Source organism: Alteromonas sp. LMIT006 (assembly GCF_024300645.1).
Lineage (GTDB): Bacteria > Pseudomonadota > Gammaproteobacteria > Enterobacterales > Alteromonadaceae > Opacimonas > Opacimonas immobilis.
Window position 1 is genome coordinate 346,029 of the sequence record NZ_CP101291.1, and the last position, 57,671, is coordinate 403,699.

Here is a 57,671-nt window from a genome sequence, read left to right on the forward strand (position 1 = left end):
GCAACATGAATTGTATTCCACCGGTTGAGGGATTTTTGGAAGGCTTGCGTGACATTTGTGACCAATATGGTGCAGTATTGATTTTTGACGAAGTCATGACGGGCTTTCGCGTCTCGCGCGGTGGCGCGCAAGAGCGCTTCGGCGTAAAACCTGATTTGACCTGTTTAGGCAAAGTCATTGGTGGCGGTATGCCAGTAGGCTGTTTCGGCGGTCGCCGTGACATCATTACGCATATTGCGCCAACCGGACCTATCTATCAAGCAGGTACGTTATCGGGAAATCCGGTGGCCATGGCGGCAGGTCTTGCTGCAATGAACCAACTTGAAGATCGCGATTTGTATACTAATATTTTTAGTAATACTGAAAAACTTGCCAAAGGGTTGACCGAGTTAGCTCATTCACATGGGATCCCTATGACCTACAACGTCGCAGGATCCATGTTTGGCATCTTCTTTACTGATGCCGAAAAAGTCGTGAACTATCAACAGGCGATTAGCTGTGATAACGACCGTTTTAAGGCGTTTTACCATGGGATGTTGGATGAAGGTGTGTATTTGGCACCGGCTATTTTTGAGGCGGGCTTTGTGTCAAAAGCGCACGATGAAACTATCATCAACGACACGTTAGAGGCCGCAGATAGAGTTTTTGCTCGCATCAAGTAACGATAACAAGACGCTTTATAGGCTGCTAAGGGAATTATGCATGCGTTCAATGCGACCTGATCATTTACACTCGCGGAAATGATCAGGTCGCATTGGCGAGAATAAAATCAATACTGGGTGCAAAAAAAGCGCCCCCCATTTCTGCATTGGTGTAATCCAACCACGCATCATAATCACCATCTCCCGCACCATAATACATACTGTGTAACATGGCTTTGAATGGTCTTGGTGAATGACAGCAAGACACAAAATACTCGCCCTGTACTTGCATGTTGGCATACGGCATAGAGTGTCTAAGCTGCCTTGCGTGGGCTTCTACGCCTGGTAAATCCGTTAGACGGGTTCGCGTATAATGAGAACTCAGATTGGCCTCGTGTGTGGGTAAGTTGTGTTCTTTTTGCCGCCCCATGATCTGTTCTTGACGTTTCTCTGAGAGTAATTGCCAACGCTGTAAATCGTGGCGAAAACGCTGCACATGCACATAGCTCCCTCCGGCAAAATAAGGATCATAATCCCCAACAACACCGACTTCGCGACGCTCTGGTCCGCGTGGATTATCATCTGCCAGAATAAATCCGTTTAGGTCGCGCCCATCCAAGTATCTAAATGCGCGGGTATCTTCGATTAGCTCTACATGGATGCTCAAGAGCTGGTGTACCTCAACCGCAATGGCATGCACGATATCAAGTCGGTCGGCTCGGATTTGTATGAACAAATCATATGCTTGTGAGGGCGCACTGCGGTCCGCAACTTCAATGTCAGGAAATGGCGTGAGTTCTTTGGGCTGTGTGCCAGGGTATAGTTCTGACCAATATTGAACCCCGACAGCAATGACACCAGACACCATCGCTTCGTAGTGTTCATCATCAAAATAATCAAATACCTCAAGCACACGAGCAAGCTTAGCCCGCATGGCTTGCGCATCATCATCTAGGATGTTGTACATCAAAAACTGTGCGTGCAAATTTGGCTCTGCACAAATGCCTTTTTGAGGTTGGCCCATGTCTGTTAGTAACCGGCGGCGTGACCGTCTTTGCGAGTCTCAGATGCCCCATAGTACACTTTATTTTCGCTGTCATACATAATGGCTTGATAACCGCCGTATGCACCAACAATATCTCGTATGACATGGCCCCTTTTCATAAATTCTCGACGCGTTTCGGCGCTGATGTGAGATTCAAGTGAGACATAGCCGCCATCGGTCATTTTATCACCAGTGACTGTGGAAGAGCCTGAGTGCAGGATTCGCGGTGCATCGCCTGCTTCTTGAATATTCATACCAAAATCCACAATGTTCATCACCACTTGTGCGTGCATTTGCGGCTGGGCGCCACCGCCCATAACGCCAAAGCTCATGTATGGCTTACCGTCTTTGGTAATGAATGCAGGAATAATGGTGGTAAATGGACGTTTTCCTGGCTCAAATGCATTGAAATGATCAGGGTTGAGGTCAAACATTTCGCCGCGATTTTGCAACACAAACCCCAAGCCCGGCGGGGTCATGCCTGAGCCCATGCCGCGGTAGTTACTTTGGATCAACGACACCATATTGCCGTCTTTATCCGCTACCGTCATATAAATCGTATCGCCCTCATTAAGCCCCGCATCCACGCGTTTGGCGGCTTTATTTGGATTAATCAGCGCTTGTCTTTCAGCGGCGTAAGCTTTTGAAATCAGTTGTTCAACGGGGATATCGTTAAATTCTGGATCGGCGTACCACTTGGCACGGTCAGCAAACGCGAGTTTTTTGGCTTCAACAAAGGTATGCACATATTCTGGCGAACCAAACCCCATGCTCGCCACATCATAGCGTTCCATGATATTGAGGATTTGCAGTGCGGCAATACCTTGGCCATTGGGAGGTAATTCCCACACATCATAACCACGATAGTTTGAGGAGACGGGCTCGATCCAGTTCCCCCTGTGCTGGGCGAGGTCTTCATAAGTCAAAAATCCGCCTTGCTCTTTCATGTATGCTGCGATGGTGCGTGCGATATCGCCTTTATAAAAGGCATCACGCCCACCTGTGGCAATTTTTTCATAGGTGCTGGCAAGAAACGGGTTTTTAAATATCTCGCCTTTTTTCGGCATCTCGCCATCTGGCATATAGGTTTCTTTAAAGCCCTCGTAACTGCCAATGCGTGCCACTGAGCGGTCCAAGTAATATGCGATAAGCTCAGATACTGGAAAGCCTTTTCGCGCGTATTCGATAGAGGGTTCTAAGATTTGGGTCATCGGTTTTGAGCCAAACTTCTCATGCAGCATAAACCAGCCATCCACCGTACCTGGGACAGAGACCGGTAAAGGACCGAATTTGGGGATTTTATTAAACCCGTTTTCAACAAAGTATTCGCGGGTCAGAGACATCGGAGAGCGACCTGAGGCATTGAGTCCATGTAACCGTTGGCTCTTGGCATCCCAGACAATCGCAAACAAATCCCCACCAATGCCACAGCCAGTAGGTTCAACAAGGCCCAGCATAGCGTTGGCCGCGATGGCGGCATCAATGGCATTGCCACCACTTTTAAGAATATCCAGTGCGACTTGAGTGGCAAGAGGCTGACTAGTCGCGGCCATCCCGTGTTGCGCGATGACTTCAGAGCGCGAGGCAAAGGGCTTGCCGGTGACTCGGTCGTAGGCGTGGGCTGTAGTGACGTTTATTAGCAGAACTAAGCTGATTAAGTGTTTCATCATGGGATGTTGGTTTTGTTATTGATGATGAATTAACTTTATCGGATTTTTGGTGGATTGGCCAATTTTTAACACCACCAAAGTATACACATCGAGTGTATACCTAGGGGATGGTGATTGTAAGAACTCAATTTCGATACTTATCAAACCAACCAATAATATTTTCTATCTTCCCTACCATCCGCGACGGCCTAGACGCAATTCCATGCGACGCACCGGGTACCTTGACCAGCACAGTCTCCACTTTGCGTAATTTCAGGGCTTGATAGAACTGCTCGGTTTCTGACATTGGCGTACGCTTGTCATTCACACCTGTTATTAATAGCGTCGGTGTTGTGACGTTGCCCACCAACGACAGCGGAGAACGTTGCCAATAGTGTTCGACTTCTTCCCAAGGCATGCCGGGAAACTGATGCGGAATTTGATAGAGCCCACTATCGGCCGTTAGAACCTTTGATAGCCAGTTGATTACCGGTTTCGCAACGACAGCCGCTTTAAAGCGATCAGTTAAGCCAATGGCGTATGCGGTGGCAATGCCTCCGGCTGAACCTCCGGTGATAAATAGCTGATCTGGATCGACCAAGCCCTTATCAATTAAGGCATCAACACCTGACATATGATCGGCAAAATCATATTTTGAGGAATATTTGTTTTGCAGTAACAGCGCAAAGCGTTCGCCGTAACCCGTACTGCCTCGATGATTGTTATAAAATACAATATAACCTTCTGCTGCCATACGTTGTAGCTCTGCCGTAAACACCGGACCATAAGCCAAATGTGGGCCACCGTGGATTTCAATGATCATCGGGTATTTTTTGGTAGGGTCATAGTCTGGCGGTAAGATATACCAACCTTGAATTTCCTCGCCGTCTATGGACGATGTATAGGTAATTTCTTTGACTTCGCCAAAGGTTTTATGCCCGAAGATATCTTCATTCAGCGCCGTTAGCTGCTTTTCTGCACCGTCTTTTTTGACGAACAAATCCGCAGGTCGGTCAGTGCGTCCACGAGTGAACGCCACCGTATCCCCCACAGCATAAAACGTCCCACTGGTGTAAGGGCGCCCGAGAGACACCCCGCCCATCCCTTGCAGTACAGCCGAATGCTCCCCATCCAGCGTCACATAATCGACTTGCGTAACGCCACGACGCATTTGCTGATAATACAATCCCTCATTGCCGCGCCAGTGATAATTGCTCACGATGTTATCCACATCGGCACTCAACTTGCGGTCATTTGAGCCATCAATATTCATCACATGTAGATAGGTATTGCGATAGGCGAGTTTTTTGTTATCGCGCTTGCCATACGCAATCATCTCACCATTTGGCGAGACATTTGGGGCAAATTCGCGACCCGGTGCGGAGGTTATTTGGGTGATTTGACCGTCCATAGACACCGCATAAATATCGGATTCTGCTGGTTCATATTCCCAATTATCTGAACGATTGGCGGAGAAAAAAATCTGCTCACCGTCCGCAGCAAAACTCAAACTTCCACGGTGATGATAATTGCCCGAAGTGAGCTGGCGAGCGGTCCCACCCTCTGCTGGCACGATAAAGATATGGGTGTAAGCCGGGTCTAACACGCCTCTGCCATCGGCTTGATACCGTGCTTTATCAATATATTGAAATGGCTGCGCCCACTTTGCGCCTTTGGGCTTGGCTGGCATTTTGATCCCGAACGGACGTTCGTTAGAGTCAACACTCATGGTAAATGCGAGCTGATTGCCATCTGGGGACCATGTCAGTGAGCTCGGTGAAGAGGCTAGATTACTGACAAGCGCAGTTCGACCACTGACCATATAACGCACATAAATCTGTGGTTTGCCATCTTGTGTAGAGATATAGGCAAGGCGATCACCTGATGGAGACCAACGCGGCGAGTAATAGTTACGTGTTGATGATAACAATGGCTCATGTGACTGACCTGCGACATCAGCAATCCAAATGCTTGAACGCGTGCTGTCCGTCATGATGTCATTAGAGCGACGGACATAGACGATGTGTCTTTGGTCTGGCGAAACCTGAGGAGATGTCGCAACTTCTAAATGAAAAATATCTTCGGCAGTAAACTTATGAATTGCACTTTGTTCTATAGCAAAAGTGGGTGAAGCGCTAAGTGATGTTACAGACAGTAAAAAGAATGTTGCACAGAGGCGAATATATCGAGAAGGCATGACCTAAGTCCTTATAATTCAGCTTTATGCCAATATTCACATGTCAAATGGAGTTTCTCAAGTTTTGGTTAAGATTTTTTTATAATGTCCTCGGAACTAAGTATGCCGTGTTTCAGTACGTATTGTGTTATATCAAAACTTGAATGAAAGCCGAATTTTTTGTAAAGGTTCAACCTGTGCGAATGCACGGTCTTAACTGATATATCCATGTCAATTGCAATTTTTTTAACGTGTTCACCTTTTGCCACTCTTAAAAAAACCTCTTTTTCTTTCGGGAATAAATTTTCATATATTTCAAGCTGCTCACTAGCTAAGTCAATCTTTCTGCTAATATCATCTGAAAAATACTGTTTGCCAAAAACGACATCTTCAATAGCATTTATGATGTTTTCTGAAGCTTCTCTTTTGTGAACAAAACCATCTACATTCATAAGCTTAGCTTCTTTCAAATATATCGTGTTTTCGTGCATACTAATGACAATTACCTTACACTTAAACCCCATCGACTTAACATGCTTTATCAACTCATACCCATTCTGTTCATTCGGTTGAAGGGATATATCTGTAATTAATACGTCGGTATTACACAAGACTTCGGCTTCTAGGACGTCTTCTACAGAACTAAACTGGTGAATTTTTAGCGGATTCAAACCTTTTTGAATAATATTTGCAAAGGCCTCCCTGACCATACAATGATCATCAACAATTGTTATTGACAATTTACTAAAGTCCATCTTTCAAATCTCCACTTGTTGTCAAAGGTATTCTTATCGATATTGCAAATCCATCAGTATTAGTAATGATGCAAATGCCTCCGAGGGTTGTCACACGCTCATTGATAATTTTTAAGCCAAACCCGCCTGAAGTGCCTATACTATCTTCTTGCGCGTTACCATTATCTTTGATATTTAGATGTAATATTTCGTTGGTTTGTATCAACTCAATTTCAAACTTGTTTCCAGAGGAATGTTTGATCGCGTTATTTACAGCCTCTTGGCATATTCTAAAAATCGCAGTCTGCATAAAACTGTTTAGCTCAACAGTCATATTGACCTTGGGTTTATATGAAATGTCACTTAGTTCTAATTTTTGAGCAAAATAATCGCCTTTGAGCGTTTCGATTAAACCAAAATTATCAAGAACACTTGGCCTTAACCAATGCATCAACTCATATATACTTGAATAGGTTAGGTTCAACTGCTCTTTGATTTTATCAATGTGCTTATCTTGATTATCATGTTTTTCCAGCATGTAAACAGAAGACTTAAGGACAATGATATTCTGACCAATTTCGTCGTGTAACTCACGTGATAAATACTGCCTTTCTTGTTCCTGAACAGACAATATTTGTTCACTCAACTTGGTTAATTGTGAGGTCATCTGTTCTAAGTTTTTATTTTTATCCTCTAATGTTTTTTTCGCCTTAAGCATCCCGTATGTCATACGACGATGTTCTTGTAGTACCGCAAACGTAAAAAAACCCAGCAATAAATAACTCAGAATAAAGGGTAAATAAATCTGTAATAATTCACTAGTGGCATTCGCCAGATAGATGAACAAAGCGGTAACCAGTAATAAAGAATAACTTAATGCCGCAATCGGCCCAAATCGTGATGCGATCAAGAAAAACGGTATGATTATGGCGATTCTTATGAGGTACTCTAACTCAGGAGATATGTAGACAAGAACCGCACAGGTGAAAAAAATGACACCTATGGTTCCCTGGAGTCTGATTGTGGCTTTTTGAGTGATTCGATATTTATTCTCAGTGCACCATTTTATAACAAAGAGTATGAGCAGTGCATAAAACCCGACAATATACCCAGAGATTTGAATCGCGACCAAGAATTCAACATATCTATCAACGGGAATAAAGGAAAAGAACCCACTTTTAAAATAAGCCGGTCCGGCCAAGTACACTAGGCGATAAACCATAGATAAAAACGTTATCCAAAATACCCCTCTGACAGTGAACCAATCATCCACCAATTTAAGATAGAACGCATAAATTATGGCGCCAGTAGAGAGTTCCATAGAATAATAGAATAGGAAGGTTTTGACGGTATCAATTGAAATACCTGCGTCATTTGCGATATTGACGTGGTAATATGCATCCGAACCTATAATGCTGCAAAATAAGAAAACAGCCCACATTCTAAATGGTAAAACGAATAGCGTAGCGACTCTAAGAGCGTGTGGGAAATAAAAATTGACCAAGCCCTGATGGATTTCAAAGTATCCACTTAACCAAATAGCAACATAACCCGAAATAAACGCAAATATCCCCACATAACAATAATGTATGTTTTGACGTTCATCAAACAGACGCATCGCGATTCCTAGGACTGCACTTCCTTTATTGCATATTACCCAAATTAAATTATTTTTACATTAGGAGTTATTCTTAAATTATTTAACGAAAAAGCCCCTCAAAAAGAGGGGCAAGGACACACTTAGACCAAACTGGTTTGCTCATCCATGAGCTCGGGTTCCATTACAATGTTATGTTTCCTTGTTATCCCGTTCCTTCTTATTACTATGAAAACGATTGTTGGTAATTACTTTGATGTAGTGAAGTCTGGGTAAGCTTCCAAGCCACACTCAGCCACATCAACACCTTCGTATTCTTCTTCTTCGCTCACACGGATACCCATAGTGTATTTGAGAGCGAACCATACCGCCAAGCTGGTTGCAAAGACCCAACCAAAGATGGTTAATGCACCGACGATTTGACCAAGGAACGTCACTTCGCCGTTAGTGAATGGAACTAGTAATAGACCAAGAAGACCCACGACTCCGTGCACAGAGATTGCACCCACTGGATCATCGATTTTTAACTTATCAAGCGTGATGATTGAGAATACCACTAACACACCACCAATGGCACCAAATAAGGTAGCAAGAGCAGGTGTCGGTGTAGAAGGCTCTGCGGTAATCGCAACAAGGCCTGCCAACGCACCATTAAGCGCCATGGTTAAGTCTGCTTTACCAAATAAGATTCGAGCGACCAGTAACGCTGCCACAGCACCACCGGCAGCTGCCATGTTGGTGTTCATGAAGACCACTGCAACGGCATTAGCACTTTCAACTGTCGCGGTAGCCAAAACAGAACCACCGTTAAAGCCAAACCAACCCATCCACAAGATGAAGGTACCTAATGTCGCAAGAGGCAAGTTACAACCTGGGATTGCGTTGACTTTACCGTCTTTGGTGTATTTGCCTTTACGAGCACCAAGCACTAACACGCCTGCTAGAGCTGCTGCAGCACCAGCCATGTGTACAATACCTGAGCCTGCAAAGTCTGAGAAACCCAATTCGCCAAGGTTATACATGCCAAATACATCAGCGCCGTTCCACGTCCATGAACCTTCCATAGGATAAATAAATCCTGTCATGACCACGGTAAACGCTAAGAAGGCCCAGAGCTTCATACGCTCAGCAACCGCACCAGACACGATAGACATGGCAGTTGCCACGAATACGACCTGGAAGAAGAAGTCCGCAGATGGTGCATAAGTAGCAGGATCTTCTAACACGCCCGTTGCGCCATCGCCGACGATGCCGTCTAATAAGATGCCCGCGCTGCCATACATAATGTAGTAACCGCAAATCATATACATGATACAAGCGATCGCGTATAGCGAGATGTTTTTGGTGAGGATTTCAGTGGTGTTTTTGGCGCGTACAAGACCCGCTTCTAACATCGCAAAGCCTGCCGCCATCCACATGACGAATGCACCGCAGATCAAAAAATAGAACGTATCTAAGGCATAGCCTAATTCAAATGTTACTTCCATGACTATCTCCTTATAAAGCGTCGTCGTTTTCTTCGCCAGTACGGATCCGCACCGCTTGTTCTAAATCGTAGACAAAGATTTTACCGTCGCCGATTTTGCCTGTCTTAGCCGCATCAGCAATGGCTTCCACCAAGCGTTCTACTTGGTCGTCTTTGATCGCAATTTCGAGTTTTACTTTTGGTAAAAAATCCACTTGGTATTCGGCGCCACGATATAATTCGGTATGACCTTTTTGACGACCGAATCCTTTTACTTCGGTGACGGTCAAACCGTCAATGCCGATCTCTGAGATGGCTTCGCGTACATCATCAAGCTTAAATGGCTTAACGATAGCAGTTACGAGTTTCATGTAGTTCTCCTGAATCAATATTATTTATCATAGTTAGTATTCCAACATTTGTGCCAACTTTAAAAAACATTATATTTCAGTGGCTTAACTTTATTTTCACATGGAATGCATGGTATTTATGCACCATATTTTTTCAATGAATTTTGATTTGCACTTTTTTGGTGCTCGATTTTGGTGCGTTCGCAATGACAACCAAACGTGGCGATTAATAAGTCACATTGAACCTTTTGCCTTTTCGTGTTTCTATACACGCATGCGCCAAGAACTTGCTGATTTTTCTATAATAAACACTGATATATTGCCCGAACCATCTGGCCATAATGCTTCACGTATGCTCTTGAAACCCAAGGTATCATCAGTGGGCTGGTTCGTGTTGGGTTCGCTTGTCACTCATCTCATTATCATGGCTGGGTTTGCACAACAACACTGGTCTGTCCCTGTCGATGTAAGGGGTGACCAACCTCGTATACAAGCACAACTGGTCGAAATCCCTTTACCTCCAAAGGTCTCCACCGAGCTCCCCAAAAAAAACGTCAATCCCGTGACATCCAAACCAATACCCGAACCAGTTATCGAGCCTGCGGTCAACAAAGCCATTGAACCCGAAATGGGTCAACCACAGGAAACGCTTGTCCCGCCACCTTCACCAACTTCACCAGAATCATTACCTGCAGAAACGTTCAGTACCGCTATGACGCCCTATCCAGTAGTTGACGTACCGAAACTTGATTTTCGTACCCAAACACCCATCGTCCTGCAAGAATCGTTCAAAACGAATACTTTGTTATCTAGTACCTCAATATTGCCTAAAGCGACCCGTGACTACTTGCAAAATAATCAAGCATCTGAATTTGCTGAGCTCAGCTTTAATGCATCCGGGCAGTATCAAATTGATTTGATATCACCTGAATTATTCAAAGCGCCAGAGCCTCTGACCAAAGAAGCGCTTGCGATGAAAATCATTATGCAAAGTAAAATCGATATTGATTGCGCCAGTGCACTCAACCAAGCTTTGGTCATGAATAGCGCGTTCACGGTAGGAGCTTTATTATGTGAGGACAAAGGGGATGTGAATTCTTTTATCGAACAGCGTCTTGCTGAAAAACGCCCTCAACCGCCGGTTATTGGCAGTGCGAAATTAAAAGCGTTAGCGGCATCAGCTCCCACATCGCCCAAACAAACGCCAGGGTAGCTCACGATGAGTTGTCTACATCCAACGATTTCGGAGCAGTTTGACATCGACCTACCCACCAAATAACCGCTCCCACAAGGATTTGCGTTTTGGCTTAGTGGGCGCTTTTGGTTGGGCTTTGCGTTCACTGCGCCCTGAACAGCCTTCAACCACATCCGATAGACCAGAAGATACCGCAGGCAAAGAGAGATTATCACGGCATCCACCGGTGCGTTGCGTGCCGGTTTCTGGATTAAAATGGGCTATTTCTAACCCTGGTGGGAAACGTCTCGATAAGGATTTGGGCGTCATCGTACGTTGCCAATCAATATACACGCGTAACGCGCCACTGCTACCAGACAAGCCAGTTTGCGCATTACTGTCTGAGCCCATCCAAATACTGGCAACTAAATTACGATCAAACCCCGCAAACCAACTGTCGCGATAATCATTAGTGGTGCCTGTTTTGCCAGCCATATTAATGTTTGGAAATATTTTCCCCAAGGCACGAGCGGTACCGTCTCGAGTGACCTTATGCAGCCCGTAATTAAGCACATAAGCAACATCTGAAGGAATGCGTTGCTCACCATATTCTGACCGGCGCCAGAGAAGCTGCTGCTGCGCATCCAGAATGCCTGTCACAGTATGTAAGGGCTTCAACACGCCATCATTGGCGATGGTTTGATACATCTGATTGACCTGATAAGGCGTGAGATTAACTGCCCCCAAGGTAATTGCTGGCAACTCAGGGATCGGCTCATCTACCCCTAAGTTTTGCAAACTTTGCACCACAACATCCAGCCCCATGTCTAAGGCGAGGTTCACTGCAGGCAAGTTATACGATTGCGTTAATGAGTCGAGCATATTGACTGCGCCGCGATATTCTTTATCTGCATTTTGCGGTTGCCACACTTGGCCATCGTCTAAAGTCACTGTCACTGGTTCATCGCGCAATATTGTTGCCAAGCGATAAGTATCAGCTTGTTCCAACGCAGCGACATAGATGGCGGGCTTGACCAAACTGCCGATAGAGCGTTCCATATCCAGGGCACGATTAAAGCCGTCATTGGTGACATCGCGATCCCCAACAATCACGCGTATGCCACCGGTTGCACTATCACTGACCACCATTGCTGCTTGCAAATCGTCAATCTTGCGTGCATTGGCAACTTGTGTGACGCGCTCTGCTAATGCCTGCTCAGCTCGTCTTTGCGCATTGATATCTAACGTAGTAAAAACGCGAATGCCAGAGTCTCGTAACGATGGGTCCGCCAAGATAGTGGTTAATTCTCGTCTGAGTTTGGCCATAAAAGACGGATGCTTGCCACTGGCGAGACTCGCACCGGAAGCAATATTGAGAGGGCTCTCAATCGCATTGAGATAAGTCGGTTTATCGATGACATCTTGCTCAAATAAAATTTTGAGTACTAAATCACGGCGTTCCAGTGCACGTTCTGGATAGCGGCGAGGATTGTAGTACGAAGGGCCTTTGAGAATGCCAACTAAGGTTGCAATTTCAGGTAAGTTTAATTCATTTAACGGCCTATCAAAATAAAAATGCGAGCCTAAGCCAAAGCCATGTACCGCTTTTCCGCCATTTTGCCCGACAAACACCTCATTGAGGTAGGCCAGTAATATCTCATCTTTATCGTAACGCGCATCAATCACGATGGACATTAGGGCTTCTTTGATTTTGCGAGTATAGGACTGTTCACGAGTCAGGTAGAGATTTTTGATCAGTTGTTGCGTGAGGGTCGAACCGCCCTGAACTTTTCGCCCCGCTGCAATATTAGCGAATAACGCACGAGCTATCGCGATGGGATTGACCCCAAAGTGCGAATAAAAATTGCGATCTTCCACCATCACCAAGGTATCCACCAGATAAGGTGGTAAATCGTCTTGCCGCAATAACATACGATCTTCGCGATTACCCGACAAAAGTCGAGTCACTAGCCAGGGTTCTAAACGAGTTAATTCCACTGCCTCGGATTCACCCGTCATGGCATCAGTGAGCAATAACCGGGCGATGCGACCAGCGCGCCATGATATATCAAGTTGCGTCGCTGGAACGGCGCCATCCAAAAAGTGAAATGCGCGTCGTTGAACGGTTAGCGAACTTTTTGACAGTGAATACTCGCCAACCTTTGAAGCATTATTTTGCTTACGGTATCCAAGCAATTCTAATTCATCAATCACTTCTTGAGGCGTGATTTCTTGGTTGAGAGAAAGCGTCAATGGTCGGGCATAGACCTGCACCGGCACTTGCCACTTATAGCCCGAAAAATGCGGCCGCAACTGCGCATCAAGATAAAACAAATACGCCAAAAGTAATGTGAAGCCGACTAGAGCGAACTTCCACCAATACTGTTTACACCACTGCCAAAATGCTTGCATTAAAAACGTCTTACCTTAAGATAATTGCATCATAGACTAACCCCTCATAGGTTAGCACATTCTACCACTCTAGTCGTAGCAATATGGACAAGTTAAAAGACACTCAATACTATAAAGCAATAGTCGAAGAATTAACCAAGCAAGGAAGTCAAATGGGTCAGTCTGAGCACGAAGAGATCTTACAAAGCATCAACAAATACGCGCAAGTCTTTAATGCCATGGTCAAAGATACGTTATTAAAGCAGAGCCAAGAGGGCCAATCCATGGAAAACATGAAAGGCATGTTTGATCCGAATAAGCTGGTTTCTTTGTTATCTGACCAAGTTGAAATTGATTCAGCCAAACTGCTTCAGTCGCAAATGCGTTTTATGGAACAACAAACAGCGCTTTGGCAGCAAGCGTCGATGGCCTTTATGGGCGAGCAATTTAATCCCATCATTAATGAAACCAAAGGCGACAATCGGTTTAAACATGATGAGTGGAGCAATAACCCTGCCTTTAATTATATGAAGCAAGCGTATTTGCTCAATTCACAAATGCTCGAAAACGTAGTGGATGCCTTGCATTTTAAAGACGACAAAACCGCAGAGCAAGTCAAGTTCTACACACGTCAATACATTAGCTCGGTCTCCCCGACTAACTATGTCTTGACCAATCCTGAAGTTTGCGAAGAAATCCTCAAATCCAACGGCGAGAGTATTCTCAAAGGCATGCAAAACTTCATGGCGGATTTGGAGCAAAGTCCGCTTGAGGCCTTCAAAATCACGCAAACTGATCCCAATGCGTTCACAGTTGGCGAAAATCTTGCAACCACTGAAGGTCAGGTGATCTTCAAGAATGAACTGATTGAACTGATTCATTACACGCCCAAAACTGAAAAAACGTTCAAAAACCCGATTCTATTTACGCCGCCGTTTATCAACAAATATTATGTGCTTGATCTAGATTACAAAAAATCCATGGTGCGTTCGTTATTAGAAGCGGGCTATGAAGTCTTTATGATTAGCTGGGTCAACCCCGATGCAAGCTTAGCTGAGGTGGATTTTGCTGGGTATATGAAACTTGGCCCTCTCGCCGCACTTGATGTGGTGTGTGATGTGACCAAAGCACCCAAAGTAAACTTAACCGGCTTTTGTGTGGGTGGCACATTAAGTTCAGTCACGGCGGCCTATCTCAGAGCCAAAGGCGATGAGCGCCTTGGTTCATTAACTTTATTCACCACGCTATTGGATTTTTCTGAGCCGGGCGAGGTGGGTAACTATCTTTCTGAAGACATGCTCAATATGCTTGAGCAAAGCACGGAAGTAAAAGGGATTTTCGATGGCCGAATTTTGGGTCTGTCGTTTAGCTTGTTGCGAGAAAACTCCCTGTTTTGGTCGTTCTTTATCAAGAACTATTTGCAAGGCAAAGATCCTGCGCCATTTGACATTTTATACTGGAACTCAGATTCCACCAATTTAACCGCTGCGTGTTACAAGCAATATCTACGCACCACTTATTGGGGCAACAAACTCATCGAACCCAACGCCTTTGAAATCGACGGTATTGGCATTGATTTGGGCAAAATCGATATTCCAGTGTATTCCATTGCCACGATTGCCGACCACATCGTATTGTGGAAAGCGGCTTACAAATCCGCTCAGAACCTTGGTGGTGATGTACGCTTTGTATTGGCCGGATCAGGCCACTTGGCCGGGGTGATTAACCCGATTGAAGGGGGTAAATACCCGCATTGGCTCAACTCTGATATGCCTGAAAGTGCCGATGAATGGTTGGCAAATGCCGAAGAGTACCCTGGCTCTTGGTGGACGGATTGGCATCAATGGCTAGCCAAAAAATCCGGAAATCAAACCAAAGCCTTAGTGCCAGGGAATACCAAACAATACCCTGCTCTGTATCCTGCACCCGGTCAATATGTCTTAAAACGCTTAGGCTAATATTATTTATAGCGCCACATTGATGTGGCGCTTTTTCTTTGTCATATCCATCAAAATACAGTAACCTGTTGCTTCATATTCAGCTCAACGCACGGAATGGTCAGTGATCACAATTAAAAAATACCCCAATCGTCGCCTCTACGACACCAGTCAATCTAAGTACATCAACTTAGAAGACATCAAAACCATGATCAAAGCACGTGACGAGTTCCAAATTGTTGATTCCAAAACCCAAGACGTGATCACCAAAAGCGTTTTACTGCAAATCATCAGTGAATCTGAGTCGAATCAAGCCCAGTCATTGTTGACCGACAAATTATTACAACAACTGATCCGGTACTACGATAATCAAGACATGCAACCGCTTTTGCGTCAATATCTAGAGCAGTCATTAGTCAGCTTCATGGAACAACAAGACAAGATCCAAAGTATGATGAATACCATGGTCAATGCCACGCCATTAGGCATGTTCCAAAAAATGTTTGATCCAAGCAACAATCCTTGGCAACCCAACAAGTCCAAAGATGAGTAAGTGTCCATGCCACTGGCAGTTATGAGCATCTCGTCATTCTTTGTGCGTTCGCAACACAACTAATACAAAACTTACTACTTAAGTCGTATGCCAGATTACCATTCCACACTTCATAAAATAAAAAAATTCCGCATTTGAACATTTTTTTTTACTATTTATTTCAATAATTTAATAAAAAAATAAAAAAATAATGTTGCAATGCACAAAAATCCACTTGACGGTTTTTTAGACACCCGCTATAGTTAACTTAACTCGATGTTGCAACGCAACAAAATTCAACAAAGTTTTAAGGATAGCATCATGTTTGGTAAATTTTCAGAGCAAGTCAAAAAGTCCTCTAAACCAGTGAGTTCATTAGTGGCTGTTAACACTAAAGCACTGGAAGAGTTGTCACAACAGCAAACCGAATTCTTCACTGGATTCTTGGCTGATAGCGTGAAGTATGTTGAATCACTATCAGTACTAACTGAAGTAAAAGGTTTCGTTGCGGCTCAATCTACTTATGCAGAAGCGGTAAAAGAGCGTTTAGCGCATACCTCAAAGCAAACCTACGGCACGATGAACGACATTCGTGAAGAGTATACCAAGGTACTTAAAACGTCGATTGAAGAATTGCCGGCGGCTGAAGAAGTGACCAAAGAATTGATGAAAGCTGTGCCTGCAGTGGCAACCCCAACTGCCCCGAAAGCAGAGACGAAACCAGCCCCTGTAAAAAAGCCAGCTGCCAAGAAAGCCGCTCCTAAAGCACCAGTAAAAGCAGCAGCTAAAGCACCAGTAAAAGCAGCAGCTAAAGCACCAGTAAAAGCAGCAGCTAAAGCACCAGCAAAAGCAGAGGCTCCAAAAGCGAAACCTGCAGAGAAGCCAGCTGCAAGAGCAGAAGCGCCTAAAGCTGCTAAAACTGAATCTTCACCAGCAGCACCTGCTGCGGCGAAAAAAGCGTAATATTACATTTTTTATTTAACGGAGAAATACCATGTTTGAACAATTAAACAACCAACTTAAAGACTCTATGAAGCCTGTAACTGAACTAGCAACTCTTAACATGAACGCGTTACAAGACATCGCTGAGAAGCAAAATGCATTATTCTCAACTTTGTTAAACGATGGCATGTCATTTGTTGAGTCTGCGAGCCAGCAAAAAGACGTAATGAGCCTAGCTGAAACGCAAAAAGCTTACTTAGAAGGTTTACAAGAAACTGTATCTGATGCAGCGAAAGAAACTTATGAAGTGATCACTGCAACGCAAAAAGCAGCGACTGACGTCATCAAGTCTGCTTCTGAAGAGTTCAGCTCAAAAGTTGCTTCTGTAGCAAAATAAGTAAGACCAAAATAGCACTTCGCGGTTGCATCTAACGTAGTAATGTAACCCGAAGTGTTTTTGCTTATCAGCACGGTGTTGATAAGAGCATTAATGTAGGAGTGTTTTTATGAACCATTATCAAGCGTATGACTATCTAACCCGTTCAGCTCAAGTCATGCATGAAGGTTTCAGTCTACTCAATGACGTTGCAAGTCACCCTACCAATCCATTCTCATATACTCTCGCTGGCCGTTTTACTCATGCCAGTCTTGAAACCGCTATGCGGTTAACCCGTCGTTATGAGAAATTGGGCTTTAATATAGACGAAGTCGAAATCGCCAATAAAACGTATTTAGTTCGTGAAGAAACGGCGCTGAGCAAGCCTTTTTGCGATTTAATCCACTTTAATCGTCGCGGTAAAACCGACGAACACAAAGTCTTACTGGTTGCTCCCCTTTCAGGACATTTTGCGACTTTATTAAAAGGCACCGTGGAAGCACTGCTTCCCGACCACGAAGTCTATATTACCGATTGGGCCGATGCGCGTGAAGTCCCGCTGGATGAAGGCCCGTTTTCATTTGACTGTTACGTGTCATATTTAATCGAATTTATGCAATTTTTAGGGCCCGATACGCACTTAATTGCGATTTGTCAGCCAACGGTGCAAGCCCTCATTGCAACAGCAGTTATGGCTCAAGAAAAAGACCCGTGTGTGCCCCAATCTCTTACGTTAATGGCTGGTCCCATTGACCCTAGCATGAACCCAACTCGAGTGAATACGTTTGCACACGAACGTCCCATGAGCTGGTTCAAAAATGTCGCAATCATGGAAGTGCCTTACGGTTATCCGGGACAAGGTCGTAAAGTGTATCCTGGCTTTATGCAACTTGGCGGATTCATCTCGATGAACCAAGAAACGCATACCAAGAAGTACATGAATTTTTTCCAAAATATCATGTTTGGCGATAATGAAGACAACGACCGTTTTCGTGCATTTTATGATGAGTATCTAGCGGTACTTGATATTCCTGCGGAGTTTTATCTCGAAACCATCGAGCGTATCTTCAAAAACAATGAATTAGCGCAAGGCAAAATCACCTACCAAGGGAAGCCTGTGGATTTTAATGCCATCGACGATACGGCATTACTCACGGTGGAAGGCGCTGATGATGATATTTGTGGCTTACGTCAAACCGAAGCTGCGCAAGATATTTGCAAAAACATCCCCAAAAATATGCGTAAACATCACGTCCAGCAAGGTGCCGGGCACTATGGTATTTTCAGTGGTTCAAAATTCCGTCAACACATTCGCCCGTTGATTACCGAATTTATCCACAAATACGCTTAACGCTGTCCTTGGGGGCTTAGGCCCCCTTTTTTAAATCTATTTCCTTTAGATTTTTCACTCAATCTGCGGTAATGTAAGTATTGGATTTTTTGTTAAGGACTTGCCATGCGCCGTGTATCTCTTGTCGCCGCTCTTTTGTTATCAACCTCCGTGTTGGCCCAAGAAGATTTTTCCCAATGTGTTGCCCAACTTACCAATAAAGCAAGGGCTCAAGGCATTGCCCAGAGCACCATAGAGCAAACTTTAGCAATTGCACAACAGCGCAAACGCGTCATCAATCTTGACCGTTCACAACCTGAATTTTTATCGACGTTTGAGGATTACTACAGCAAGCGCGTAAATACATGGCGCATCGAAAAAGGCCAAGCGTTATACGCCAAACATCGCGTATTTTTGGATGAATTAACCAGACAATATGGTGTGCCAGGACAATATCTCATCGCATTTTGGGGCTTGGAAACCAACTACGGCGCTTACAAAGGCAAGATCCCCACTATTGATGCATTGACTACGCTTGCGTGTGAGCCACGGCGCAAAACATTCTTTACCAATGAATTAATGACCATGCTTGAAGTCATTGAAAAAAATGATCTAGACGTACCAACATTATTAGGTTCATGGGCTGGCGCGATGGGGCATACTCAGTTTATGCCATCCACTTACAAAGGCTATGCCATCGATGGTGATGGCGATGACAAAATCGATTTGTTTCATTCCGAAAAAGACGCACTGGCGTCTGCCGCGCACTTTCTCCATCAATTAGGTTGGCAAGCAGGCTTTCGCTGGGGACGAGAAATCAGGCTGCCTGCAGGCTTCGATTACGCACTTGCGGGTCGTAAGCTCAAGCGACCACTGTCATTTTGGCGTGAGCAAGGTGTGACTTCTGTTTACGGTCAGCCAGTTGCCGATATTGATTTGGACTCATCCGTAGTGATCCCGTCTGGTTATCAGGGGCCGATTTTTATGGCGTATCCTAATTTTCATATCATCATGCGCTGGAACAACTCACAATCTTATGCCATCGCGGTGGGCAAACTCGCAGATCAGATTGTTGGCGCTCCAGGACTGGTGACTGAATTTCCAGACGTACCTCCAGTCTCAATTGTACAAACCAAAGAACTGCAGCGTCAGCTACAGGTATTGGGCTATGGGGTAAAACACATTGATGGCATTATCGGTTCTGGCACACGTAAAGCGATCCGAGCGTTTCAAAAGGACAACGGTTTGGTTGCCGACGGATTTGCTCATCCAGAAGTATTCGAAACGTTAAATTCTGTTTATCAGAAACAAAAAAGCTAAGCCGGTATAAGCTTAGCTTTTGCAACATCCATATATTCCTTGCAACACGTCCTACGTGTTGTATTACATCCCTAAATAGGGCTTAGTACATGTGTTGACCACCGTTTACTGACAAGGTAGAACCCGTCATGAAACCGTTGTCTTCTGCAACTAAGTAGGAAACTGCCTTGGCAATTTCTGAGGCATGACCTAAACGACCCACTGGGATCTTAGCAACGATCTTTGCTAATACCTCTTCAGGTACTGCACGAACCATATCCGTATCGATATAACCTGGTGCAATCGCATTGACTGTGATACCTTTTGCAGCGTTTTCTTGCGCTAATGCTTTGGTAAAACCGTGGATGCCTGATTTAGCCGCTGCATAGTTTACTTGACCATACTGACCTGCTTGACCATTGACTGAACCGATATTGACGATACGGCCGTATCCGCGCTCACGCATGCCATCAATCACTGCACGACACGTGTTGAAACACGAAGCCAAGTTAGTTTGAATAACGGCATCCCACTGCTCGAACGTCATGCGATGCATGGTGCCGTCACGTGTGATACCCGCATTGTTGATTAAGACATCAAGTGAACCGTAATCTGCTTCAATCTGTTTGATTGCTGTATTGACTGCATCGAAATCTGCGACGTCAAATTTGAACGCTGGGATCCCAGTGCGTTCTGTGAATTCTTTTGCTGCCTGGTCATTACCACCATAGTTAGCGATAACTTGATAACCTTCTTCTTTTAATTTAACGCAAATGGCTTCACCAATACCGCGTGTTCCACCCGTAACTAATGCTACATATGCCATTAGAATCTCTCCTTAATTATTTCCGTGTTACTTTTTTATCAAAAGTGAATAGTGCTCAAAATCATTTTGATATAGATTACTATACGCCTATCTAGACAATTGTTTATTCGACCTTGGTTTTATGAAAAATATAATGATTATTTACATTTATCTATGAAAACTGCGACCATTAACGCTTCCAGTAAACTTTACGACCATATTATAACCAGTATATTAATTATTTATGTATCATAGACTCTTTCTAGGACTAAATATTGATCCTGATCATATTCTTAAGATCGCAGATTGGCGGTCTAATGCTTTAGGGTATTCGAACGCAGATGTGAAACCGCATAATTTTCATGTGACCCTAGCGTTTTTAGGTCAAGTTACCTTGCATCAACTCGATGCATTAGTAGAGGTACTGCCACACATAAACTGGCAAGAGTTTACTGCTCACTTTGATCACGTTGGCTATTGGGGAAAACCTAAAATCCATTTTATTGCACCATCTATTATCCCAGATGAATTGAAGCAACTTGCAAAACAATGCCAAACTCTCTCACGCAAAGCGGGTATTAAGATCGAAAAGCGTGAGTATCAACCTCACATCACCTTGCAACGCAAAATAAAAACTCCTGTCCCAGCATTGTTTGAACCAAATTTTACGTTGGCATTCGACGAGTTTCATTTATATGAATCTATATCGACAGCCACTGGAGTGGAATACATTATTCGTGAGAGTTTTCCAGCTCATCCTGATCTGACCATGAGTGTTAGAGAGCGCATCAGCAAAGGTTTACTGTAGCTTAGTTAATGACATTCATGCTATGCTCGCTCCATATTGATTGACACCACACAAAAGAAGTAACCACGCATGCAACATTCCTTTCGCTTAACCATTCAATGTCCAGACCAAGTTGGGCTTGTGGCCACCGTTGCTCAGTTTTTGGCGCAGTATGGCGCGACAATTTTAGAAGCGAATCATCATACGGATTTGACGACTCAGCGCTTTTTTATGCGCCATGAAATCGCAGCTGACAGCGTGGATTTAGATATCAAGACCTTCGAAGCGGCTTTTGCCCCGATTGCTCGCAAATACCAGATGGATTGGCAAGTCACTGATCCTGATGTGTTACCCAAAGTTGCTTTGTTAGCCAGTCATGAAACGCATTGCCTTGCGGATATTTTACACCGCTGGCATACGGGAGAGCTCATCTGTGATATCCCATGTATTATTGCCAATCACCCACAAATTGCCGATATCGCGGCTTGGTACAAAATTCCATTTTATTTTGTGGATTTCAAAGACCAAGCCAAAGCGGATGCCTTTGCTAAAGTTCAAGACTTATTAGTTAAGCATCGTGCTGATACAGTCGTACTCGCTCGATTTATGCAAATCCTTCCAGCGTCCATGTGCGAAGCTTGGGTAGGGCAAGCCATTAATATTCATCATAGCTTTTTGCCGTCTTTTGCTGGCGCCAAACCTTATCAACAAGCCTATGATCGAGGTGTCAAACTTATTGGCGCAACCTGTCATTATGTGACAACTGACTTGGATGAAGGCCCGATTATCGAACAGCAAGTTATGCGTATTTCACACTCAGATTCAGCCGCTGATATGGTGCGTAAAGGGCGTGACTGTGAAAAAACAGCCCTTGCCAATGGTTTACGCTATCATCTTGAAAACCGCGTATTAATCGACAAAAATAAAACAATAGTATTTGCTTAATCAGGGATTATTTTTTATTGTAGGGTTTGCGTTAATGCTCTGCCTTTGAGCAGAAAATTCTTATAATAACGAAGACGGAACACCACAATGAACAAACCGATCCTTTCAGCACTTTCGCTGGCGGTCGTGCTTGGCCTTTCAGCTTGCTCGAAACCCGCCACTCAAACCGACTCAGCCACGGCAGATACTGCCGTCTCAGTGGCGCATAACAATGTGCTCATGCAAGATTTTACTGGGCCTTATGAAGGCGTCCCTGCCTTTGACAAAATGGACTTAGCATTACTAGCCCCTGCAGTTGAAAAAGGCATGGAAATTAACCTAGCCGAAATCAATGCGATCGCCAATAATCCTGAAGCTCCGACTTTTGCCAACACATTTGAAGCAATGGAACGCGCAGGCAAAGAGTTAGACAATGTTTTTTCTTACTGGGGAATTTGGGCATCCAATATGTCAAGCCCAGAGTTTCGGCAGATCCAACGTGAACTCAGTCCTAAATTGTCTGACTTCAGATCCAAGATTTCTCAAAACGAAGCGTTATTTGCTCGGATTAAGGCGGTCTATGAAGGCGCTGAATTTGACACCCTTAACTTAGAACAACAACGCATCGTACAAAACTCATATGAAAGCTTTATTCGCTCTGGAATCTTATTAGACGATGCCGGTAAGAAGCGCACTGCTGAGATCAACAAACGCCTTGCTGAATTACAAACCCAGTTCAGCAGTAACGTTCTCAATGACGAAGAAAATATCGTGACGTATTTAACCGCTGACCAATTATCAGGGTTATCGGAAGGCTACATTCGTTCGGCCAAAGCTGCAGCGGAAGAACGTGGCAAACCAGATATGTATGCGGTGACCAATACACGTTCATCAATGGATCCTTTTTTGACCTATTCAACCGAGCGTGAACTGCGCAAAGAGGTATGGGAAAAGTACTACTCTCGTGGCAATAATGGCGATGAATTTGACAATAATGGGATCATCAAAGAAATCCTTGAGCTCAGACACGAGCGAGTTGGTCTGCTTGATTTCCCAGATTATGCCACTTGGCGCTTACAAGATCGCATGGCCAAAAACCCTGCTAATGCAATGGCCTTAATGGACAAAGTCTGGCCAGCTGCGATTGCCCGTGTGAAACAAGAAGTGGCCGACATGCAAGCCATTGCGGATGCCGAAGGGGCTGATATCACTATCGAGCCTTGGGATTATCGTTTCTACGCCGAAAAGGTCCGTCAAGCAACCTATGACTTGGACTCCGATGAAGTCAAACAATACCTGCAACTAGATAAACTGCGCGAAGCCATGTTCTATGTGGCAGAACGTTTGTTTAATTTCAAATTCACTGCCATCGAAGCAGGTAAAGTCCCTGTTTGGCATGAAGATGTCGGTGTCTGGGAAGTGACTGATATCGCAACGGGTCGCAACGTAGGTTTGTGGTATCTCGATCCATTCGCTCGTCAAGGCAAGCGCTCTGGTGCGTGGGCGACGTATTATCGTCCTTACACCACGTTTGATGGCGAAACCAATGTGTTATCTGCGAATAACTCCAATTTTGTGAAAGCCCCAGAAGGTCAGCCGACCTTAATCAGTTGGGACGACGCCGAGACGTATTTCCATGAATTTGGTCATGCGCTGCATTTCTTAGCAGCCGATGTGATGTATCCATCCTCGCATTCTGGTGTGCGTGATTACACTGAATTCCAGTCACAACTGCTTGAGCGTTGGATTCTAACTGACGAAGTGATTGACCAATTCCTAGTGCATTATGAGACAGGTGAACCAATCCCGGACGAGCTAGTGACCAAAATCAAAAATGCCGCGACTTTTAATGAAGGGTTTAAAACCACAGAGTACATGGCGTCTGCCATCATGGATTTAAAATACCATACGACCGATCCAGCCCTAATTGACGATGTGCAAACCTTCGAGCGTGAAACCCTCGCGTCGATTGGTATGCCATCGCAAATTCCAATGCGTCATCGTTCGACCCATTTCCAGCACATCTTCTCATCAGAGGGTTATGCTGCAGCGTATTATGGGTATATGTGGGCAGAAGTGTTAACTTCCGATGCGGCCGAGGCCTTTGCTGAGGCACCGGGTGGATATTATGACGAAAAGCTCGCAGAAAAAATGGTTCAGTATCTTTTTGCTGTGCGCAACGCCATGGATCCAGCGGATGCATATCGCGCCTTTAGAGGTCGTGATGCCAAGGTCGATGCATTAATGAGGGATCGTGGTTTTCCAGTGCCTACCAGTGGTGAGTAACTAGAACGCTAAGGATGAGGGTGGCATACAAGTCACCCTTTTTTATACTCTTAAAATAAGCGAACCATCATGTCTGACAAACACCTTCCTGTGACTGACCATATTGAATACACACTAGAGGTTATGCTCAGTCGCGCCACCGACTTTAATGCCAATCTGCGTCGTCGACATAGCATTCACAGATTCTCAGACCGCAACGTTTGTAGAGTAATTTACAACCTATTCTTTGCCACCAAAAAATCCACCACTTTATGGTTGAGCCAATTCGGGGTCAAGCGGTTGAGCCAATACGTGGCTTTGGCCATCTTGCCGGGGATCACCATAAACTGTTTACGCGCCAACCCTCGAGTAATTTGTGGTATGGCTTCGGTTAAAGTTAACCGCCCGGCAATATCTTTGAGCACTCGCGTTGCCGGGTGCATAGTTTGAATTTCAGTTTGTACCATGGGCGTATCAATTTCGGGTGGACAAATCACGCTGATGGTGATGCCTTTAGGCGCATACTCGGCTCTTAGGCATTGGGCCATTCCCAATACGGCAAACTTTGAAGCGCCATACGCACTGTACCCATAAATACCCACGGTGCCCGCTATGGATGCAACCAGCGCCAGTTGGCCTCCAGCAGACATCCTTGCCAAACAAGCTGCCGCTAAATGGCGTGAACCCAATACATTAACATTGAAAGACTGAGTAAAGTCGGCGGCAGAGAGTGATTCAAACTCCCCTGCTCGCAGAATCCCAGCGCAATTAATCACTAAATCGGGTTCACCCCATGCTTGCCACAGTGTTTTGACCGCCTTGTCAACTTGCGCATTGTTGGCAATATTACACGCAACGTAATATATATCCTGCCCAAGTTTTACATCACTTGGCTCGGGTAAATCCAGAATAGCCACCTGTGCGCCTTGCTTGATATAATGGGCAACCAATGCCTCACCAATGCCGCTGAGACCACCGGTTATCAGAACACGCTTTACTGGATCAGACACAATTCAACTCCTTCAATTATGCCAAACGCTCAATCACCATAAGCGTTTTGGCCAATGCTCCGCGATTGGCATGAAGTACCTGCTCGCCTGAGTGGCCTGCTTGAATACGGGCTTGTGGATCATCATACCATTGGCAGATGCGTTCTACGCTTTGCTCAACCGATGTTGTTAGGCATAACGCGCCAGCTTGTTCTAGCGTGGCGCAGATCACAGGATTGTTGTAGCGATGTTCGCCCATCAAAATAGGCACTGCAAAAAACGCTGGCTCCAAGGCATTGTGCCCACCACGATCAGCAATACTGCCTCCCACAAAAGCCACATCCGCACAATGATACAGCGGACTTAATACGCCCATCGCGTCGACAAGAAGTACTTGGGTAGCATCAGCCAAATCAGAATAATCACTCCAGCGTTGAAACGGGACTTCGCGGTCACGTAATAGATTCACCACCTTATCAAAACGCTCAGGATGACGAGGGACTAACACCAATAAAACATCGTCAATATTGCACTTTTCTAGTACCTCTAACCAATGCTCTTCTTCACCAGGGTGAGTCGAGCCAGCCACAATGACAAAGCGTTTTAGCAAGCTTTTTCCTACTTTTGCAACTTCATCAGAGACAGCGATGTCGGTAACTTGATCAAATTTGATATTCTGCGTTAAGGTCAACCGATCATCACCAAACCCCAATTGTTGGTAGGCTTCAAAATCCCGCTCTCCTTGGGCACATACATGCTGAATATTGGCAAACACAGGTTCTGATAAAAGCGAAATTTGTGCGTACTTCTGAGCTGAACGTTCCGTCATTCGTGCATTGATCAACATGACCGGAATCTGGCGCTTAGCCAATTTCATAATCATATTAGGCCATAATTCCACTTCGGTAATGAATACGCGTTTGGGTTTTAACGCTTGGATGAATGCGTTGATGAGCCACGGAAGATCCCATGGCAAATAATGATGTTGCACCATCTCGCCAAAAATATCTCTTACGCGTCCCGCTCCGGTAGGGGTCGTAGTGGTAATGGTGATCTTGCGAGTCGGTTCCTCTTGTAATAATGCTTTGATGACACAGGATGCGGCAACCACTTCGCCAACCGAGACACAATGAAACCAATCATCGGCTTCAACGAGATCCTCTGCAATATCACCATAACGCTGTCCTCGTCGTTGATAGCGTTTATTGGACAAATAAAACTGGCGCCACAGTCCCCATTTGATGGTGACGGGGATATAAATAAGCAGTATTAAAAAATCATACAGTAAAAAAGCCAAATACTGTGGCAAAGTGCGTTGGTGTACCATGTGGAACGAATGATATCAATATATGTATGCTCGCCAATATAGCACAACTCCTCCCTATTCGTTAGTCTGTGCTGATTTGTACTGCAGGATCAACTATTCTTTGCAATATCAGAGGAAGTCCGGCAAAGGAAGGACGATTTTCTATCTGACGCAAATCGCCTAGCACAATATCGCTACCACTTACCTGACCCACAGCAAACGTAAACACATAGGCGTTTTCCACCCCCATGCGCAAATCCGTTAAGATGACTTCATTTTCAACTTGTTTGACGCTGTACAAACCCTTGGTAAACCATTGCAAACGCTGTACATGCCATTCATCTGCAATATTTTTCAATAATTCCGGTTCTGTTGGATAACGCGTGATGGAAACCTCATCGACGTAATCAAAGATAGATGTGTAGATTTCATAATACGCATCGTCTTCAACCACGACACTGCGCCACAATAAAGTCGTCAAAGGCGCTGGTGTACTGACATACACCCTGTCATCAATCCCTTGGGCCGCTAACGCATGCTGGTTAATATAATCAATATATTGCTTCGCTGCGATCGCCCAGAGCATGTAACCAACACTTATCCCAAGTCCCCAAAACGTGAGCTTACGTAATCGCTCAAGCGAAATACGAGGCATCAAATAGAACAGAGTTGGAATGAGTAAAGGCAGAGTGTAGAGAGGATCAATGATAAAAAATATCGAATACGCAAAGGGGTATTCGGTGAGCCCCCAGAATACTTGTGTGCCATAGACAGTCAAGCCGTCGATCAACGAATGAGTCGCTAAAACGGTAAAGGCCATCCCTGCCCAGTGAGCAAAGTGAGTTTTCGTTTGAGGATGCAATTTACAAAACAACCAAGCCAATATAGGGCTAATCAGCGCATGCACCAAAAAAGAATGACTGAACCCTCGGTGGTACGTGAAGTTTTCAATATCCCCTCCGTAAGGGATCAGTACATCCAGATCCGGAAGGGTGCCAAGTACCGCGCCATACAACGCAGCACGTCTACCTACTTTCGAGCCCATAATGGCGTAACCAACCGTTGCGCCCAGTGCGATTTGTGTTATTGAATCCATTATTTCTCCTTAGGCATTCGCGAAGTTATCCAGGCTCCTACCAACAACATAGCCACACATATCAAGATTAGGTGAGTTGACAACACAGAGTAAAGCACCGCATAAAGCGCCCCAAGCCCCAACAATACAAGGCCAACCAAAGTATTTCCAGATGCCACATACTGCTGACGTATATCGCTTTCAACGATGTCTAACAAGTAGGTTTTGCGCGCCGTCCGTACTCCAGCATAGCCCAGATTTGCGACCGCAAAACACAACATCATCAACCAGATGGAGGTCAGTTCGCAATACCATATGAGGTAAAATCCAAACGCACCCAACAGGGTCATCGCAATGGCTTTTTGCATAGTGTGCCGTGCAGAATCATCCGATAAAATACCCCACACTGCTGAGGACAGAAAGCTGGCTATCGCGCCTCCTAACATAAACCAAGGCAAGCTTGAATACACCGCTTGTTCAGACGCAACTGCAAGGACCATATAGGGCATGACCAGCGCACCATGTAATACGGCAGAGCGTTGATAAACGATTTTGCGCAAAAGCGGCGTTTGCCGCCAAAATTGCACCAGCGATCCCTGCCTACTTGATTCGAGCCCTGTTGGCATCGAAAGTGAAATACTCAACCAACATCCTATGGCATAACAAGTAAAACCGCCTATCAATAACCCCGTCAGAATTGGGATTTTATGAGCGATATCCTGCAACTGGAGTAAATACACACTAACTACTATGGTCAGTAATCCTGAAATACTTCCTCCCAATCCAATGAGCTTGCCGCGCTCACCTTTTGCAATATTGTGCGCTTGAATATCTTTGACGGTAAAGGAACACAAGGCTCGCCCAACACTGAGCAATACGACACTGAACAAACCAATGACGCTTCGTCCTGCTATTGGAAGCAGTAAAACCGTAAGTAACAGCCCCAAACTCGCACCTTGCAGAATCATACCCGAACGCCAAATGAGCCCCGTTTGATAACGAGAGCGAAGTGCTTGTTTAACCGACCACTGTGGCAATAGGGAACCTGATTCTTTGATAGGAACTAATAAACTGAGCATCCAAATTGGGGCGTTTAGGGTCAAAAAAATCCAAGGTAAGATGATCTTAGCAGATACCAGTTCATCGGCGAGTTGAGTGAATGATGATATAGATAGTAGGCGTTTAAAGCCTTGCATTAGGTCACCGTATTGCGGGTTTGATATTGCTGCGCTCGATACATTTTACATTGCATAATATGGGCAAGAGAATCCGTTGCTTTGAGCACATCAAAATAACTGATATACAATGGTGCGAAACCGATGCGCAAAATATTGGGCTCTCGAAAATCGGCAATGACACCTTGTTCAATCCACGCTTGGCAAATCGCATACGCATCAGGGTGAGCGAGGGCGATTTGACTGCCTCTTCGAGCATCGTCCATATCCGTCACTAATTCTAATGGTTGCAATGCAGGATGTTGCTCAATCACTGAAACCATAAAAGACGATAGCTTGAGTGATTTCTGTCGCACGTCAGACATATCCACGTCGCTAAATATCGTCAAGGCTCCTTTGAGCACCGCCATTGACACAATATTTGGGGTGCCACATAACAAGCTATCAATGCCATCGCTTGGCACATAATCTTGCTCAAAAGCAAACGAATTGGCATGTCCCATCCAGCCGGTAAGTGGTTGTTTGAGTCGATTGTGATGTATGGGATTTACATAAATAAAAGCTGGAGCACCTGGACCACCGTTAAGATACTTATAGCTACACCCCACCGCAAAATCGACCTCGTGTTCATCGAGCGACAACTCCAGAGCACCGGCGCTGTGAGCAAGATCCCAAATCACTAAAATGCCCAAGGCGTGAGCGGCTTGCGTGATCTTTGCCATATCCAACATATAGCCCGTTTTGTAATTGACATGAGTCAACATGAGCACAGCGATCGATTCATCTAATTGCGCAATAATGTCTTGCTCATCAACATAGATAAGGCTCACTTCAGAGCGATGTGCCATTAAACCTTGCGCGATATAACCATCACTAGGGAAGTTTCCTTGTTGAGTCATAATGACATGACGATCTGGCTGCAGATTAAGCGCACTATGCAAGAGTTTATATAAATTGATACTAGTGGAATCGCAAGCGATGACAGAGTCTGCTTGAGCGCCAATAATCGGTGCAATCTGAGCGCCCACAATGCGCGGTAACCTGATCCAATCGTGTACATTCCAAGAGGTAATCAGATCCGTTTGCCATTGTGCATCTAGCACTGATTGGCCAGCCATTTGTGCCGCATGTGACGCAGGACCAAGAGAATTACCGTCCAAATAAATCGTGTTATCAGGAATGGAAAACGCTTTGCGTTTTTCCTTTAATACATCCTCTGAGTCAAGTTGCTGGGCTTGCGCTAAAATATCCATCCACACATCATTTGGCCAGGTGACTTGTGGGGTCATAACGCGCGCTCCAATAAATTTTGTAATAACGACTTATACGCCGTGGTTTGGGTGTGGATCCAAGCAAAGTGCCCTGCATGCTGGGTCGTATTCACTGAGGCATTTGGATAACTGGCCTGTTTGATAGGTACTATCTTGTCTTCATTGCCATGCCACAATATCACTTCGATATTGGATGGCATCTGATAAGAGCGCGGCGAGGCACTTTTATATATTTCAGGGATAATTGCAGGGGAGTCGCCCATAAAACGTAATGTAGCTTGTTGGCAAGAATTATCGCCTTGCGCATAAGTAGCAACATCAACAATTGCAGCAAGACCATGCACATTGATATTCGAGCTAGGGGCCCACTGCGACGCTTGTGTTGCGGCTAATAAAGCCAAATGCCCACCAGCAGAATGCCCCACAATAGCAATCGGACGTTCGGTTGCATAGGTTGTGTCAGTTACCGCTTTTCGTAAACCATTGATAATATCGTCTCTGGCAATCGGCCATCCTGCACGTTCATCAGTAGTGCGACGATATTCAAGACCGATAACCGTAAAGCCCGCTTCGTAAAAAGCTGACATCACAGGTTTGGCATGCTCTATATCATAAGCATCCAACCAGCAGCCGCCATGAATAAAAATCAGTAATGGCGCATCGTCGGCTTGTTGCCAACGAAGATAAAATTGTTCCGGCGCTGCTCCATAAATATGTCTCTGAGTGGCTGGCACAGAGGGTTGTGCCAGCACTTCAGAAAAAGTCGCATCCTCTTTAGCCAATGCTTGACTGACCAAAAGGACGCTTATGCATAATGTAATGATGTAATTAATACACTACTCCATTGCCGGCGCATCACTGATATTACGCTCAAGAATTTTGTTGGCTCCAATATCGCTTTCAGTAAAACGCAACGGTCTCAGTTGAGGTTACTCAGAATATAACATGGTTTGATCCAAATAGTGATCATTACCAGCCACATAGGTCATCGAGCACCGCAATCGCGGAATAACTGTGTAAATAACCCCCAATCGGTTTTGACCTATTCACTGTATTGCCATGCTGACTGCTGCAATTGAAACTAGTTTCTTGCTTGCAACTGCTGAATCATTTGTTTTAATTCAGCGATATCCGCTTGTAGATCCGCAACTGTAGGTTCATGAGCCGTTTCTTCCTCACGCATCAATTGATGTTCTTTTTCCATGACACCGACGACAATCCCTATCACCATATTAAGAAATGCAAATGCGGTTAGGAAAATAAACGTAAAATAGAATACCCAAGACATCGGATACACTTCCATGGTTTCGTACATCACATCGGTCCAATCTTCAAACGTCATGACGCGGAACAAGGTCAACATGGAGATAGCAATATCGCCCCACAACACAGGGTTAATCGACTCAAAGATATAACTGCCAATCGCTGCATAGATATAAAAGATGATAAACATCAGTAATAAGACATAAAACAGCTGAGGCATCGCGCGAAGCAAGGAGTTAATTAACACACGTAACTCAGGAACAACCGAAATCATCCGCAACACACGGAAGATTCGGACCAAGCGTGCCAGTAAAGCCATTTCCGAATCATCTATCGGAACCAGACTGACCGCAACGACGAGCGTATCAAAAATATTCCAGCCCTTTTTGAAGAAGGATTTTTTGTCCTCGTCTGTGACAAAGCGCAACGTGATTTCAAATAAGAAGAAAATGGTAATAAACCAATCCATGACCTTCGTAACAGACAGCGCAGAGTCATTCAGAGTAAATGTTTTGGCTCCAATTTCTAGAGCAGAAATGATAATGACCGCAACGACGGACATTTCAAAAATCTTATTGTTGCGCAAGCGCGTCAATGGACCCATAATTGCTACTGGCATGGCTAAATCTTTCCTGTAAAACCATCAAAAATCGGCGCTAGCATAATGCAATTACCCGTACTTGTCATTAGTGCTTTGGTGCGTTTTTTGTCCTTATGGACAGTGATATGGAAGACAAAAAAGATTATCATTATCAGTGTCAAATTATCGTTGAGTATTATTTTCCTCGCTGAGAATACCAATGATTTTTATATGCCAAACTTCCCCACAATACATGAGCCAATGCAATCTCTGAAGTATCACGGTTAACATCTATTGGTGATAGTATGTTGAGTTGATAATTATATTGAAAATTCAAAGGTGCTTTACTTGGTTGTAGGATGGTCACTTCATCATTAACCATGTAAGCGAAATTCTCTGCATACTGCATCATTGCTCTGCCAGAAGCAGTTAGATCTGTAAGGTCTTGACCTAACATTGGTGAAAAATTTTCTATACCCATTAACGATAAAAGAGTTGGGGCTAAATCGATTTGACTGACTATTCTCTTGTCTAAAGTGGGTTCTATACCTGAGTTTAGGATCACACCCGGAATATGGAAATTATTAATCGGAACAAGATCTTTACCCATAGCTCTCGCATCATGGTCAGCAACAACGAGGAATATTGTGTTTTCCCAATAGGCTCGCTTCTTTGCTTTTGCAATAAATTGCCCTAATGCATAGTCAGCATATTGTATAGCTTTATGCCGCAGCAATTCTTTGTCATCATACTGCGTCAATTGTTTATCGCTATACTGGATAGGGGTAACAACACCATCAGGAATTTCAAATGGATCATGGTTACTTGACGTAAATATGAAACTAAAAAATGGTTTTCCTTCGTTATGAAGCTTAGTTAATTCAATATCAGCTTGATTAAACAAATCACCATCACTTGCCCCCCAAGACGCTACAAATTGTGGGTTTTCAATATCATTAAAGTCAACAATGTCAGTAAAGCCGTTTCCTAGAAAGAAGCTTTTCATGTTGTCGAAATGACTTTCTCCACCGTAAATGAATTGAGTCTCATAACCATTTTCTTTTAGCAGAGATGCAATAGTAAAAAAGTCCTTTTGCGATTTATCTAACTTAACAACTGCCCTAGAGGGCGTTGGAGTAAAGCCAGTTATAACTGCTTCAATACCTCTAACGGAGCGAGTACCTGTTGCGTACAACCGTTTAAATGCCCAGCCTTCTTGATTTAATTTATCAATTTCAGGTGTTAGCGGGATTCCACCAAGAGATGATACATATTGGGCACCTAAGCTTTCTTCAAGGATTATCACCAAGTTTTTTGGTTTCCCCTTAAAGCTTGGTGAACGTTTACTGAAACTGGGGGAATGATTGTTTCTGAAGTTGTCTAAAGGTTGTTTTGACTCCTGACGAACGAGCTCAATAACTCGATCATCTTCCATCTTGCCATATAGCTTGGCAGCATTTTTTTCATCACCGAATTGATTAAGCGCATAAGCAACACTGTAAGTTGAATTTAACGTAAGGGAATTAACTAATGGGTCAGTTGAAAAGTACACTAAGGCAGGGTTAATTGGTCTATGGCCTAATGTCCCTCGTGCGGATAAAGAAATCACAACAATCAGCAACAAAAAGGCCACCAGTCTATTTGCTACTGAAGTACCATCTTTGTCTACCTTATTAGAGACTATGCAATCAGAAAGCTGACATAATTTCCTAACAGGTAATAGTAATAGTGCAAACACTAACAATAAAGTAACCAAGTGACCATTCAAAAGCATTTTTGTCACTTCGTCTGGATACGCTAAATATTCAATAAATAATCTGTTTGGTCTGAAACCATATTCATTGATAAAAGCAGGTGTTACTAATTCAAAAAATAGAATTGCTATAAACCACACAAAAAACCAAGTTTTCAGTAAATGTGACCACTGAAAATGAAATCGTGTTCTTGATATCCAAGGATGTAATAATGCGGGCACTGCGCATATATATGCCGCACTACTAAGGTCAATACGAACTCCGCTGCCAATAAGGTTTGCAAAATTGCCAACGCCTTCAAATCTATCTACTTGCCATAATGCCAACCCTGTACGGGTCAGGGTAAGAAAAACTATGATGGAAAGAGTGAATAAAAGAAATGGTCGAATAAGGCTGTAGATTGTCGTATGCATCGCTAATAATTTGAATATTAAAACGATGCCTACTTTATGAGACCTAACTTAAGATTTACTGAAGAAAAACTGAAATAATCTCAAGTTAAATAAGTACCGAAAGCCAAACAAAAGTAGCAATTACTATACTAACCAATACTGCGGCAGACCCTAAATCTTTAGCTAAACCTGACAGTGGATGTATTTCTAATCCAACACGGTCAACTACCGCTTCTATTGCGGTATTTATTATTTCAGTAAACATAATGAACAGTACTGCAACGATCAGTACGAGCTGTTCTTTCAGTGTAATATTGAACAAGAAAGTTACGGGGATCGACAATACAAGCAACAGTAACTCTTGTCTGAATGCGGCTTCATTCCTTAGGAGCCACTTGAACGCTCTTGTTGAATTCAATGTTGCGAGATACACTCGTTTAAGACCTTTTGGTTTGTTTTCGCTATCAAACACGGATTAATTTACTCCTTGAGTATTTGTTGGTGGCTTTGCTTTTGCGACTGAAATGTCATTAGTGCACTGGTGAAAAGGATTATTTTCAGGTTTATAAACTTTTGAATTAACCTGCATTTCAGCTAATAAAATATCGAACACATTGTCATGCGATATAGGCTGTTCACTAATATCCATCAAACAATCTAACTTAGCTTGGTGATGCCACTTATCTCCCCAGTAAATCAGTGGCACTTTTGTTTGTTCTTCTGGTGCAAAAGCATAAGGTAAACCATGTAAATAGACGCCGCTTTCGCCCAAAGATTCACCGTGATCAGAGACATAAATCATTGATGTTTTGATGTTATTATCATTGCTCAATTCATTTAGTTCTGTGATGATTTCTGACAATACTAAATCGGTATAAGCAATAGTGTTGTTGTAAGTATTCACCAGCTCCTCTTGACTACAATTTTGGATATCACTACGTTGACAGTCTGGAGAAAATACTCGTTTATTTTTGGGGTAACGTCGGTAGTAAGTAGGCCCGTGAGAGCCGATCATATGTAATACAATTAACGTATTGTCGCTTTTCAACGAATGAAGTTTATTTCTTAATGCTTCAACCAACACCTCATCAAAGCAATATTCGCCATCACATAATGGCTTATTGCGATTTGTTGAAATTTGCTCAGTTTTGACACGAGCGCAGACACCTTTACAGCTACCATTATTGTTACTAATCCAAAAGACATCGGCACCAGCCAAATGAATTAAATCAATGGCATTCTGTTGAGCTGTAGCCACTCGTTTTTCATAGTTTTCTTTGTTTAGTCTAGAAAACATACAGGGAACTGATACCGCTGTTGCAGTACCACAGGATGTAACGTCTTTAAATGAAACAACGCCTAAGTCTTTGGTTTGGTTATTGGTCGGTTTGTCATAACCATTTAAAGAAAAGTTTCGGGCGCGAGCTGTTTCACCAAGCACCAAAACGGTAATGCTTTTAGTGTTATTCGGACTAGAAATAGTTGGCGAAGTATCTAGTAAAGTAAACTTTAAAGGCGGATAGAGATAGTTTCTGTTTGCATATTTCACTGTAGAATCAATTAACGCATAGGGAGTTAAATAGCCGATCAAATCACGGTTATTTCTTCCAATGGATGCATAGCTAGAATAAAAAACGATTGCAATTAAAAAAATGGTGGCGAAACTACCGCTGATTAATTTAGCTCTGGAAAGCAACTCTCCCATAAAGGATGAATATGAGAGTTTTACTTTCGCAATCAGTATTGATGGCAGAATACCTAAGACAACAAAAAATACACAAGCAGAAAAATTAACATATGAAAGTGCTTCGGCTCTGTCAGTTTCAAATGTGTTTTGTATCATCCCATAGTCAAAAACAATGCCGTAGGTCACTGTGCTATAAAAAACAAGGGAAGATGTTAGTACTAATAGTATTAGTAGTGGTTTAGTTATCCAACGAAATGCAAAGAAGGATTGAAAGATGATCGATAATGACAGGAGGAATATTGGGACAGATAGTAGGAAGAAAATATTATACTCACTAAGTGCCAATATTGCAGAAGACGTTTTTAAAATAAACGGAGCGTTTAACACCAATGTTACATACCCACAAGTAAACATAACTAACTGATTGGTGGTAAGAGTGAGATTTTTTAGAAAAACTAAAGCCTTGTTCATTATTACACCTTAAAATGAATGCTTTGTAGTGATACGAAATTCGATACCATTGACGTTTTGAACTGAGGTCATTGGCTTGATGATATCTACATGTATTACGCGAGCTTCGCTGGTTTGCGTCGAATAAAATCGAGCACCAATACCTACGGAAGTCATCCACGAATCTTGGTCGGTGGTATTATCTGAACTACCAAAAACTCTGCCTGTATCGACAAAAATAGCCCCGCCTAACTCAAGTAATTTATAGATATTGATGTGAGGATAATAACGAGCTTCAGCAGTAAACTGGGTGCTGTGGTCGCCATGTCTGTATTGTAATGGGTAACCTCGTAAGCCAGTTTCACCACCTAAGACGATTGGACTGTCTTGAAATTGATTTTCACTAAATTGACTGCTGTTTTTTAAATAGGCACCCCAGCTATCATTTATTTTATGAAAGTATTCATTATTGACGCTTAAAACAGTTCTATTTGCATTGTCGGCATCACTGTAAATTTCCCCATCTAAGGTTGCAGTAATAAACCAAAATGCGTCATCAAATATTTCTATGCCTTTTGTTAAACTTGACCGCCAAAGTAATGTTGGTGAGGTATCTGTATTCCCGATATCAGTGCCAACCTGAGTTGTTAAATTCCACCCCAGATTGAAGTCTTCTATATGACTTATCAGGTTGAGGTTAGAAAGTTTTCTGAAGTCTTTTTGCAAATAATCAACACTAAGAAAAGGGTATATAAACTCTCTATTTGAGGGTGCTACAGAAATTAGTTCGGGATTTTGTATCTCATTAATTACTGAAAATTCATGCTGTTCATTGGTAAAGCCAATACCAAATCTTAATGTATCTTCTTTGGAGTCATTTTTAAGCCATTGCCAGCTAGCTGTTGAGTAACGTTGATTGTGTTCAAATTTGTTGTAAGTTCTGCCAAGTTTGTATTGGGTATCTATTTGCCTAAAGTTGTCAAAGCCAATATTAAATGCATTGTTGGTATCAAAACTTACAAAGTCTTTCTGTATGAATACAGATTCAGATGTGCCGTCGTCGCTGTTGGTTAGATTAACTTGCGCGTTAATATTATTATTGAGGAATAATGGGAAATGAGTTTTAAATTTATATCCACTGCGTTGATCATTGGTAAACGATTCAAGCTCAGCGTCTATACCCAAGCCTAAGAAATTCCTGTCTTTGATGCCAATAGCGTATTTATTCTTTCCCCCCTTACGGCCAAAATCTACTGTTGGCATTAGTGACCAGTTATCCCATGTTTCAACTGTGATTTTGTCAGAGTTCTCGTTTCGAGTTACTCGTGCATCTCTTATGTATTTTTTACTTCTGAGGTGGCGTTCCAGTTCTTCAAGATCTTCTTGGCTTACATCACACTTTTTGATGAAAAATGCTGCTTCATTGTACAGTGTTTTATTTTTGGTTTTGATATGAAAAAAGTTAGCCCAGCGATGGAGAAAAATAGTATCGGAGTCTTCTAGGTTAAAAATATCGTTGGTCTTAAATTCTATTTTATCTTTTTGATTACAATTATCGTCAGTTGCATTCGCTGCTTGTGCTCTACAAGTTAATAAAATTATTGATGCTGCAAGTAGGTTGATAACAAAATGCTTTTTCATAAAGACACCTCTTATGAGTATGGCTTTATGATAATTTTGTTAACTTAAGATTTACTTAAACTGATAACTACCAAAGTTTTGCATTTTTTGCTTTAAGCGCGTCGCAGCAAACCATAGTCGCGAATGCGTGCATCAAACTACGAGTTAAAATCAGCGCTATCTAATTGATTACGATATACCTACAGAAATACCCGCTTTTTCTGCAGCGACAACTTGGGTGTGCTTTTATCAACGGACGAATATCAGAAACTTATTGGTAATCACTCGACTTTATTAGAAGATTTGTGCATACCCATTATGTGAGATGACGAGAAACACTAACGATTTTGCACAATTTGAGCACGAAGTCACTCTCATTAACCCATTCTTGTAAAAAAGGCCTCACTGTCCCACAGCAAGGCCTTGTTCCAACACACTGTTCTTTGATTTCGTTAGAACACGATAAACGTATCCGGGAACGCAATGATCAAGGCTAACACCGCTACCTGCAGACAGATAAACGGTATCGCCCCTTTGTAAATCGTTGTGGTTTTCATCGATTTGGGCGCCACGCCTTTGAGATAGAATAGACTAAAACCGAAGGGTGGCGATAAGAACGAGGTCTGTAAGTTCATCGAAATCAAAATGGCAAACCACACCAAATCAATGTCCAAGGCCATCGCGACAGGTGTAATGATTGGCACCACCAAAAACGCAATCTCAATAAAGTCGATAAAGAAACCCAAGATCAAAATCGCGATCATTACCAAAATAATGAAGGTCCATTTTTCACCTGGCAAATCCAAGAAAAACTCTTCAACCAAGTACTCAGCACCAGAGTAACTAAACACCATCGAGAACGCGGTTGCACCAATCAATACCGCAAAGATCATGGAAGACACTTTGACGGATTCTTTGGAGACACCGACGATGGTTTTGATATCTAACCCACCATAAAACTGAGCCAGCAATAACGCGCCCACCGCACCAATTGCAGAGGATTCAGTCGGCGTCGCAATGCCGCCAAAAATCGAACCTAACACCGCAACAATCAGGATCATCGGAGGCACGATGTCTTTCAATGCTTGCTTGATGATAGTGGCTTGGTCTTCTTCGACTGGAATTGGTGGACAATAATGGGGTTTCAATTTAGATAACACGACAATGTACAAGACATACGCGCCAATGAGCATTACCCCTGGGATCACCGCGGCCTTAAACAAATCGCCAACCGCAATTCCCATCACATCGCCCAAGATAATCAAAATGATCGACGGAGGAATAATCTGCCCCAGCGTGCCCGACGCACAGATAACACCAGCAGCGGTTGGCTGATGGTAGTTGTTTTTGAGCATCACAGGCAGAGAGATCACGCCCATTGCGACGACTGAGGCACCGACCACACCAGTCGAAGCTGCAAGCAATGCACCGACCACAATGGTTGAAATGGCGACACCACCTGATACTGAACCAAATAACTTCGCAGAAGACTCTAGTAAACGCTCGGCTAAGCCGGTTTTTTGCAGGACAATGCCCATAAAAATGAACATCGGGATCGCCATCAAGGTCGTGTTTTCCATAATCGACATGATGCGATACGGCATAAATTCGAACAGATCGATGCCTAAGAATCCCACCCCAACAATGACTGAAATACCCGCGAAGGTGAACGCGACGTAATACCCACCGAACAAACAAATCAGTGCGGCAAAAAACAATAAAATACCAATTAACTCTTCCATTTAGACGCCCTCATTATGGATGTGGTCGTGGTGCACATTGGGGCGACCTAAGACAAGAATATTTTCAAGAATATGATGAAAAATGCACAGGATTAAAAACACATTGGATGCTGGTATGACTGAGCGAATGATCCAACGATAGGGTAAGCCACCCGGATCAGGCGAGCCTTCCATCATTTCAAATGCATCATAGGCATAACCATAGCCGTAGTAGGCTAGAATACCAGCAATTGGCAATGCAAAGAGCATGGCACACACAATATTGAGTTTCGCTTGCGTATGAGGAAGCCACTTTTCATAGAAAATATCTACTCGAACATGCGCATCTTCTTTCAGTGTGTAACCGATACCAAACATGAACATCGCAGCAAACAAATGCCATTCTAATTCTTGCATGCCGATACTGACGTTATTGAAAAAATAGCGCATTAACACATCGTAGAAGACGTTTAATACCATCAATACCATCAATAGGACGCACACATTCCCCATCGCATCGATAAATTTTCCGAGTACTTTATGTAAACCTTTCATTATATGCCTATTGCTTGTTGTGACATGAGTGACATAAAAAAGAGGCAGCCACAGGCGGTTGCCTCTTTATATATGTTAACCGGAAAACTTATTGAGAATCAAAGCTCTCTAAGTAAGCGCGGTCAGAGAAGTTGGTCCAAGCACGTGCTTTTTTGCGATACGCTTCAATCGAATCAAGGATTTTCTTAGATTGTGGATCGGCGTTGGCAAACTCGACCAATAATTTGTCGTTTTCTGCTTTAATTGCATTCATCACCTCAGCTGGGAACGAACGAATTTTCACATTTGGGTATTCGGTTTGAATCGTCGCCAAGTTGACTGCACTTTCGTGAGTAGATTGAGTGTACATGTCATAAGCAGCGAGTTTCATTGCGTTAACTAGGATTTGTTGCAAATCTTTAGGCAATTTATTAAATGCGCGCTCATTTACCATGAATTGCAATTCCGTCGCAGGCTCATGCCAACCAGTGTAGTAATAAGGCGCAATTTTGTGGAAGCCCATGCGCAAGTCTAGAGACGGACCCACCCATTCAAGTGCATCAATCGTATTACGCTCTAGCGCAGTATATAATTCAGCAGATGGAATGTTCGTTGGCTTAGCACCTAATTTTGCCAATACTTCACCAGCAAACCCAGGAATACGCATTTTCAGACCCTGTAAGTCTTCTAATGAGTTGATTTCTTTGCGGAACCAGCCACCCATTTGGTTACCTGTATTACCACCAGGGAAAGACAAAATACCATACTTATCGTAGGTTTCTTTCATCAATTCCATACCACCGCCGTGGTAGAACCATGCGTACTGTTCGGCAGTTGTCATACCAAAAGGTAACGTTGTGAAGAATAACGTATGAATGTCTTTACCCTTCCAGTAATAAGACGCAGAGTGACCCATCTCATATTGACCCGATTTAACAAAATCGAAAATACCTAGGGCAGATTTGTGCTTATTCGAAGAATCGATGCGGATGATCAAACGACCATTTGACATTTCTTCGACCATTTTGGCCATATTCTTGGTCGCATCACCAAACACAGGGAAGTTCGGTCCCCACGTTTCAGCAAGTTTCCAACGATACACTTTTTCTTTTGCCATTGCGATAGGGCTTGCTAGCAAGCTCACTACCAACAATGACTTGGCGAGAGTTTTAAAATTCATGTGTGTGTCCTTTAATTTGTTGTACTATTAAAAACAACATCACTTTAACAAATACAAGCAAAATACCAATTCGCAAAACTACCTATACCAACTAGGTAGTTCTACCTATGCTTTTGATTGATGGCCAGAATGTCTCTGCATTTACACTTCGGGTCTTTATGTTTTTTTACGACTAAGGTCTAGGGCGATAAGGCGGAGAATTTGGCAAAATAACATTGTATTTACAATTCTGTGAGCATTATGTTTTCTTTTCGATATATTTGGTTGATCATCGTCCAGGTCGCGGTCACAGCTGTTTTTACTTATGTTCTGGTAACCCAAGAATATCGCGATCTATCCGAGCAAAATCTTGCATCACTTGAAACTTTTCTGATTGAACAAAAGCAACGGGAACTCAAAAATTACACGTCACTCGCCGTCACCGCCATTGATGATGTCTATTATGGCAATGTGTTTGCAGAACCAGAGGCCAAAGCACACGCAGCCCAAACCTTCACACGGATGTTGTATGACGGCATCGACGGGTATTTTTTTACGTACGATCAGTTTGGCACCAACATTGTCCTACCTCATCAACCTGAGCGCATTGGCAAGAACTTTTGGGAGCTAACCGACCCCGATGGCGGTAAGACGATACAGATCTTGATCAATTTGGCGCAAAACGGCGGTGGGTATCATTTTTATAAATGGTCTCAACCATCTACTGAAGCCATCACCGATAAGCTTAGTTATGCAACCTATCTCGACAAATGGGACTGGATGGTGGGAACGGGGGTGTACCTCGACGATGTCTATGCTCAACTGGACAAAATCCAAGGTGAAATTGATGCCCAAGTCCAAAATACCCGCCTAATCATACTGGCAGTCGCTATCACTTCCATTATGTTAATATTGTTTGTGGCGGTTGCTATCAGTGTCACTCAGAAACAAGAAAATGAAGCCAAAGTCTCAGCCTTAGGGCAAAAAATCATTACCTCACAAGAAGACGAACGCCGTTATATTGCGAGAGAATTACACGATGGCATCATTCAAATGCTGGTCTCGATCAAGTATTCCCTAAGTGCCACCAAAATGATGTTAAAAAAATCTCATACCCCTGAACCGCAAGCGCTCAATGCGGCATCGTCTAGCTTAGATTTGACCATCAATGAAGTCAGACGTATCTCTCATCACTTACACCCACAAATCTTGGACGAATTAGGATTGTCAGCCGCGATTGAAGCACTCGCCGAAGAATTTAGTAAGCGTACCCAAATTGCTGTCACCGTTAATAAACTGAAAGTTAGAAAGCTCTTATCGCCACAACTCAATACCTCTCTGTATCGAACCGTACAAGAATGTCTGACCAATGTAGAGAAGCACGCCAAGGCGCAACGGGTGGACATAGACTTAGAAATGGCAGAAAATTGGTTGAGTTTAAAAATTCGGGACGACGGCCAAGGGTTTAATCCGGAGGATACTGATAAATTTGGGATTGGACTCAATAATCTGCAAGAGCGCGTGGATTATTATCAAGGCAAAATTGCTATAATATCGAATCGACGTGGCACCAAAATCGAAATCAAAATACCGCTGAGTAGTTTTGCCAAAAACTTTGCGACGATCGACCAAAATAAAGATCAGCAAAATACCGAGAAGGGAACTGCATGAGTCCGACGATAAAAGTGTTATTAGTGGATGACCATCCAATGGTTCGCGACGGTATTATGAGCTGTTTGGCGTTTTATGATGATGTGGAGGTCATTGGCACAGCGAATAACGGTAGCGAGGCGATTACCCAGCTGAGAACATTGACACCGGATGTCATTATGATGGACATTTCGATGCCAGACCTAAATGGCATCGATGCTACAGAACAAATCCTAGAAATATCGCCACACTCCAAAATTCTGATTTTCAGTATGCACGATAATGCAGAGTACATTACCAACGCGGTTCAAGCAGGAGCCTCTGGATACATCCTCAAAAATACAGATGCTGACGAAGTGTATCTGGCCATCACTCAGGTGGCTCAAGGACGACGTTATTTTGGTGAAAACATCGCGCAAATTTTGTTGAGCAAACCCACCCACCCTGAGGCTGCTCGATTAACAACTCGCGAACAAACTGTGTTGTCTTATCTCGCCCAGGGATTGTCCAGTAAACAAATTGCCGAGCAAACCCATATCAGTGTTCGTACCGTAGATGCTCATCGCCGTAACATCAAGGCTAAACTGCAATTAGATACCGTCGCAGAGATGATTCGCTATGCAGTTGAGCATGGCCTTGTCAGACGCTAATACCGTTTTTTATACTAAATTATAGTTTTTGATATGAGTCTTGGTTCGCCCCCCTGATTTTCGACTAGGACAAGACTTTATTCAAAGACAAGTTAGCGAAACCGGTCACCCCTTATGTATTAGTTGAAACCATACATAAGGCGTTCACGATACAAGAGCGTTGACAAGCAGGTCGAAAAAAAAAGTTACTCTCTCAACTCACGACGTAGAATTTTGCCCACGGTCGATTTTGGTAACTCATCAATAATATTCACTTCTTTGGGCACCTTGTATCCGGTCAATGATTCCCGACAATGTGCAACAACCTCTTCTGGGGTAACCTCGCCATTGACACTGATATACGCGACAACCCTTTCTTGAGTTTGGTCATCGGGTTTGCCAACGACAGCGGCTTCCACGACAGCCGGATGCTTCACCAGTACATCTTCAATTTCATTAGGATACACATTAAAACCTGAGACAATGATCATGTCCTTGATGCGATCGACAATTTTGATGGCACCGTCTGGTAGCTTTACACCGACATCGCCAGTTTTAAAATACCCATTAGTCGTCATCACTTTGGCTGTTTCCTCAGGGCGGTTCCAATAGCCTTGCATAACTTGAGGACCTTTCACGGCTATTTCACCTGATTCACCATCGGCTACTGGTTGGTCTTGATCGTCGAGCATTTGCACATCAGTGTCGATCATTGGGAAACCAACCGTGCCGATTTGTTCTTGCCCAGGGATGTTAAGTGAAACCACAGGAGAAGTTTCAGACAGTCCATATCCTTCCGCAATCGTACAACCGGTTGTTTTTAACCAAAGTTCTGCAGCAGCGCCAGTCAGAGCAGTTCCACCAGAAGTCGTCACTTTTAAAGCGCTGGTATCAAGCGCTTTGAACTTGTCATGCATACACAAACCCACAAACAAGGTATTGATGCCAGCGAAGGCTGTAAACTTGAACGGGGCGATTTGGTCGATGAATGCATCCAAATCACGTGGATTTGGAATCAGTATCGAGTGACCACCGTTGCCAAAATAACTAACCATTGACACCATTAAGGCGTAAATATGATATAGCGGTAATGGACACACAATCGTTTCCTCACCCGGCACGAAGGCATCGCCCATACGCTCTGCGAACTGATAATTATTACTCAATAAATTGCCATGGGACAGCACAGCCCCTTTTGATACACCAGTTGTGCCACCGGTATATTGCAACGCTGCCGTATCATCTAGTCTGGTATTAGGACGTGGTCTCAATTTGTGCTGAGCGCCCTTCACAAATACGTCCACATAACAAGGATAGTCAACATCACTGACTGCTTGTCCCGTTAATAGTTGTGGAGCGGACGTCACAATCACATGCTCAATACCAACATCTGCTTTGATGGCTTCATATTTTGGTAGTAAATCAGAGAGTATAACGAGTGCCTTTGCACCTGAGTCATTGAACTGATGCTGCATTTCAGGTGGTGTATAAAGTGGATTAGTACTTACCACGACAAGCCCTGCGCGCATAGCGCCAAAAAATGCAACTGGGCTTTGAATTAGGTTTGGTAGTTGAATCGCGATTCGGTCGCCTGCTTGCAACCCAAGTTCATGTTGCAAGTAACAGGCAAATTTGTATGACATCTCGTCCATTTCAGCAAACGTCTTGGTTTGACCTATTGCGGTAAAAGCTTGCTTAGCTGAATACTTTGTCAGGGTTCGCTCGATGAAGTCACCCAAATTATGGATGCCGTCAGGAATAAGTGTGTGGCTCATAGACATGACCTTAATGTTATTATTTTGTAAACACTACTAGTCTGACCTGTAACTGTGATGATTTCAACCCTTTCCAATGAAGAAGAAATGAATGATTTTTTAAATCTGTTGCGCTGTGTTCACAAAGCGAATGCTTAATGAACACTTGTTTGACCATGCACATATTAGATAATACTCGAGGCTCTAGAACGCTTTATATTGAATTTAGCGATCTTGACACGCCAACCAATAAACTAGCCAATATTTATTACGCACAATAAAAAAGCACCCGTAGGTGCTTTTTTACGTTTTTTCATTGATGAAAATTAGTTAGCTTTAGTCACTACGTCCACTAACGTCCAGTTCTTAGATTTAGAAATAGGCGCTACCTCACGGATAGTGACTACATCACCTTCATTACACTGGTTGGTTTCATCATGAGCGTGTAACTTAGTAGTACGCTTAATAAACTTCCCATAGATAGGGTGCTTAACTTTGCGCTCTACTGCAACAGTGATAGTTTTATCACCTTTGTTGCTGACAACACGGCCTTGTACTGTACGGATTTTCTGTTCAGTCATTACTTACCAGCCTTCTTTTGAGTCAAAATAGTTTTAACACGCGCGATGTTACGACGCACTTTCTTCAATTGGTCAGTTTTTTCAAGCTGGCCAGTTGAATATTGCATACGTAAGTTGAACTGTTCACGCAATAAGTTTAATAACTCTGCATTTAGTTCTTCAACGCTTTTCTCTTTTAGTTCAGCTGCATTCATTACATCACCGTCCGAGTTACAAAGGTTGTCTTGAACGGAAGTTTCGCAGCAGCAAGGGCAAACGCTTCACGCGCCAATGCTTCTGGAACACCTTCCATTTCGTATAACACACGACCTGGCTGAATTTGGCAAACCCAGTATTCAACGTTACCTTTACCTTTACCTTGACGCACTTCTAGAGGCTTCTCAGTAATTGGCTTGTCCGGGAATACGCGGATCCAAATTTTGCCTTGACGCTTGACGTGACGTGTCATAGCACGACGCGCTGCTTCAATCTGACGCGCAGTCATACGACCTCGACCAACAGATTTAAGACCATAAGTACCGAAGCTGACTTTGCTTCCCGCGATCGCTAAACCACGGTTACGGCCCTTATGCATCTTACGGAATTTCATACGTTTAGGTTGTAACATATCTTAACCCTCTCGCTTCGCGTTGCGGCCTTTCTTCTTAGGCGCTGCAGCTGGCTTAGCCGCTTCTGTTTCAAGTGGTAAACCACCTAATACTTCACCTTTGAAGATCCAAACTTTAACACCGATGATACCGTAAGTTGTCAATGCTTCAGATGTTGCGTAGTCGATGTCTGCACGGAAAGTGTGTAGTGGTACACGACCTTCACGGTACCATTCAGAACGCGCAATCTCAGCACCACCTAAACGACCAGATACTTCTACCTTGATACCTAGGGCACCAAGACGCATGGCGTTTTGTACTGCGCGCTTCATCGCACGACGGAACATAACACGACGCTCAAGCTGGCTTGAGATGCTATCGCCTACTAGCTGTGCATCTAATTCAGGCTTACGAACTTCTGCGATGTTGATTTGTGCTGGTACACCAGCAAGCTTAGCAACATGGTTACGAAGTTTTTCAACGTCTTCACCTTTTTTACCAATCACAACACCTGGACGGGCTGTGTGGATTGTCACTTTGATGCTCTTTGCAGGGCGCTCGATGACAATTTTAGATAATGACGCGTTTTTCAATTCTTTCGTCAAGTACTGACGCACTTGATGATCATTGTACAAGTTGTCAGCATATTCCGCAGTATTAGCGTACCAAGTTGAAGTCCATGGTTTGCTGATACCTAAGCGTATGCCGGTAGGATGAACTTTCTGTCCCATAATCTACTCCTAGTTATCCGCTACAACCACAGTGATGTGACTGCTACGCTTAAAGATACGATCAGCACGACCTTTGGCACGTGGCTTGATGCGTTTCATCGTTGGACCTTCGTCGACAAATACTTTTGCGACAGTTAACTCGTCGATGTCAGCACCTTCGTTGTGCTCGGCGTTTGCAATCGCAGACTCGAGTACTTTCTTAACTAATACAGCTGCTTTTTTGTTGCTGTAAGTTAATACTTCTAGTGCTTTTTCAACGTGTAGACCGCGAATTTGATCTGCTACCAAACGTGCTTTCTGAGCCGAGGTACGAGCAAAACGGTGTTTAGCTAAAGCTTCCATTTATTTCTCCTCTTAACGCTTAGATTTCTTATCAGCGACATGGCCGCGATAAGTACGCGTTGGCGCAAATTCGCCCAACTTATGGCCGACCATTTCGTCAGTGACGAACACAGGTACATGCTGGCGACCGTTATGGACCGCAATGGTCAACCCAATCATATCTGGGATGATCATAGAACGACGTGACCAAGTTTTAATTGGCTTCTTGTCGCCTTTTTCCACTGCAGCTTCTACCTTCTTCAGCAAGTGTAGGTCAATAAAAGGACCCTTCTTGAGAGAACGTGGCATGGTGAATCCTCGCTATTATTTATTGCGACGACGAACGATAAGTTTGTCGGTACGCTTATTACTACGGGTTTTCTTACCTTTGGTAGGAATACCCCATGGAGTGACTGGATGACGACCGCCCGAAGTACGACCTTCACCACCACCGTGTGGGTGATCAACTGGGTTCATGGCAACACCACGAACAGTTGGGCGCACACCGCGCCAGCGAGATGCACCCGCTTTACCCAATGAACGAAGCATGTGCTCTGCGTTGCCAACTTCACCAATAGTAGCGCGGCAATCGGCTAATACTTTGCGCACTTCGCCAGAACGAAGACGTAAAGTCACATAAGCTCCATCACGCGCCAAGATTTGCGCGTACTGACCTGCTGAACGTGCAATTTGTGCACCTTTACCAGGCTTCATTTCGATGGCGTGTACTGTTGAACCAACCGGCACGTTACGCATTGGTAATGCATTACCTGCTTTGATTGGTGCATCAGAACCAGATTGAATTGCATCGCCAGCTTGAACACCTTTAGGTGCAAGAATGTAACGACGCTCACCATCTGCATACAATACTAGTGCGATGTTTGCAGAACGGTTTGGATCATATTCTAAACGCTCGACTTTCGCAGGGATACCGTCTTTATTACGTTTAAAGTCGATAACACGATAGTGATGCTTGTGACCACCACCAATGTGACGAACTGTAATACGACCGTTGTTATTACGACCACCAGACTTACTTTTCTTCTCTAAAAGAGGAGCATAAGGTGCGCCTTTGTGTAGATCGGGATTAACGACCTGAACAACGTGACGACGACCGGCAGAAGTTGGCTTAGCTTTTAATAATGGCATTTCCTAACTCCTTACTCACCCGCACCGACGAAGTCGATGTCTTGACCTTCTTTAAGCACTACGTAGGCTTTCTTAAAGTCATTGCGTTTGCCGAAACGCATGCCAGTCCGCTTGGTTTTACCCTTTTGGTTGACAGTACGTACCGAGTTAACTTCTACTTCGAAAAGCTTCTCAACCGCAGCTTTGATTTCCGCTTTGTTCGCGTCTGTCGCAACTTTGAAAACAACTGTGTTGTTGCCTTCTGCAGCCATAGTTGACTTTTCAGAAATATGAGGTGCTAAAAGCACTTTTAATAAACGTTCTTCGTTCATGCTAATGACTCCTCTAGTTGCTTAATCGCATCCGCAGTGATTAACACGTTTTCAAAAGCGATTAGGCTTACAGGATCAATACCTTGTACATCACGAACGTCAACTTTGTATAAGTTGCGAGAAGCCAAGAACAAGTTCTCATCGACTTCGCTAGTCACGATTAACACATCGTTAAGGTTCAAGCCGTTTAATTTGTTTAAAAGCTCTTTGGTTTTTGGTGCTTCTACACCAAAGCTTTCAACTACGATCAAACGCTCTTGACGTACTAATTCAGATAAGATGCTCTTGATCGCGCCACGATACATCTTTTTGTTAACTTTTTGCTCAAAGTTACGAGGCTTAGCAGCGAATGCGCGGCCACCGCCAACCCAGATTGGGCTACGGATAGTACCAGCACGTGCACGACCTGTACCTTTTTGACGCCATGGCTTCTTACCACCACCGCGTACTTCAGAGCGAGTCTTTTGAGCTTTAGAGCCCTGACGCGCACCAGCACTGTATGCTACGACTACTTGATGTACTAACGCTTCGTTGAACTCACGTCCAAAGGTAGCTTCTGATACTTCAAGAGCGCCGTTAGCGTCTTTTAATGTTAATTCCATCAGTATACTCCTCGACGTTACGCTTTAACTGCTGGACGCACGATAACATCGCCGCCAGTCGCGCCAGGAACGGCACCTTTAACTAATAAAAGGTTGTTCTCAACATCCACTTTCACCAATTCTAAAGACATGGTAGTCACGCGCTTGTTGCCCATTTGACCAGCCATTTTTTTGCCTTTAAATACTTTACCTGGTGATTGGTTTTGACCAATTGAACCAGGCGCACGGTGAGAGAGTGAGTTACCGTGAGTCATACGCTGAGAACTGAAGTTCCAACGTTTGATTGCACCGGCAAAACCTTTACCTTTAGAGGTACCCGCAATATCTACTTTGCTCGTCTCGTTAAATAGTTCAACAGTGATTTCACTGCCGACTTCAAGACCTTCGCCTTCACCTTCTGCAAGGCGGAATTCCCACAAGCCACGACCTGCTTCCACGCCAGCTTTAGCAAAGTGACCTGCTTCAGCTTTGTTGACGCGGTTGGCTTTCTTATCGCCAGCCGTTACTTGTAGTGCACGATAACCGTCAGTCTCATCAGTACGTAACTGAGTGATGCGGTTTGGGGTCGCTTCGATAACGGTCACCGGAATGGATACGCCATCTTCAGTAAAGATGCGTGTCATACCGACTTTACGACCGACTAGACCAATCGCCATTGTTATAACCCTCTTCTATTTAGCCCAGGCTGATTTGAACATCAACACCGGCAGCCAAGTCCAATCTCATCAACGCATCAACTGTTTTGTCAGTTGGTTCGATGATGTCCACTAAACGCTTGTGCGTACGGATTTCATATTGATCACGCGCGTCTTTGTTAACGTGCGGAGAGATAAGAACCGTATAACGCTCTTTGCGAGTTGGTAAAGGGATAGGACCGCTTACCTGAGCACCTGTACGTTTCGCCGTTTCAACGATCTCTGAAGTTGATTGATCAATCAACTTGTGGTCGAACGCTTTTAAACGAATGCGAATTCTTTGATTTGGCATCGATTTAGCTCCAATCGAAAGAACAAAAAAAATCACCATTTCGTCCCATTCTCTATTGGGAGAAACGATGTGCGAATAAACTATGGGTTTCCAATTGAAACCTTTGTTTGTTGTTAATAGGGCTCTAGTGAACCGAGCAACTAACCAAATAATTAGACCTGTTTAGCTGCCTATTAACCTTACAGTCAACTGACATGTGGGCGCGAATTATACTCGTGTTTATCATGAATGCAAGTCTTTGTGCAAAAAACTGACCATTCGGTCTGATTTATGGTGGTTTTTATGTGTTTTTGTCGTTATGCACTATGTTTAGACTACGTTTTACGTTATTTCTTACATTAGGTGTGCATGACTTGGGTTGCGGGAACACAAGATTTTTCTAGCATTCATACTATAATAAAGCAACATGCGTCGCTTGTGGATGGGTTCTCACATTTGCAACCTGTTATTTTGGGTCTGTTTGCCTGTAACCGTGTAACGATTTATCAGCGCCGGCGGCAACAACAAGATTTGGTTGCCAAATTTAAAAGTGGTAGTCAGACCGTTAAGATTGAAGTACCGATCACTCCACAATCTATCGCTGGGTATGTTGCTCTCTCCAAGCAATCACTGTTGGTACCGGATCCAAGAGATTCGGACGCCCTAAAACAGATCCATCCTCGGCTTTCTTTTGCTGAACAATACGATAAGCAAAACCAGTTTGTTACTCACAATATGCTTTGTATTCCTATCGTCCATGCGGATGTTTTACTCGGTGTATTACAATTGATCAACAAACGCGACACCATGTTTGCCGAAACTGACTTGTTCTTAGGGCAAATGTTAGCTGAGCTTCTGGGTCAACATTTCTGCTATGAACTTGGGGGAACTTTGCGTCCATGGGATGATTTACTGCATCGAGCACTCATTTCTCGTAAGGCATTGCAAGAGCTGTATTGTGAACCTCGCTATAAAAATAATTCATTGCTAGCGTGCCAGAAACTGATGAGTGAGCATCGAATAAAGCAATCTGACTTGGGTTCCGCTCTATCATTACATTACCAGGTGCCTTTTATAACGTATAACCCTGATCAATATCATATCTACCACAACGAGCACATGCTCAATTTATCTTATCTTAAACTCAATTTAGTCGTTATTTTGGCTGATGTTCATGCAAAACCTACTATCTTGATGGCTGATCCAAATAATGCCAGTCTGATCATGGAAGTAGGTCAAGCATTGAATTTGACTCAGCCCGAAATTGCCGTCGGCTTACCCCAACATATCTTGCAATATTTAGGCGAAAATAGCACCACAACTGCCCCCGGTAATATGGATGAAATTTTAGATGAAATATCCACGAGTACTGATGAAGACGACGAACAGATTGATGAGCTTTCGGATGATGCCCCTGCAATTGTTCGCTTAGTGAGTCGTATTTTACATGATGCGAAACGGTTAAACGCCTCAGATATCCACATTGATCCAGAAAAAAACGGACCCACTAGAGTTAGAATGCGCGTTGATGGGGTATGTCGTGATTTGAATAACCTCCCTGCCTCGCATCATAATGCCGTCATTGCGCGCATCAAAATCATGGCTAATCTTAATATTGCCGAGAAACGCATTCCTCAAGACGGTAAATTAGCGTTCAAATTATCGGGGCGTCTTGTTGAGGTGCGTGTTGCCACAATCCCGACAGTAGCAGGTGAAGGAGTGGTTATGCGGATCCTTGCGACTGCTGGCGCAATGCCTTTATCCAAAATGAACATCGTCCCTAGCAATATGCGAATGCTACATCAGATGATTTTAAAACCTCATGGTATTTTGTTGGTTGTGGGACCGACAGGCTCAGGTAAAACCACTACTTTGCATGCTATTTTGGGACATCTTAATACTCCTGATAAAAAAATATGGACCGCAGAAGATCCCGTCGAAATTACCCAACCAGGTTTACAACAGGTACAAATTGCGCCAAAAATTAATTTTACTTTTGCCACAGCACTCCGAGCGTTTTTGCGCGCCGATCCTGATATTATTTTGATTGGTGAGATGCGTGACAAAGAGACCGCTCATGCAGGTATTGAAGCGTCATTAACGGGGCACTTAGTTTTATCGACTTTGCACACCAATTCGGCCCCAGAAACCATCACTCGTTTACTCGATCTCGGCTTAGACCCGGTTAACTTTTCCGATGCATGTGTTGGTATTTTAGCGCAGCGTTTAATCCGTACCTTATGTCCAGAATGCAAAGAGCATTATACGGCCTCGGAAACTGAACGCGAGTTCATCGTGCGTCAATACGGGGATAAGTATCTGCAAGAGTTAGATTTGCAGGATGACGTCACTCTTTATCGAGCCAAAGGCTGTGATGCTTGCGGTGATACCGGCTACAAAGGTCGCACCGGCGTGCATGAGCTTTTGAGTATGACGCCTGCTCTACGAGCGATGGTCTACCGCAAAGTATCCGCACACGAATTAGCTGAACAAGCTAGAACTGATGGTATGCGCACTCTCATTCAAGATGCTTTGCGAAAATTGCTCAAAGGCGATACTGATACCAAGCAAGTGCAAGTGTTAGGAGGACTTGATTGAATTTAAAAGGTAAATAACTCTTTATAAATAGTATGATAACACTCAAAATATCGTGCGATTGGATAATCTTCAGTTTGATAGCCAAAAGACCAAGCTTGCATACCGGCATTGTGTGCCACTTGGATGTCATATAAATAATCTCCAACATACGCAATCTGATTAGGTGCAATATTCCACTGCTTAGCAATATTGAGAAGTGCGGTGGGATCGGGTTTGGCAGGAGCATCTTCTCGCGTGATTACCGTTTTGATTGGAATCTGGTTACGTTGTAGTTTGACCGCTGTTGCTTCACGGCAATTACGCGTCACAATAGCGGTTGGAATGTCTTGCTCATGCAACGCCTCAACAAACGCTTGAGCACCATTGATCCAGTGGGAAGTCTGCGCTTCGACAATTTCGTGTTGCATAATGATGGCATCGGCCATCTCTGCCACCTCGCTGTCACTTTGGCGTAAGCGCTCCACGTAGCCAAGGATATCTTCGCCTTCAGGGCAATGTATGTCTTGACGCATTCGCGCAAAATCTAAGGCCGAGTGCACCAACGTGTCATCTAAATCAAAAATAATACCGAGTGGCAACAATGTATTGTTCTATTTTAGTAAGTAATATATTTCTTTACGCATCAGCAACAAAATAGTTTGTAGAGCATATAAAAATTACTGACACTGAATCTTAGGTATATCGGCCCAGTTGGTTGTGTATTGTGGGGATAAATATTGTCTGCGCATACGCCATTTGGGCACAATTCCTTTGGCCGCCATCCCCAACGTATACTTACCATAACGTTGATTAATCCGATCTAAACACGTCATCAACTGTGGGCTGTCTTCTGCTTCATTGAATAGATCTTCTTGGACAAATTCCTGCTGAATCAATTCTGTTGCTCCCAAGCCGGACTTGTGAAAAATGATCCCTGGACGAAAAATCTGCTCCGCCGCCGCACTAGCCACCCCAACCAACTGCAAGGTGTCAGACGTAGGCACCGCAAACCTGTGCTCAATCGCTTTTTTATAATATTCGTCACGACTAAATGGGTTGGAATGTGCGAAGATCCTTAACGCTTTGACTGCAGAGCCTTGAGCCCTGACCTTGACCCCTACATGCTCGGCATGTAAACACAAAGATTGGCGTAAACTGTTCAAATCCGTCACCTTCTCACCAAACGCTCGGGTTGAAAATATCTGCTGCTTGACGGCTTTGATCGCATCCCAATGCATGCACACTTCACCGTTGAGTTCCCGCACTGTGCGCTCAACCTCAACTGAAAACTGTTTGCGCATCGCTTTGGGCGAAGCACAGGCAAGATCCCAAGCAGTCTTGATCCCCATCAGCTCTAACTTAGCGCTGATGCGACGACCTATCCCCCACACATCACCCACCGCCATACGACGCAAAATATACTCTCGCTCAACAGGGTTGCTAATGACAGCGATAAAATTACCTTTGAACTTATCTATCTTCTTGCCGGCGTGACTGGCGGCCTTAGCCAATGTAGGTGTAGATCCAATACCAACCCCCACCGGCAAACGCAAATTGCGCCATACTGTCCAGCGGATCAGTTGCGCGTGGTAGTCCCAACCATACTCTGGCAACATGTCGGCAAAATGCAAAAAGCATTCGTCAATCGAATATACGTATTGTTGTGGCGCAAACTCAGCAATCACGCCCATCATCTTACGCGACAAGTCATCATATAATTCATAATTGGAAGAACGAATGACACAGCCATGTCTTGCCAGAATATCTTTGACCTGATGATATGGCCCAAACTTCTTGACGCCAGTTTGTTTGGCATATTCGCACATCGCACAGATACACCCGTCATTGTTGGTCAACACCACCACGGGCTTTTGTCGAATACTCGGATCGAATACCTTCTCAGCAGACGCATAGAAGCTATTGGCATCAACCAGCGCATACATCAATCTTGTCCCAAATTCATACTGACTTTGCGTGAGGCTCGATGCATGCGCACCGAGCGCACGACAATACCTTCTTCTTCAAAGGTATCACCGGGGCCAATGACATATGGTTCGTGAAACTCGGCAGCGGACAACAGCACCATCGCCTTGCGATCAAACAGCTTACATACAAAGGCGCCATTGAGATTGGCCACAATGATATCTAATGAACCTTTGCCCGCGGCACGATCGACAATTAACAGGTCATTATCATAAATCCCATAGCCCACCATGGAATCGCCTTTTGCTTGACCAATAAAGGTTGCAGAAGGGTGTTCAATCAAAAGCTCATCTAAATCTAGCCCAAGCTGTTTGTATTCAGCCGCGGGCGATTCAAAACCGGCAATACCTGCTTGCGCGGCAAGTGGAATAACTTGTAGCATAGCTCACCTCACAAATACTGTTTATATATACAGTATAATATTGGTGAGATTTTGTAAATATTTACTGTTGATTTATCCAGTGGTTTGCGTATACTTTTATTTATTATTTATCACTGGAGTCAGCCAATGGCCGTCATTACACAATACGTAGTGCAACACAAAGGGGTGGACAAATTGGTTACAACCGACAAGAAAGCCGCCGATCAATATGACAAGATGCTCAATGTAGCGGATAACTTAGCAGAGTATATCGAAGCCAAAGGTGTCAAGCTGGCCGATCAAGAGTTAGAGGATCTCAGTATCCTATTAGCGAAACACAAAGACTCGATTCAGAAAATTTTTAAAGGATCAGAGGCGAGTACGATGCTCGAAGCAGAAAGCGCTGATGTGATAGCCATTGACGAGAGCGCTAGCTAAAAGCAGACCGGATAATTTGGTGTGATACTACATAATGTATCATTGATCATACCTAATGCTCGCATTTGAGAGTGTATATCCAATGCTTCACTATCAACCAATACTTGTTCGCAATACTGCAAAAAAATACATCACTTTTTAGGATGGATTACTGTATTTATACACATAAGTTTTGGTGATTATAAAAATAACTACCAAAAATACGATAAACCACAAATCTAAACCATGCTTAAACGAGTAAAGGACTGGTAGCAAGCATGACATTCAACGATATTTTAGCCCTCACTCTAGATTTTGAAGGTGGTTTCAGTGGTCACAGTGATGACCGTGGTGGCGCCACCATGTATGGTATTACTTCCAATACTTTGCGGATCATTGCCCAATTAGCACCTGAGCTATCACTTCCAGCGCAAGTGAGTGAATTAACCCAAAAGCAAGCACACCTGATCTACCAACGCTTCTATTACGAGGCACCTAATATTCACCTTTTGCATCCAGCAGTGCAAGGGGTTGTATTCGATATGGCCGTCAACCATGGTCCGCAAAAAGCCATCAAGATCCTACAACGTGTGTGTAATTTGTCTGGGATAGTCGCCATTCAAGAAGATGGCATCATAGGACCCATGACGATCCGCAGCATCGATCGAGTCTATCGAGCCATGGGCAGTCTGCTGGTGAATGCCATCTGTGACGAGAGAGTTTTGTTTTATCAAGCGATCTGTGCCAATGATGCAACGCAACAGATATTCTTGCATGGCTGGCTCAGGAGAGCTAACGCATTTAAGCGCAAAGGAAACTACACATGAGTGTATTCAAACGCATTCCTGTGGTCACCACATTACTCGATACGTTGGGCAAACGCATAGATGACTTGTTCACGTCCGATGAAGAACGTGGTGATATTGCCACCCAACAACAAAAAATTGCCTTAAAACAACTGGTCACTCAACTCAAAGCGCAACACACTCAACTGCAAATCAATCTACAACAAACTAAGCACCCAAGTTTATTTGTCGCTGGGGCCAGACCCGCCATTATTTGGATTGGTGCTGCTGGGTTAGCGTATGAAGCCATCGTTCGCCCTTTAGGGACTTGGTTGATCTTACAAACATTGGATCTCAATGCCATTATGGGACCACAAGCTCTACAAAATGCGACACCACAGCAAGTGCAAGCGATATTGGATTTTTATGCATTACCCGGGATGAACACGGAATTGTTTTTGCCCATAATTTTTGGTGTCTTAGGCATTGGTGGCTTTCGGACATGGGAAAAAATCAACGGCAAAGCCCGTGATAATCTCACTCCACAACACGGTGAATATGAACTCATGGCCAAAGTTATGCTCGAAAAATACCAAACAGAACTCGACACACCACCCAGCGCATTCATATCAAATCCCAGTATTTCCCAATTTAAAGCTGCTCAGAAAGATGGTACATTTGTGCCACAATATTACCAATATCAGCCTAACGACAGGGCAAAAGGAAACTAGCACATGCGTTATCTTCATACTATGGTCAGAGTGCGTGACTTAGAGGCATCATTACACTTTTATTGTGAGTTATTAGGGTTGGTTGAAGTCAATCGCTTTGACCATGAACAAGGGCGTTTTACGCTCGTCTTTTTGGCCGCA

General features: G+C 43.8%; 56 protein-coding genes (2 of these 56 cut by a window edge). 18 read left to right on the forward strand and 38 right to left on the reverse strand.

Annotated features, from left to right (window positions below):
* Positions 1 to 662, forward strand: partial view of a glutamate-1-semialdehyde 2,1-aminomutase gene (gene hemL, locus NLG07_RS01640; RefSeq protein ID WP_254855956.1) — the 3' portion only. 622 nt of this gene lie to the left of the window's left edge; 662 of the gene's 1,284 nt are visible here — the last part of the coding sequence; its start codon lies off the left edge, out of view; its stop codon occupies positions 660 to 662.
* An 82-nt stretch (positions 663 to 744) separates the two neighbouring features.
* On the opposite strand, the gene NLG07_RS01645 is transcribed toward hemL, so the two are convergent.
* The 7 genes from NLG07_RS01645 to glnK form a co-directional block, all read right to left on the reverse strand.
* Complete coding sequence (locus tag NLG07_RS01645) at positions 745 to 1,665, reverse strand: Dyp-type peroxidase (RefSeq protein ID WP_254855957.1); 921 nt, start codon at positions 1,663 to 1,665, stop codon at positions 745 to 747.
* 5 nt (positions 1,666 to 1,670) lie between these two features.
* On the reverse strand, positions 1,671 to 3,356 hold the full coding sequence (gene ggt / locus NLG07_RS01650) for a gamma-glutamyltransferase (protein ID WP_254855958.1): 1,686 nt from the start codon (positions 3,354 to 3,356) through the stop codon (positions 1,671 to 1,673).
* 124 nt (positions 3,357 to 3,480) lie between these two features.
* On the reverse strand, positions 3,481 to 5,532 hold the full coding sequence (locus NLG07_RS01655) for a S9 family peptidase (protein ID WP_254855959.1): 2,052 nt from the start codon (positions 5,530 to 5,532) through the stop codon (positions 3,481 to 3,483).
* Positions 5,533 to 5,600: 68 nt separating this feature from the next.
* Positions 5,601 to 6,266 (reverse strand): response regulator transcription factor, encoded by a 666-nt coding sequence (locus tag NLG07_RS01660; protein ID WP_254855960.1) that lies wholly within the window; start codon positions 6,264 to 6,266, stop codon positions 5,601 to 5,603.
* On the reverse strand, positions 6,256 to 7,863 hold the full coding sequence (locus NLG07_RS01665; RefSeq protein ID WP_254855961.1) for an ATP-binding protein: 1,608 nt from the start codon (positions 7,861 to 7,863) through the stop codon (positions 6,256 to 6,258). The genes NLG07_RS01660 and NLG07_RS01665 overlap by 11 nt, the downstream gene beginning before the upstream one ends.
* A gap of 227 nt (positions 7,864 to 8,090) precedes the next feature.
* Positions 8,091 to 9,329: an ammonium transporter gene (locus NLG07_RS01670; RefSeq protein WP_254855962.1), complete on the reverse strand. Its 1,239-nt coding sequence runs from the start codon at positions 9,327 to 9,329 to the stop codon at positions 8,091 to 8,093.
* 10 nt (positions 9,330 to 9,339) lie between these two features.
* Positions 9,340 to 9,678, reverse strand: coding sequence for a P-II family nitrogen regulator (gene glnK, locus NLG07_RS01675; RefSeq protein WP_254855963.1), 339 nt, complete (start codon positions 9,676 to 9,678; stop codon positions 9,340 to 9,342).
* A 118-nt stretch (positions 9,679 to 9,796) separates the two neighbouring features.
* On the opposite strand from glnK, the gene NLG07_RS01680 reads away from it, so the two are divergent.
* Positions 9,797 to 10,870, forward strand: coding sequence for a hypothetical protein (locus tag NLG07_RS01680; protein ID WP_254855964.1), 1,074 nt, complete (start codon positions 9,797 to 9,799; stop codon positions 10,868 to 10,870).
* A gap of 51 nt (positions 10,871 to 10,921) precedes the next feature.
* Here NLG07_RS01680 and mrcB read toward each other — a convergent pair whose 3' ends face one another.
* On the reverse strand, positions 10,922 to 13,243 hold the full coding sequence (mrcB, locus tag NLG07_RS01685) for a penicillin-binding protein 1B (protein ID WP_254855965.1): 2,322 nt from the start codon (positions 13,241 to 13,243) through the stop codon (positions 10,922 to 10,924).
* A gap of 83 nt (positions 13,244 to 13,326) precedes the next feature.
* Between mrcB and NLG07_RS01690 the strand changes: the two genes are divergently transcribed.
* The 6 genes from NLG07_RS01690 to NLG07_RS01715 all read left to right on the forward strand — a co-directional run bounded on the left by NLG07_RS01690 (position 13,327) and on the right by NLG07_RS01715 (position 19,659).
* Positions 13,327 to 15,180: an alpha/beta hydrolase gene (locus NLG07_RS01690; RefSeq protein ID WP_254855966.1), complete on the forward strand. Its 1,854-nt coding sequence runs from the start codon at positions 13,327 to 13,329 to the stop codon at positions 15,178 to 15,180.
* Positions 15,181 to 15,283: 103 nt separating this feature from the next.
* On the forward strand, positions 15,284 to 15,712 hold the full coding sequence (phaR, locus tag NLG07_RS01695; protein WP_254855967.1) for a polyhydroxyalkanoate synthesis repressor PhaR: 429 nt from the start codon (positions 15,284 to 15,286) through the stop codon (positions 15,710 to 15,712).
* 300 nt (positions 15,713 to 16,012) lie between these two features.
* On the forward strand, positions 16,013 to 16,654 hold the full coding sequence (gene phaP / locus NLG07_RS01700; RefSeq protein ID WP_254855968.1) for a TIGR01841 family phasin: 642 nt from the start codon (positions 16,013 to 16,015) through the stop codon (positions 16,652 to 16,654).
* Between the two features lie 31 nt (positions 16,655 to 16,685).
* Positions 16,686 to 17,030: a phasin family protein gene (locus tag NLG07_RS01705; RefSeq protein WP_254855969.1), complete on the forward strand. Its 345-nt coding sequence runs from the start codon at positions 16,686 to 16,688 to the stop codon at positions 17,028 to 17,030.
* 109 nt (positions 17,031 to 17,139) lie between these two features.
* A complete protein-coding gene (locus NLG07_RS01710; protein WP_254855970.1) occupies positions 17,140 to 18,360 on the forward strand; it encodes a polyhydroxyalkanoate depolymerase in 1,221 nt (406 codons plus the stop codon).
* A gap of 105 nt (positions 18,361 to 18,465) precedes the next feature.
* Positions 18,466 to 19,659, forward strand: coding sequence for a lytic murein transglycosylase (locus tag NLG07_RS01715; protein WP_254855971.1), 1,194 nt, complete (start codon positions 18,466 to 18,468; stop codon positions 19,657 to 19,659).
* Between the two features lie 82 nt (positions 19,660 to 19,741).
* Here the strand turns inward: NLG07_RS01715 and phbB are convergent, their stop codons facing one another.
* A complete protein-coding gene (gene phbB / locus NLG07_RS01720) occupies positions 19,742 to 20,464 on the reverse strand; it encodes an acetoacetyl-CoA reductase (protein ID WP_254855972.1) in 723 nt (240 codons plus the stop codon).
* A 223-nt stretch (positions 20,465 to 20,687) separates the two neighbouring features.
* Between phbB and thpR the strand changes: the two genes are divergently transcribed.
* The 3 genes from thpR to NLG07_RS01735 all read left to right on the forward strand — a co-directional run bounded on the left by thpR (position 20,688) and on the right by NLG07_RS01735 (position 24,440).
* Entirely contained in the window at positions 20,688 to 21,251 is a 564-nt protein-coding gene (gene thpR / locus NLG07_RS01725) for an RNA 2',3'-cyclic phosphodiesterase (protein ID WP_254855973.1), read from the forward strand.
* Positions 21,252 to 21,320: 69 nt separating this feature from the next.
* On the forward strand, positions 21,321 to 22,175 hold the full coding sequence (gene purU, locus NLG07_RS01730; protein ID WP_254855975.1) for a formyltetrahydrofolate deformylase: 855 nt from the start codon (positions 21,321 to 21,323) through the stop codon (positions 22,173 to 22,175).
* 87 nt (positions 22,176 to 22,262) lie between these two features.
* Positions 22,263 to 24,440 (forward strand): M3 family metallopeptidase, encoded by a 2,178-nt coding sequence (locus NLG07_RS01735; protein ID WP_254855976.1) that lies wholly within the window; start codon positions 22,263 to 22,265, stop codon positions 24,438 to 24,440.
* Positions 24,441 to 24,652: 212 nt separating this feature from the next.
* Here NLG07_RS01735 and NLG07_RS01740 read toward each other — a convergent pair whose 3' ends face one another.
* From NLG07_RS01740 to NLG07_RS01805, 14 genes are all read right to left on the reverse strand, one after another.
* On the reverse strand, positions 24,653 to 25,429 hold the full coding sequence (locus tag NLG07_RS01740) for an SDR family NAD(P)-dependent oxidoreductase (protein ID WP_254855977.1): 777 nt from the start codon (positions 25,427 to 25,429) through the stop codon (positions 24,653 to 24,655).
* Between the two features lie 16 nt (positions 25,430 to 25,445).
* On the reverse strand, positions 25,446 to 26,735 hold the full coding sequence (locus tag NLG07_RS01745; protein WP_254855978.1) for a 3-deoxy-D-manno-octulosonic acid transferase: 1,290 nt from the start codon (positions 26,733 to 26,735) through the stop codon (positions 25,446 to 25,448).
* Between the two features lie 61 nt (positions 26,736 to 26,796).
* Positions 26,797 to 27,810, reverse strand: coding sequence for a metal-dependent hydrolase (locus tag NLG07_RS01750; protein WP_254855979.1), 1,014 nt, complete (start codon positions 27,808 to 27,810; stop codon positions 26,797 to 26,799).
* Positions 27,810 to 28,985, reverse strand: a complete 1,176-nt coding sequence (locus tag NLG07_RS01755; RefSeq protein WP_254855980.1) for an MFS transporter permease — start codon at positions 28,983 to 28,985, stop codon at positions 27,810 to 27,812. Before NLG07_RS01755 ends, NLG07_RS01750 begins: the two co-directional genes overlap by 1 nt.
* Positions 28,985 to 30,217, reverse strand: coding sequence for a kynureninase (gene kynU / locus NLG07_RS01760; RefSeq protein ID WP_254856783.1), 1,233 nt, complete (start codon positions 30,215 to 30,217; stop codon positions 28,985 to 28,987). Before kynU ends, NLG07_RS01755 begins: the two co-directional genes overlap by 1 nt.
* 32 nt (positions 30,218 to 30,249) lie before the next feature.
* Entirely contained in the window at positions 30,250 to 31,032 is a 783-nt protein-coding gene (locus NLG07_RS01765; protein WP_254855982.1) for an alpha/beta fold hydrolase, read from the reverse strand.
* Between the two features lie 284 nt (positions 31,033 to 31,316).
* On the reverse strand, positions 31,317 to 32,117 hold the full coding sequence (locus tag NLG07_RS01770; protein WP_254855983.1) for an ion transporter: 801 nt from the start codon (positions 32,115 to 32,117) through the stop codon (positions 31,317 to 31,319).
* A 157-nt stretch (positions 32,118 to 32,274) separates the two neighbouring features.
* Positions 32,275 to 34,245 carry an LTA synthase family protein gene (locus tag NLG07_RS01775; protein WP_254855984.1) on the reverse strand — a complete coding sequence of 657 codons (1,971 nt, stop codon included), beginning with the start codon at positions 34,243 to 34,245 and terminating at the stop codon, positions 32,275 to 32,277.
* Between the two features lie 85 nt (positions 34,246 to 34,330).
* A complete protein-coding gene (locus tag NLG07_RS01780) occupies positions 34,331 to 34,696 on the reverse strand; it encodes a diacylglycerol kinase (RefSeq protein WP_254855985.1) in 366 nt (121 codons plus the stop codon).
* A gap of 3 nt (positions 34,697 to 34,699) precedes the next feature.
* Positions 34,700 to 36,382 carry a phosphoethanolamine transferase gene (locus NLG07_RS01785; protein WP_254855987.1) on the reverse strand — a complete coding sequence of 561 codons (1,683 nt, stop codon included), beginning with the start codon at positions 36,380 to 36,382 and terminating at the stop codon, positions 34,700 to 34,702.
* Between the two features lie 9 nt (positions 36,383 to 36,391).
* Positions 36,392 to 38,002 carry a hypothetical protein gene (locus NLG07_RS01790; RefSeq protein WP_254855988.1) on the reverse strand — a complete coding sequence of 537 codons (1,611 nt, stop codon included), beginning with the start codon at positions 38,000 to 38,002 and terminating at the stop codon, positions 36,392 to 36,394.
* A 431-nt stretch (positions 38,003 to 38,433) separates the two neighbouring features.
* Positions 38,434 to 39,723, reverse strand: coding sequence for a TRAP transporter large permease subunit (locus tag NLG07_RS01795; RefSeq protein ID WP_254855989.1), 1,290 nt, complete (start codon positions 39,721 to 39,723; stop codon positions 38,434 to 38,436).
* Positions 39,724 to 40,257, reverse strand: a complete 534-nt coding sequence (locus NLG07_RS01800) for a TRAP transporter small permease subunit (protein ID WP_254855990.1) — start codon at positions 40,255 to 40,257, stop codon at positions 39,724 to 39,726. It lies immediately after the preceding gene.
* A gap of 88 nt (positions 40,258 to 40,345) precedes the next feature.
* A complete protein-coding gene (locus tag NLG07_RS01805; protein ID WP_254855991.1) occupies positions 40,346 to 41,416 on the reverse strand; it encodes a TRAP transporter substrate-binding protein in 1,071 nt (356 codons plus the stop codon).
* Positions 41,417 to 41,656: 240 nt separating this feature from the next.
* Here NLG07_RS01805 and NLG07_RS01810 point away from each other — a divergent pair, with 240 nt between their 5' ends.
* Positions 41,657 to 43,066: a cache domain-containing protein gene (locus tag NLG07_RS01810; RefSeq protein WP_254855992.1), complete on the forward strand. Its 1,410-nt coding sequence runs from the start codon at positions 41,657 to 41,659 to the stop codon at positions 43,064 to 43,066.
* On the forward strand, positions 43,063 to 43,695 hold the full coding sequence (locus NLG07_RS01815; RefSeq protein ID WP_254855993.1) for a response regulator transcription factor: 633 nt from the start codon (positions 43,063 to 43,065) through the stop codon (positions 43,693 to 43,695). The genes NLG07_RS01810 and NLG07_RS01815 overlap by 4 nt, the downstream gene beginning before the upstream one ends.
* Positions 43,696 to 43,880: 185 nt before the next feature.
* On the opposite strand, the gene NLG07_RS01820 is transcribed toward NLG07_RS01815, so the two are convergent.
* From NLG07_RS01820 to rpsJ, 12 genes are all read right to left on the reverse strand, one after another.
* The gene (locus tag NLG07_RS01820) at positions 43,881 to 45,449 is read right to left on the reverse strand and encodes an AMP-binding protein (protein ID WP_254855995.1); all 1,569 of its coding nucleotides are present in this window, start codon (positions 45,447 to 45,449) and stop codon (positions 43,881 to 43,883) included.
* A gap of 305 nt (positions 45,450 to 45,754) precedes the next feature.
* Entirely contained in the window at positions 45,755 to 46,009 is a 255-nt protein-coding gene (gene rpsQ / locus NLG07_RS01825) for a 30S ribosomal protein S17 (RefSeq protein ID WP_254855996.1), read from the reverse strand.
* Positions 46,009 to 46,203 carry a 50S ribosomal protein L29 gene (rpmC, locus tag NLG07_RS01830; RefSeq protein WP_254855998.1) on the reverse strand — a complete coding sequence of 65 codons (195 nt, stop codon included), beginning with the start codon at positions 46,201 to 46,203 and terminating at the stop codon, positions 46,009 to 46,011. Before rpmC ends, rpsQ begins: the two co-directional genes overlap by 1 nt.
* Positions 46,203 to 46,616 carry a 50S ribosomal protein L16 gene (rplP, locus tag NLG07_RS01835; RefSeq protein WP_254855999.1) on the reverse strand — a complete coding sequence of 138 codons (414 nt, stop codon included), beginning with the start codon at positions 46,614 to 46,616 and terminating at the stop codon, positions 46,203 to 46,205. Before rplP ends, rpmC begins: the two co-directional genes overlap by 1 nt.
* 3 nt (positions 46,617 to 46,619) lie before the next feature.
* Positions 46,620 to 47,327, reverse strand: a complete 708-nt coding sequence (rpsC, locus tag NLG07_RS01840) for a 30S ribosomal protein S3 (RefSeq protein ID WP_254856000.1) — start codon at positions 47,325 to 47,327, stop codon at positions 46,620 to 46,622.
* A gap of 9 nt (positions 47,328 to 47,336) precedes the next feature.
* Positions 47,337 to 47,669: a 50S ribosomal protein L22 gene (rplV, locus tag NLG07_RS01845; RefSeq protein WP_254856001.1), complete on the reverse strand. Its 333-nt coding sequence runs from the start codon at positions 47,667 to 47,669 to the stop codon at positions 47,337 to 47,339.
* A gap of 12 nt (positions 47,670 to 47,681) precedes the next feature.
* A complete protein-coding gene (rpsS, locus tag NLG07_RS01850) occupies positions 47,682 to 47,957 on the reverse strand; it encodes a 30S ribosomal protein S19 (protein WP_254856002.1) in 276 nt (91 codons plus the stop codon).
* Between the two features lie 15 nt (positions 47,958 to 47,972).
* Entirely contained in the window at positions 47,973 to 48,797 is an 825-nt protein-coding gene (gene rplB / locus NLG07_RS01855; RefSeq protein ID WP_254856004.1) for a 50S ribosomal protein L2, read from the reverse strand.
* Positions 48,798 to 48,808: 11 nt separating this feature from the next.
* A complete protein-coding gene (rplW, locus tag NLG07_RS01860) occupies positions 48,809 to 49,108 on the reverse strand; it encodes a 50S ribosomal protein L23 (protein ID WP_254856005.1) in 300 nt (99 codons plus the stop codon).
* On the reverse strand, positions 49,105 to 49,710 hold the full coding sequence (gene rplD / locus NLG07_RS01865) for a 50S ribosomal protein L4 (protein WP_254856006.1): 606 nt from the start codon (positions 49,708 to 49,710) through the stop codon (positions 49,105 to 49,107). Before rplD ends, rplW begins: the two co-directional genes overlap by 4 nt.
* A gap of 17 nt (positions 49,711 to 49,727) precedes the next feature.
* Positions 49,728 to 50,366, reverse strand: coding sequence for a 50S ribosomal protein L3 (rplC, locus tag NLG07_RS01870; RefSeq protein ID WP_254856008.1), 639 nt, complete (start codon positions 50,364 to 50,366; stop codon positions 49,728 to 49,730).
* A 19-nt stretch (positions 50,367 to 50,385) separates the two neighbouring features.
* Entirely contained in the window at positions 50,386 to 50,697 is a 312-nt protein-coding gene (gene rpsJ, locus NLG07_RS01875) for a 30S ribosomal protein S10 (protein ID WP_254856009.1), read from the reverse strand.
* A 348-nt stretch (positions 50,698 to 51,045) separates the two neighbouring features.
* Between rpsJ and NLG07_RS01880 the strand changes: the two genes are divergently transcribed.
* A complete protein-coding gene (locus NLG07_RS01880; protein WP_254856011.1) occupies positions 51,046 to 53,274 on the forward strand; it encodes a GspE/PulE family protein in 2,229 nt (742 codons plus the stop codon).
* 2 nt (positions 53,275 to 53,276) lie between these two features.
* Here the strand turns inward: NLG07_RS01880 and NLG07_RS01885 are convergent, their stop codons facing one another.
* The 3 genes from NLG07_RS01885 to NLG07_RS01895 all read right to left on the reverse strand — a co-directional run bounded on the left by NLG07_RS01885 (position 53,277) and on the right by NLG07_RS01895 (position 55,618).
* The gene (locus NLG07_RS01885; protein ID WP_254856013.1) at positions 53,277 to 53,852 is read right to left on the reverse strand and encodes an HAD family hydrolase; all 576 of its coding nucleotides are present in this window, start codon (positions 53,850 to 53,852) and stop codon (positions 53,277 to 53,279) included.
* A 78-nt stretch (positions 53,853 to 53,930) separates the two neighbouring features.
* Complete coding sequence (locus NLG07_RS01890) at positions 53,931 to 55,196, reverse strand: Y-family DNA polymerase (RefSeq protein ID WP_254856014.1); 1,266 nt, start codon at positions 55,194 to 55,196, stop codon at positions 53,931 to 53,933.
* Positions 55,196 to 55,618, reverse strand: a complete 423-nt coding sequence (locus tag NLG07_RS01895; protein ID WP_254856015.1) for a S24 family peptidase — start codon at positions 55,616 to 55,618, stop codon at positions 55,196 to 55,198. Before NLG07_RS01895 ends, NLG07_RS01890 begins: the two co-directional genes overlap by 1 nt.
* A 126-nt stretch (positions 55,619 to 55,744) precedes the next feature.
* Here NLG07_RS01895 and NLG07_RS01900 point away from each other — a divergent pair, with 126 nt between their 5' ends.
* The 4 genes from NLG07_RS01900 to NLG07_RS01915 form a co-directional block, all read left to right on the forward strand.
* Positions 55,745 to 56,035, forward strand: coding sequence for a YebG family protein (locus NLG07_RS01900; protein ID WP_254856017.1), 291 nt, complete (start codon positions 55,745 to 55,747; stop codon positions 56,033 to 56,035).
* A gap of 257 nt (positions 56,036 to 56,292) precedes the next feature.
* Positions 56,293 to 56,841 carry a glycoside hydrolase family 108 protein gene (locus NLG07_RS01905; RefSeq protein WP_254856018.1) on the forward strand — a complete coding sequence of 183 codons (549 nt, stop codon included), beginning with the start codon at positions 56,293 to 56,295 and terminating at the stop codon, positions 56,839 to 56,841.
* A complete protein-coding gene (locus NLG07_RS01910) occupies positions 56,838 to 57,530 on the forward strand; it encodes a 3TM-type holin (RefSeq protein ID WP_254856019.1) in 693 nt (230 codons plus the stop codon). Before NLG07_RS01905 ends, NLG07_RS01910 begins: the two co-directional genes overlap by 4 nt.
* Positions 57,531 to 57,533: 3 nt before the next feature.
* Positions 57,534 to 57,671, forward strand: the 5' end (the start) of a protein-coding gene (locus NLG07_RS01915; protein WP_254856021.1) for a VOC family protein. Its footprint extends 303 nt past the window's final position; the window shows 138 of its 441 coding nt (coding positions 1–138); it begins with the start codon at positions 57,534 to 57,536; the stop codon falls past the right edge of the window.

Bases quoted from the DNA above. Each gene is read 5' to 3' on its own strand.
- NLG07_RS01645 (WP_254855957.1), bottom strand. From the start codon at position 1,665: ATGGGCCAACCTCAAAAAGGCATTTGTGCAGAGCCAAATTTGCACGCA.
- ggt (WP_254855958.1), bottom strand. From the start codon at position 3,356: ATGATGAAACACTTAATCAGCTTAGTTCTGCTAATAAACGTCACTACA.
- NLG07_RS01655 (WP_254855959.1), bottom strand. From the start codon at position 5,532: ATGCCTTCTCGATATATTCGCCTCTGTGCAACATTCTTTTTACTGTCT.
- NLG07_RS01660 (WP_254855960.1), bottom strand. From the start codon at position 6,266: ATGGACTTTAGTAAATTGTCAATAACAATTGTTGATGATCATTGTATG.
- NLG07_RS01665 (WP_254855961.1), bottom strand. From the start codon at position 7,863: ATGCGTCTGTTTGATGAACGTCAAAACATACATTATTGTTATGTGGGG.
- NLG07_RS01670 (WP_254855962.1), bottom strand. From the start codon at position 9,329: ATGGAAGTAACATTTGAATTAGGCTATGCCTTAGATACGTTCTATTTT.
- glnK (WP_254855963.1), bottom strand. From the start codon at position 9,678: ATGAAACTCGTAACTGCTATCGTTAAGCCATTTAAGCTTGATGATGTA.
- NLG07_RS01680 (WP_254855964.1), top strand. From the start codon at position 9,797: ATGCACCATATTTTTTCAATGAATTTTGATTTGCACTTTTTTGGTGCT.
- mrcB (WP_254855965.1), bottom strand. From the start codon at position 13,243: ATGCAAGCATTTTGGCAGTGGTGTAAACAGTATTGGTGGAAGTTCGCT.
- NLG07_RS01690 (WP_254855966.1), top strand. From the start codon at position 13,327: ATGGACAAGTTAAAAGACACTCAATACTATAAAGCAATAGTCGAAGAA.
- phaP (WP_254855968.1), top strand. From the start codon at position 16,013: ATGTTTGGTAAATTTTCAGAGCAAGTCAAAAAGTCCTCTAAACCAGTG.
- NLG07_RS01705 (WP_254855969.1), top strand. From the start codon at position 16,686: ATGTTTGAACAATTAAACAACCAACTTAAAGACTCTATGAAGCCTGTA.
- NLG07_RS01710 (WP_254855970.1), top strand. From the start codon at position 17,140: ATGAACCATTATCAAGCGTATGACTATCTAACCCGTTCAGCTCAAGTC.
- NLG07_RS01715 (WP_254855971.1), top strand. From the start codon at position 18,466: ATGCGCCGTGTATCTCTTGTCGCCGCTCTTTTGTTATCAACCTCCGTG.
- phbB (WP_254855972.1), bottom strand. From the start codon at position 20,464: ATGGCATATGTAGCATTAGTTACGGGTGGAACACGCGGTATTGGTGAA.
- thpR (WP_254855973.1), top strand. From the start codon at position 20,688: ATGTATCATAGACTCTTTCTAGGACTAAATATTGATCCTGATCATATT.
- purU (WP_254855975.1), top strand. From the start codon at position 21,321: ATGCAACATTCCTTTCGCTTAACCATTCAATGTCCAGACCAAGTTGGG.
- NLG07_RS01735 (WP_254855976.1), top strand. From the start codon at position 22,263: ATGAACAAACCGATCCTTTCAGCACTTTCGCTGGCGGTCGTGCTTGGC.
- NLG07_RS01745 (WP_254855978.1), bottom strand. From the start codon at position 26,735: ATGGTACACCAACGCACTTTGCCACAGTATTTGGCTTTTTTACTGTAT.
- NLG07_RS01750 (WP_254855979.1), bottom strand. From the start codon at position 27,810: ATGGATTCAATAACACAAATCGCACTGGGCGCAACGGTTGGTTACGCC.
- NLG07_RS01755 (WP_254855980.1), bottom strand. From the start codon at position 28,985: ATGCAAGGCTTTAAACGCCTACTATCTATATCATCATTCACTCAACTC.
- kynU (WP_254856783.1), bottom strand. From the start codon at position 30,217: ATGGATATTTTAGCGCAAGCCCAGCAACTTGACTCAGAGGATGTATTA.
- NLG07_RS01770 (WP_254855983.1), bottom strand. From the start codon at position 32,117: ATGCCAGTAGCAATTATGGGTCCATTGACGCGCTTGCGCAACAATAAG.
- NLG07_RS01775 (WP_254855984.1), bottom strand. From the start codon at position 34,245: ATGCATACGACAATCTACAGCCTTATTCGACCATTTCTTTTATTCACT.
- NLG07_RS01785 (WP_254855987.1), bottom strand. From the start codon at position 36,382: ATGAACAAGGCTTTAGTTTTTCTAAAAAATCTCACTCTTACCACCAAT.
- NLG07_RS01790 (WP_254855988.1), bottom strand. From the start codon at position 38,002: ATGAAAAAGCATTTTGTTATCAACCTACTTGCAGCATCAATAATTTTA.
- NLG07_RS01795 (WP_254855989.1), bottom strand. From the start codon at position 39,723: ATGGAAGAGTTAATTGGTATTTTATTGTTTTTTGCCGCACTGATTTGT.
- NLG07_RS01800 (WP_254855990.1), bottom strand. From the start codon at position 40,257: ATGAAAGGTTTACATAAAGTACTCGGAAAATTTATCGATGCGATGGGG.
- NLG07_RS01805 (WP_254855991.1), bottom strand. From the start codon at position 41,416: ATGAATTTTAAAACTCTCGCCAAGTCATTGTTGGTAGTGAGCTTGCTA.
- NLG07_RS01810 (WP_254855992.1), top strand. From the start codon at position 41,657: ATGTTTTCTTTTCGATATATTTGGTTGATCATCGTCCAGGTCGCGGTC.
- NLG07_RS01815 (WP_254855993.1), top strand. From the start codon at position 43,063: ATGAGTCCGACGATAAAAGTGTTATTAGTGGATGACCATCCAATGGTT.
- NLG07_RS01820 (WP_254855995.1), bottom strand. From the start codon at position 45,449: ATGAGCCACACACTTATTCCTGACGGCATCCATAATTTGGGTGACTTC.
- rpsQ (WP_254855996.1), bottom strand. From the start codon at position 46,009: ATGACTGAACAGAAAATCCGTACAGTACAAGGCCGTGTTGTCAGCAAC.
- rpmC (WP_254855998.1), bottom strand. From the start codon at position 46,203: ATGAATGCAGCTGAACTAAAAGAGAAAAGCGTTGAAGAACTAAATGCA.
- rplP (WP_254855999.1), bottom strand. From the start codon at position 46,616: ATGTTACAACCTAAACGTATGAAATTCCGTAAGATGCATAAGGGCCGT.
- rpsC (WP_254856000.1), bottom strand. From the start codon at position 47,327: ATGGGACAGAAAGTTCATCCTACCGGCATACGCTTAGGTATCAGCAAA.
- rplV (WP_254856001.1), bottom strand. From the start codon at position 47,669: ATGGAAGCTTTAGCTAAACACCGTTTTGCTCGTACCTCGGCTCAGAAA.
- rpsS (WP_254856002.1), bottom strand. From the start codon at position 47,957: ATGCCACGTTCTCTCAAGAAGGGTCCTTTTATTGACCTACACTTGCTG.
- rplB (WP_254856004.1), bottom strand. From the start codon at position 48,797: ATGCCATTATTAAAAGCTAAGCCAACTTCTGCCGGTCGTCGTCACGTT.
- rplW (WP_254856005.1), bottom strand. From the start codon at position 49,108: ATGAACGAAGAACGTTTATTAAAAGTGCTTTTAGCACCTCATATTTCT.
- rplD (WP_254856006.1), bottom strand. From the start codon at position 49,710: ATGGAATTAACATTAAAAGACGCTAACGGCGCTCTTGAAGTATCAGAA.
- rplC (WP_254856008.1), bottom strand. From the start codon at position 50,366: ATGGCGATTGGTCTAGTCGGTCGTAAAGTCGGTATGACACGCATCTTT.
- rpsJ (WP_254856009.1), bottom strand. From the start codon at position 50,697: ATGCCAAATCAAAGAATTCGCATTCGTTTAAAAGCGTTCGACCACAAG.
- NLG07_RS01880 (WP_254856011.1), top strand. From the start codon at position 51,046: ATGACTTGGGTTGCGGGAACACAAGATTTTTCTAGCATTCATACTATA.
- NLG07_RS01890 (WP_254856014.1), bottom strand. From the start codon at position 55,196: ATGTATGCGCTGGTTGATGCCAATAGCTTCTATGCGTCTGCTGAGAAG.
- NLG07_RS01895 (WP_254856015.1), bottom strand. From the start codon at position 55,618: ATGCTACAAGTTATTCCACTTGCCGCGCAAGCAGGTATTGCCGGTTTT.
- NLG07_RS01900 (WP_254856017.1), top strand. From the start codon at position 55,745: ATGGCCGTCATTACACAATACGTAGTGCAACACAAAGGGGTGGACAAA.
- NLG07_RS01905 (WP_254856018.1), top strand. From the start codon at position 56,293: ATGACATTCAACGATATTTTAGCCCTCACTCTAGATTTTGAAGGTGGT.
- NLG07_RS01910 (WP_254856019.1), top strand. From the start codon at position 56,838: ATGAGTGTATTCAAACGCATTCCTGTGGTCACCACATTACTCGATACG.